This is a genomic window from Aeromicrobium panaciterrae (assembly GCF_039537165.1).
Taxonomy (GTDB): domain Bacteria; phylum Actinomycetota; class Actinomycetes; order Propionibacteriales; family Nocardioidaceae; genus Aeromicrobium; species Aeromicrobium panaciterrae.
Map to the genome: position 1 here is coordinate 1298400 of NZ_BAAAZZ010000002.1, position 53403 is coordinate 1351802.

General features: G+C 67.6%; 61 protein-coding genes and 1 riboswitch (2 of these 62 running past the window's edge). Of the genes, 21 read left to right on the forward strand and 40 right to left on the reverse strand.

Going from position 1 to position 53403, the window contains the following annotated elements; genetic code table 11:
• Nucleotides 1–1331 carry the 5' portion of a 3-hydroxyacyl-CoA dehydrogenase NAD-binding domain-containing protein gene (locus ABD683_RS07140; RefSeq protein WP_344768580.1) on the reverse strand. The gene continues 874 nt to the left of window position 1, outside the view, so only the first 1331 of its 2205 coding nucleotides appear in the window; it begins with the start codon at nt 1329–1331; its stop codon lies beyond the left edge, outside the window.
• A gap of 9 nt (nt 1332–1340) precedes the next feature.
• Entirely contained in the window at nt 1341–2552 is a 1212-nt protein-coding gene (locus tag ABD683_RS07145) for an acetyl-CoA C-acetyltransferase (RefSeq protein ID WP_344768582.1), read from the reverse strand.
• A gap of 120 nt (nt 2553–2672) precedes the next feature.
• Between ABD683_RS07145 and ABD683_RS07150 the strand changes: the two genes are divergently transcribed.
• A complete protein-coding gene (locus tag ABD683_RS07150) occupies nt 2673–3389 on the forward strand; it encodes a MerR family transcriptional regulator (protein ID WP_344768584.1) in 717 nt (238 codons plus the stop codon).
• Here ABD683_RS07150 and ABD683_RS07155 read toward each other — a convergent pair.
• The 3 genes from ABD683_RS07155 to ABD683_RS07165 form a co-directional block, all read right to left on the reverse strand.
• Nucleotides 3386–3697 carry a hypothetical protein gene (locus tag ABD683_RS07155; RefSeq protein ID WP_344768586.1) on the reverse strand — a complete coding sequence of 104 codons (312 nt, stop codon included), beginning with the start codon at nt 3695–3697 and terminating at the stop codon, nt 3386–3388. The genes ABD683_RS07150 and ABD683_RS07155 overlap by 4 nt on opposite strands.
• Before the next feature lie 61 nt (nt 3698–3758).
• Nucleotides 3759–4901, reverse strand: a complete 1143-nt coding sequence (locus ABD683_RS07160) for an acyl-CoA dehydrogenase family protein (RefSeq protein WP_344768588.1) — start codon at nt 4899–4901, stop codon at nt 3759–3761.
• Between the two features lie 14 nt (nt 4902–4915).
• Entirely contained in the window at nt 4916–6079 is a 1164-nt protein-coding gene (locus ABD683_RS07165) for a CaiB/BaiF CoA transferase family protein (protein WP_344768590.1), read from the reverse strand.
• Nucleotides 6080–6164: 85 nt separating this feature from the next.
• Here ABD683_RS07165 and ABD683_RS07170 point away from each other — a divergent pair, with 85 nt between their 5' ends.
• On the forward strand, nt 6165–6974 hold the full coding sequence (locus ABD683_RS07170) for an alpha/beta fold hydrolase (RefSeq protein ID WP_344768591.1): 810 nt from the start codon (nt 6165–6167) through the stop codon (nt 6972–6974).
• A gap of 28 nt (nt 6975–7002) precedes the next feature.
• Nucleotides 7003–8061 carry an NAD(P)-binding domain-containing protein gene (locus tag ABD683_RS07175; RefSeq protein ID WP_344768593.1) on the forward strand — a complete coding sequence of 353 codons (1059 nt, stop codon included), beginning with the start codon at nt 7003–7005 and terminating at the stop codon, nt 8059–8061.
• 4 nt (nt 8062–8065) lie between these two features.
• Here ABD683_RS07175 and ABD683_RS07180 read toward each other — a convergent pair whose 3' ends face one another.
• From ABD683_RS07180 to ABD683_RS07190, 3 genes are all read right to left on the reverse strand, one after another.
• Nucleotides 8066–8791: an amino acid ABC transporter ATP-binding protein gene (locus ABD683_RS07180; RefSeq protein ID WP_344768595.1), complete on the reverse strand. Its 726-nt coding sequence runs from the start codon at nt 8789–8791 to the stop codon at nt 8066–8068.
• Nucleotides 8791–9555: an amino acid ABC transporter permease gene (locus tag ABD683_RS07185; RefSeq protein ID WP_344768597.1), complete on the reverse strand. Its 765-nt coding sequence runs from the start codon at nt 9553–9555 to the stop codon at nt 8791–8793. The genes ABD683_RS07180 and ABD683_RS07185 overlap by 1 nt, the downstream gene beginning before the upstream one ends.
• A gap of 65 nt (nt 9556–9620) precedes the next feature.
• Nucleotides 9621–10499 carry an ABC transporter substrate-binding protein gene (locus ABD683_RS07190; protein ID WP_344768599.1) on the reverse strand — a complete coding sequence of 293 codons (879 nt, stop codon included), beginning with the start codon at nt 10497–10499 and terminating at the stop codon, nt 9621–9623.
• Nucleotides 10500–10606: 107 nt separating this feature from the next.
• Between ABD683_RS07190 and ABD683_RS07195 the strand changes: the two genes are divergently transcribed.
• Complete coding sequence (locus ABD683_RS07195; RefSeq protein ID WP_344768601.1) at nt 10607–11143, forward strand: PadR family transcriptional regulator; 537 nt, start codon at nt 10607–10609, stop codon at nt 11141–11143.
• Here the strand turns inward: ABD683_RS07195 and ABD683_RS07200 are convergent.
• Nucleotides 11122–11316, reverse strand: a complete 195-nt coding sequence (locus ABD683_RS07200) for an SCO4848 family membrane protein (protein ID WP_344768603.1) — start codon at nt 11314–11316, stop codon at nt 11122–11124. The two genes, ABD683_RS07195 and ABD683_RS07200, sit on opposite strands and share 22 nt — an antisense overlap.
• A 164-nt stretch (nt 11317–11480) precedes the next feature.
• On the opposite strand from ABD683_RS07200, the gene ABD683_RS07205 reads away from it, so the two are divergent.
• The 4 genes from ABD683_RS07205 to ABD683_RS07220 all read left to right on the forward strand — a co-directional run bounded on the left by ABD683_RS07205 (nt 11481) and on the right by ABD683_RS07220 (nt 15368).
• A complete protein-coding gene (locus ABD683_RS07205) occupies nt 11481–11879 on the forward strand; it encodes a nuclear transport factor 2 family protein (protein ID WP_344768605.1) in 399 nt (132 codons plus the stop codon).
• Nucleotides 11876–13894, forward strand: a complete 2019-nt coding sequence (locus ABD683_RS07210; RefSeq protein ID WP_344768606.1) for an oxidoreductase — start codon at nt 11876–11878, stop codon at nt 13892–13894. The genes ABD683_RS07205 and ABD683_RS07210 overlap by 4 nt, the downstream gene beginning before the upstream one ends.
• 135 nt (nt 13895–14029) lie before the next feature.
• On the forward strand, nt 14030–14557 hold the full coding sequence (locus ABD683_RS07215) for a DUF1697 domain-containing protein (RefSeq protein ID WP_344768608.1): 528 nt from the start codon (nt 14030–14032) through the stop codon (nt 14555–14557).
• A complete protein-coding gene (locus tag ABD683_RS07220) occupies nt 14544–15368 on the forward strand; it encodes an NAD-dependent protein deacetylase (protein WP_344768610.1) in 825 nt (274 codons plus the stop codon). The genes ABD683_RS07215 and ABD683_RS07220 overlap by 14 nt, the downstream gene beginning before the upstream one ends.
• 6 nt (nt 15369–15374) lie before the next feature.
• Here the strand turns inward: ABD683_RS07220 and ABD683_RS07225 are convergent, their stop codons facing one another.
• The 3 genes from ABD683_RS07225 to ABD683_RS07235 all read right to left on the reverse strand — a co-directional run bounded on the left by ABD683_RS07225 (nt 15375) and on the right by ABD683_RS07235 (nt 17658).
• The gene (locus ABD683_RS07225) at nt 15375–15530 is read right to left on the reverse strand and encodes a hypothetical protein (RefSeq protein ID WP_344768612.1); all 156 of its coding nucleotides are present in this window, start codon (nt 15528–15530) and stop codon (nt 15375–15377) included.
• An 86-nt stretch (nt 15531–15616) separates the two neighbouring features.
• Nucleotides 15617–16861, reverse strand: coding sequence for a phosphoglycerate dehydrogenase (gene serA / locus ABD683_RS07230; protein ID WP_344768613.1), 1245 nt, complete (start codon nt 16859–16861; stop codon nt 15617–15619).
• A gap of 44 nt (nt 16862–16905) precedes the next feature.
• Nucleotides 16906–16992: riboswitch (ZMP/ZTP riboswitch) on the reverse strand.
• Nucleotides 16993–17010: 18 nt separating this feature from the next.
• Nucleotides 17011–17658: an NADPH-dependent F420 reductase gene (locus ABD683_RS07235; RefSeq protein WP_344768614.1), complete on the reverse strand. Its 648-nt coding sequence runs from the start codon at nt 17656–17658 to the stop codon at nt 17011–17013.
• Nucleotides 17659–17712: 54 nt separating this feature from the next.
• Here ABD683_RS07235 and ABD683_RS07240 point away from each other — a divergent pair, with 54 nt between their 5' ends.
• Nucleotides 17713–18117 (forward strand): DUF1801 domain-containing protein, encoded by a 405-nt coding sequence (locus tag ABD683_RS07240; protein ID WP_344768615.1) that lies wholly within the window; start codon nt 17713–17715, stop codon nt 18115–18117.
• Here the strand turns inward: ABD683_RS07240 and ABD683_RS07245 are convergent.
• The 7 genes from ABD683_RS07245 to ABD683_RS07275 all read right to left on the reverse strand — a co-directional run bounded on the left by ABD683_RS07245 (nt 18092) and on the right by ABD683_RS07275 (nt 23747).
• A complete protein-coding gene (locus ABD683_RS07245; protein WP_344768617.1) occupies nt 18092–18526 on the reverse strand; it encodes a PaaI family thioesterase in 435 nt (144 codons plus the stop codon). The two genes, ABD683_RS07240 and ABD683_RS07245, sit on opposite strands and share 26 nt — an antisense overlap.
• Nucleotides 18527–18535: 9 nt before the next feature.
• Nucleotides 18536–19003, reverse strand: a complete 468-nt coding sequence (locus ABD683_RS07250) for a DUF4396 domain-containing protein (RefSeq protein ID WP_344768619.1) — start codon at nt 19001–19003, stop codon at nt 18536–18538.
• 2 nt (nt 19004–19005) lie between these two features.
• Nucleotides 19006–21246 carry a heavy metal translocating P-type ATPase gene (locus ABD683_RS07255; RefSeq protein ID WP_344768621.1) on the reverse strand — a complete coding sequence of 747 codons (2241 nt, stop codon included), beginning with the start codon at nt 21244–21246 and terminating at the stop codon, nt 19006–19008.
• A complete protein-coding gene (locus tag ABD683_RS07260; RefSeq protein ID WP_344768623.1) occupies nt 21236–22168 on the reverse strand; it encodes a hypothetical protein in 933 nt (310 codons plus the stop codon). Before ABD683_RS07260 ends, ABD683_RS07255 begins: the two co-directional genes overlap by 11 nt.
• Nucleotides 22165–22374, reverse strand: a complete 210-nt coding sequence (locus ABD683_RS07265) for a heavy-metal-associated domain-containing protein (RefSeq protein WP_344768625.1) — start codon at nt 22372–22374, stop codon at nt 22165–22167. Before ABD683_RS07265 ends, ABD683_RS07260 begins: the two co-directional genes overlap by 4 nt.
• A gap of 12 nt (nt 22375–22386) precedes the next feature.
• Nucleotides 22387–22686: a metal-sensitive transcriptional regulator gene (locus ABD683_RS07270; RefSeq protein WP_344768627.1), complete on the reverse strand. Its 300-nt coding sequence runs from the start codon at nt 22684–22686 to the stop codon at nt 22387–22389.
• Nucleotides 22687–22766: 80 nt separating this feature from the next.
• Nucleotides 22767–23747, reverse strand: coding sequence for an NAD-dependent epimerase/dehydratase family protein (locus tag ABD683_RS07275; protein WP_344768629.1), 981 nt, complete (start codon nt 23745–23747; stop codon nt 22767–22769).
• A 68-nt stretch (nt 23748–23815) separates the two neighbouring features.
• Between ABD683_RS07275 and ABD683_RS07280 the strand changes: the two genes are divergently transcribed.
• From ABD683_RS07280 to ABD683_RS07295, 4 genes are read left to right on the forward strand one after another with little or no spacing between them, the layout of a single operon-like run.
• Complete coding sequence (locus ABD683_RS07280; protein ID WP_344768631.1) at nt 23816–24541, forward strand: DUF4184 family protein; 726 nt, start codon at nt 23816–23818, stop codon at nt 24539–24541.
• Entirely contained in the window at nt 24538–24840 is a 303-nt protein-coding gene (locus ABD683_RS07285) for a YbaY family lipoprotein (protein WP_344768633.1), read from the forward strand. The genes ABD683_RS07280 and ABD683_RS07285 overlap by 4 nt, the downstream gene beginning before the upstream one ends.
• On the forward strand, nt 24837–26870 hold the full coding sequence (locus ABD683_RS07290) for an ABC transporter ATP-binding protein (protein ID WP_344768635.1): 2034 nt from the start codon (nt 24837–24839) through the stop codon (nt 26868–26870). Before ABD683_RS07285 ends, ABD683_RS07290 begins: the two co-directional genes overlap by 4 nt.
• Nucleotides 26867–27205, forward strand: coding sequence for a DUF488 domain-containing protein (locus ABD683_RS07295; protein ID WP_344768637.1), 339 nt, complete (start codon nt 26867–26869; stop codon nt 27203–27205). The genes ABD683_RS07290 and ABD683_RS07295 overlap by 4 nt, the downstream gene beginning before the upstream one ends.
• On the opposite strand, the gene ABD683_RS07300 is transcribed toward ABD683_RS07295, so the two are convergent.
• Both ABD683_RS07300 and ABD683_RS07305 read right to left on the reverse strand, forming a co-directional pair.
• On the reverse strand, nt 27202–28665 hold the full coding sequence (locus ABD683_RS07300) for an NAD-dependent succinate-semialdehyde dehydrogenase (protein WP_344768638.1): 1464 nt from the start codon (nt 28663–28665) through the stop codon (nt 27202–27204). The genes ABD683_RS07295 and ABD683_RS07300 overlap by 4 nt on opposite strands.
• A gap of 36 nt (nt 28666–28701) precedes the next feature.
• The gene (locus ABD683_RS07305) at nt 28702–29358 is read right to left on the reverse strand and encodes a DedA family protein (RefSeq protein ID WP_344768640.1); all 657 of its coding nucleotides are present in this window, start codon (nt 29356–29358) and stop codon (nt 28702–28704) included.
• 4 nt (nt 29359–29362) lie between these two features.
• Between ABD683_RS07305 and ABD683_RS07310 the strand changes: the two genes are divergently transcribed.
• Nucleotides 29363–30853, forward strand: coding sequence for a hypothetical protein (locus tag ABD683_RS07310; RefSeq protein WP_344768642.1), 1491 nt, complete (start codon nt 29363–29365; stop codon nt 30851–30853).
• Nucleotides 30854–30865: 12 nt separating this feature from the next.
• On the opposite strand, the gene ABD683_RS07315 is transcribed toward ABD683_RS07310, so the two are convergent.
• Together ABD683_RS07315 and dnaB are read right to left on the reverse strand one after the other, a co-directional pair.
• Nucleotides 30866–31222 (reverse strand): DoxX family protein, encoded by a 357-nt coding sequence (locus ABD683_RS07315; RefSeq protein ID WP_344768644.1) that lies wholly within the window; start codon nt 31220–31222, stop codon nt 30866–30868.
• A 60-nt stretch (nt 31223–31282) separates the two neighbouring features.
• Nucleotides 31283–32701 (reverse strand): replicative DNA helicase, encoded by a 1419-nt coding sequence (gene dnaB / locus ABD683_RS07320; protein ID WP_344768646.1) that lies wholly within the window; start codon nt 32699–32701, stop codon nt 31283–31285.
• A gap of 391 nt (nt 32702–33092) precedes the next feature.
• On the opposite strand from dnaB, the gene ABD683_RS07325 reads away from it, so the two are divergent.
• Nucleotides 33093–33764, forward strand: a complete 672-nt coding sequence (locus ABD683_RS07325) for an alpha/beta hydrolase (protein ID WP_344768649.1) — start codon at nt 33093–33095, stop codon at nt 33762–33764.
• On the opposite strand, the gene ABD683_RS07330 is transcribed toward ABD683_RS07325, so the two are convergent.
• The 6 genes from ABD683_RS07330 to ABD683_RS07355 all read right to left on the reverse strand — a co-directional run bounded on the left by ABD683_RS07330 (nt 33754) and on the right by ABD683_RS07355 (nt 37679).
• On the reverse strand, nt 33754–35430 hold the full coding sequence (locus ABD683_RS07330) for an ABC transporter family substrate-binding protein (RefSeq protein ID WP_344768651.1): 1677 nt from the start codon (nt 35428–35430) through the stop codon (nt 33754–33756). The two genes, ABD683_RS07325 and ABD683_RS07330, sit on opposite strands and share 11 nt — an antisense overlap.
• Nucleotides 35431–35494: 64 nt before the next feature.
• Entirely contained in the window at nt 35495–35941 is a 447-nt protein-coding gene (rplI, locus tag ABD683_RS07335) for a 50S ribosomal protein L9 (RefSeq protein ID WP_344768652.1), read from the reverse strand.
• A gap of 12 nt (nt 35942–35953) precedes the next feature.
• Nucleotides 35954–36190: a 30S ribosomal protein S18 gene (gene rpsR, locus ABD683_RS07340; protein ID WP_344768653.1), complete on the reverse strand. Its 237-nt coding sequence runs from the start codon at nt 36188–36190 to the stop codon at nt 35954–35956.
• Nucleotides 36191–36225: 35 nt separating this feature from the next.
• Entirely contained in the window at nt 36226–36747 is a 522-nt protein-coding gene (locus ABD683_RS07345) for a single-stranded DNA-binding protein (RefSeq protein WP_344768655.1), read from the reverse strand.
• Between the two features lie 88 nt (nt 36748–36835).
• Nucleotides 36836–37126 carry a 30S ribosomal protein S6 gene (gene rpsF, locus ABD683_RS07350; RefSeq protein WP_344771577.1) on the reverse strand — a complete coding sequence of 97 codons (291 nt, stop codon included), beginning with the start codon at nt 37124–37126 and terminating at the stop codon, nt 36836–36838.
• A gap of 127 nt (nt 37127–37253) precedes the next feature.
• The gene (locus tag ABD683_RS07355) at nt 37254–37679 is read right to left on the reverse strand and encodes a nuclear transport factor 2 family protein (protein ID WP_344768657.1); all 426 of its coding nucleotides are present in this window, start codon (nt 37677–37679) and stop codon (nt 37254–37256) included.
• Nucleotides 37680–37724: 45 nt separating this feature from the next.
• On the opposite strand from ABD683_RS07355, the gene ABD683_RS07360 reads away from it, so the two are divergent.
• The 3 genes from ABD683_RS07360 (at nt 37725) to ABD683_RS07370 (ending at nt 40226) form a co-directional block, all read left to right on the forward strand.
• Nucleotides 37725–38597, forward strand: coding sequence for a TIGR03619 family F420-dependent LLM class oxidoreductase (locus ABD683_RS07360; protein ID WP_344768659.1), 873 nt, complete (start codon nt 37725–37727; stop codon nt 38595–38597).
• A gap of 88 nt (nt 38598–38685) precedes the next feature.
• A complete protein-coding gene (locus tag ABD683_RS07365; RefSeq protein ID WP_344768662.1) occupies nt 38686–39018 on the forward strand; it encodes a YciI family protein in 333 nt (110 codons plus the stop codon).
• Nucleotides 39015–40226 carry an RNA polymerase sigma factor gene (locus ABD683_RS07370; RefSeq protein ID WP_344768664.1) on the forward strand — a complete coding sequence of 404 codons (1212 nt, stop codon included), beginning with the start codon at nt 39015–39017 and terminating at the stop codon, nt 40224–40226. The genes ABD683_RS07365 and ABD683_RS07370 overlap by 4 nt, the downstream gene beginning before the upstream one ends.
• Before the next feature lie 30 nt (nt 40227–40256).
• On the opposite strand, the gene ABD683_RS07375 is transcribed toward ABD683_RS07370, so the two are convergent.
• The 4 genes from ABD683_RS07375 to ABD683_RS07390 form a co-directional block, all read right to left on the reverse strand.
• Nucleotides 40257–41060 carry a hypothetical protein gene (locus ABD683_RS07375; RefSeq protein ID WP_344768666.1) on the reverse strand — a complete coding sequence of 268 codons (804 nt, stop codon included), beginning with the start codon at nt 41058–41060 and terminating at the stop codon, nt 40257–40259.
• Complete coding sequence (locus tag ABD683_RS07380; protein ID WP_344768667.1) at nt 41057–41617, reverse strand: RNA polymerase sigma factor; 561 nt, start codon at nt 41615–41617, stop codon at nt 41057–41059. Before ABD683_RS07380 ends, ABD683_RS07375 begins: the two co-directional genes overlap by 4 nt.
• Before the next feature lie 63 nt (nt 41618–41680).
• On the reverse strand, nt 41681–42727 hold the full coding sequence (locus tag ABD683_RS07385) for a TIGR03617 family F420-dependent LLM class oxidoreductase (protein ID WP_344768669.1): 1047 nt from the start codon (nt 42725–42727) through the stop codon (nt 41681–41683).
• Nucleotides 42724–43806, reverse strand: coding sequence for a hypothetical protein (locus ABD683_RS07390; RefSeq protein ID WP_344768671.1), 1083 nt, complete (start codon nt 43804–43806; stop codon nt 42724–42726). Before ABD683_RS07390 ends, ABD683_RS07385 begins: the two co-directional genes overlap by 4 nt.
• Nucleotides 43807–43989: 183 nt before the next feature.
• Here ABD683_RS07390 and ABD683_RS07395 point away from each other — a divergent pair, with 183 nt between their 5' ends.
• Nucleotides 43990–44535 (forward strand): MOSC domain-containing protein, encoded by a 546-nt coding sequence (locus ABD683_RS07395; protein ID WP_344768673.1) that lies wholly within the window; start codon nt 43990–43992, stop codon nt 44533–44535.
• 53 nt (nt 44536–44588) lie between these two features.
• Here the strand turns inward: ABD683_RS07395 and ABD683_RS07400 are convergent, their stop codons facing one another.
• Complete coding sequence (locus ABD683_RS07400) at nt 44589–45659, reverse strand: aldo/keto reductase (protein WP_344768675.1); 1071 nt, start codon at nt 45657–45659, stop codon at nt 44589–44591.
• A 55-nt stretch (nt 45660–45714) separates the two neighbouring features.
• On the opposite strand from ABD683_RS07400, the gene ABD683_RS07405 reads away from it, so the two are divergent.
• Entirely contained in the window at nt 45715–46344 is a 630-nt protein-coding gene (locus ABD683_RS07405) for an NIPSNAP family protein (protein WP_344768678.1), read from the forward strand.
• 12 nt (nt 46345–46356) lie between these two features.
• On the opposite strand, the gene ABD683_RS07410 is transcribed toward ABD683_RS07405, so the two are convergent.
• The 5 genes from ABD683_RS07410 to ABD683_RS07430 form a co-directional block, all read right to left on the reverse strand.
• The gene (locus tag ABD683_RS07410; protein ID WP_344768680.1) at nt 46357–46968 is read right to left on the reverse strand and encodes a maltokinase N-terminal cap-like domain-containing protein; all 612 of its coding nucleotides are present in this window, start codon (nt 46966–46968) and stop codon (nt 46357–46359) included.
• A gap of 90 nt (nt 46969–47058) precedes the next feature.
• Complete coding sequence (locus ABD683_RS07415; RefSeq protein WP_344768681.1) at nt 47059–47892, reverse strand: transglutaminase family protein; 834 nt, start codon at nt 47890–47892, stop codon at nt 47059–47061.
• A gap of 2 nt (nt 47893–47894) precedes the next feature.
• Entirely contained in the window at nt 47895–48821 is a 927-nt protein-coding gene (locus ABD683_RS07420) for an alpha-E domain-containing protein (RefSeq protein ID WP_344768682.1), read from the reverse strand.
• Nucleotides 48815–50398, reverse strand: a complete 1584-nt coding sequence (locus tag ABD683_RS07425) for a circularly permuted type 2 ATP-grasp protein (protein ID WP_344768684.1) — start codon at nt 50396–50398, stop codon at nt 48815–48817. The genes ABD683_RS07420 and ABD683_RS07425 overlap by 7 nt, the downstream gene beginning before the upstream one ends.
• A gap of 82 nt (nt 50399–50480) precedes the next feature.
• Complete coding sequence (locus tag ABD683_RS07430) at nt 50481–51980, reverse strand: MDR family MFS transporter (RefSeq protein WP_344768686.1); 1500 nt, start codon at nt 51978–51980, stop codon at nt 50481–50483.
• 240 nt (nt 51981–52220) lie between these two features.
• Here ABD683_RS07430 and ABD683_RS07435 point away from each other — a divergent pair, with 240 nt between their 5' ends.
• Nucleotides 52221–52658 carry an HNH endonuclease gene (locus ABD683_RS07435; RefSeq protein WP_344768688.1) on the forward strand — a complete coding sequence of 146 codons (438 nt, stop codon included), beginning with the start codon at nt 52221–52223 and terminating at the stop codon, nt 52656–52658.
• Between the two features lie 30 nt (nt 52659–52688).
• Here ABD683_RS07435 and ABD683_RS07440 read toward each other — a convergent pair whose 3' ends face one another.
• Nucleotides 52689–53403: the 3' portion of a siderophore-interacting protein gene (locus ABD683_RS07440; protein ID WP_344768690.1), read on the reverse strand. The gene runs 182 nt beyond the window's last position; only the last 715 of its 897 coding nucleotides appear in the window; its start codon lies off the right edge, out of view — the gene reads right to left on this strand; its stop codon occupies nt 52689–52691.

A 53403-nucleotide genomic window follows, 5' to 3' on the forward strand; every position in this document is an offset into this window, starting at 1 on the left:
GAGGTGTTGGATCCCAGCAGCGCATCATCGTTGACGATCGGCTCGACCTCGGCGAACACCGAGTGCTTGAGCTCGACCGATTCGAAGACGGCCTCCACGACGATGTCGCAGCCCGCCAGATCGGCGTAGTCGGCGGTCGGCGTGATCTTGGCCAGGAACGCGTCCTTGGCCTCCTGCGTGATGCGGCCCTTCTCGAGCTGCTTGTCGAGGAGCTTCTCGCTGTAGGCCTTGCCCTTCTCCGCAGCCTCGAGGTTCACGTCCTTGAGGACGACGTCCATGCCCGCCTTGGCCGAGACGTACGCGATTCCGGCGCCCATCATTCCCGCGCCGAGGACCGCCACCTTGGTGAACGTCTTCTTGTCGATGCCCTCGGGACGTGATCCGCCCGCGTTGATGGCGCCGAGGTCGAAGAAGAACGCCTGGGTCATGTTCTTGAACTGCTGGCCCACCACGAGCTCGACGAGGTAGCGCGACTCGATGCGACTGGCGGTGTCGAAGTCGACCGAGGCGCCTTCGATGGCCGCACTGAGGATGTTCTTGGGGGCACGGTAGTCAGCACCCTTGACCTGCTTGCGCAAGTTGGCAGGGAACGCCGGCAGGTTGGCGGCGAACGCCGGTGTCTTGGGAGTGCCGCCGGGCATCTTGTAGCCCTTGGCGTCCCAGGGCTTGACTGCTGCGTCGGGGTTGCCGGTGTTGGCCTCGATCCATGCCTTGGCAGCAGGCATGAGCTCGTCCGATGTCGCGACGACCTCGTCGATCAGGCCGATCTCCTTGGCCTGCGCCGGCTTCAGGCGCGGACCCTCGAGGAGGACCTTGAGCAACGCGTCGGCGATGCCGAGCATGCGGACAGTACGGGTGACTCCACCGCCACCCGGGAGCAGGCCGAGGGTGACCTCCGGAAGGCCGATCTCGTAGCGACCTTCGGCGGCGATGCGGTGGTGGCAGGCCAGGGCGATCTCGAGGCCGCCGCCGAGGGCAGCGCCGTTGATCGCCGCGACGACCGGCTTGCCGATCGTCTCGAGCTTGCGCAGCGTGGCCTTGATTCCTTCGATGTTGTTGAAGATGTCCTCGGCGTCCTCAGGCTTGGCCTGCGTCATGAGCTTGAGGTCACCGCCGGCGAAGAACGTCTTCTTGGCCGAGGAGATGATCGCGCCCTTGATCTCGTCGGGGTGGTCGGCGATCTCCTTGGCCAGCTTGTCGACGGCGTTGGCCATCGCCGACGTGTAGGCCGGGTTCATCGTGTTGGCGCTCTGGTTGGGGTCGTCGAGGATCAGGTTGACGATGCCGTCGGCGACTTCGTAGCGCACGGCGTCTGCGGTGGTGCTGGTCATGTGGATTCCTTAGATTCGTTCGACGACGGTCGCGATGCCCATGCCGCCGCCGACGCAGAGCGTGGCGAGGCCGTAGCGCTGGTCGCGACGTTCGAGCTCGTCGATGAGGGTGCCGAGGATCATCGCTCCGGTGGCACCCAGCGGGTGACCCATCGCGATCGCGCCACCATTGACGTTGGTCTTCTCGTGCGGGAAGTCGAGATCCTTCATCAGACGCATCGCGACAGCGGCGAACGCCTCGTTGATCTCCAGCAGGTCGATGTCGGCGACCGTGAGGCCGGCCTTGTCGAGTGCCTTGCGGCAGGCCGGTGCCGGGCCGGTCAGCATGATCGTCGGGTCGGCGCCCGACACGGCGGCGGACACGATGCGCGCGCGCGGCGTCAGTCCGTGACGCTTGCCGGCGGCCTCGCTGCCGATTGCGACGAGGGCCGCGCCGTCGACGATGCCGGACGAGTTGCCGGCGTGGTGGACGTGGTTGATGCGCTCGACGTCGTGGTACTGCTCCAGCGCGACCGCGTCGAAGCCACCCATCTCACCGATCGCGGCGAACGACGCCGGCAGTCCGGCGAGGCTCTCGACGGTCGTGCCCTCACGTACGAACTCGTCGTGGTCGAGGATCGTCAGGCCGTTCTCGTCCTTGACCGGGATGACCGACTTGGAGAAGTAGCCGTTGGCGATCGCCTTGGCGGCACGGGCCTGCGACTCGGCGGCGAATGTGTCGACGTCGGTGCGGCTGTAGCCCTCGAGCGTGGCGATGAGATCGGCGCCGATGCCCTGCGGGACGAAGGAGGTGTCGAACGCCGTACGGGGATCCATGGCCCAGGCACCACCGTCAGAGCCCATCGGCACACGGCTCATCGACTCGACGCCACCGGCGAAGATCAGGTCTTCCCAGCCCGAGCGGATGCGGCCAGCGGCCTGGTTGACGGCTTCGAGGCCGGACGCGCAGAAGCGGTTGAGCTGCACGCCTGCGACGGTGTCCGGAAGACCGGCGGCAAGCGCTGCGGTCTTGGCGATGTCGCCGCCCTGGTCGGCGACCGGTGAGACGACACCGAGCACGACGTCGTCGACACCGTTCGGATCGAGGGTGGGATTGCGCTTCTGGATCTCGTCGATCAGGCCGGTGATCAGCGTGATCGGCTTGACCTCATGGAGCGAGCCGGTCTTCTTGCCGCGGCCTCGCGGGGTCCGGATGGCGTCGTAAACGAATGCCTCAGTCATGGAATGTCCTCGCAGTGAAAGTTACGGACTCGTCACGCAGTGACGTATCAACGATTGTGACACCAACACTGTCATTGACCAACCGCCAGTCGTAGTGAGGTTCGCCATATGCTCGAGACCATGAACCCCGCACCGGTCGAGACCCTGAGCGTCGAGCAGCTCGCGTCGCGGGTCGGGATGACGGTGCGTACGGTCCGCTTCTACGCCGGCCGTGGGCTGATCCCGCCGCCCCGCCGTGAAGGGCGCAACGGCTACTACGGTCCCGACCACCTCGCCCGCCTCGAGCTCGTGCGCGAGCTGCAGGCGCACGGGTTCACGCTGTCGGCGATCGAGGGCTATCTCGAGAACATCCCGGGTGATGCGACTCCGGAGCAGGTGGCGCTGCACCGTACGTTGTTGGCGCCATGGATGCCGGACCTGCCGGAGACGGTCACCCGGCCCGAGCTGCTCAAGCGCACCGGGCGCGACCTCACCGACGACGACCTCGAGCTGCTGGTTGCCCTCGGCGTCGTCGAGCCGACGCCGGTCGAGGACGTCTTCCAGGTCGCCCCGGCCCACCTCGCGGTCGGCGTCCAGTTCCTCGACGTCGGTCTGCCGACCGAGGCGGCACTGGCAGCGCGGCGCATCATCACCGAGCACGGCCAGGCCATGGCGACCGAGCTGACGGAGCTGTTCCGTACGACGGTCTGGCCGCACCTGAAGTCGTCGGGCCAGCCGCCCGAGGCGATCACGACCATGATCGAGCGCTTCAAGCCGCTGACGATCTCGGCGCTCGTCACGGCGTACGAGACGGCCGTCGACGAGGCCAAGCGAGAGACGATCCGCCGGCGAAGCTAGGCGGGATCTGGCCCGTCCATCAACCGGCGTGTGATGGCGTGGACGTCTCGATCCAACGCGTCGACGCGCGCCTCGAGCCGGTCGAACCGCTTGTCCACCTGCTCGAACCGCTTGTCCACCTGCTCGAAGCGCTTGTCCACCTGCTCGAAGCCATTGGTCATCACGAGCTCCAGAGCGGCGAACCTCGTGTCCATGCCACCGAACTTGGCATCCAACGTCGAGCTGAACAGACGCACGACCACAGCCATGAACGCCAGCATGAAGGTGAACATGCCGCCGATCGTGGTCCAGGTCTGTGCGTCGCTCATGACGTCAGGATAGGTCGGCCGACCGACGGCCGGAAGTGACCGACCTGCCAGCTGTGGAGATCTAGAGGCCCATGCCGCGGCCGATGATCTCCTTCATGATCTCGGTCGTGCCTCCGTAGATCGTCTGGATGCGGGTGTCGAGGTAGGCCTTGGAGATGGGGTACTCCGACATGTAGCCGTAGCCGCCGAACAGCTGCAGGCACTGGTCGACCGTCTTCTTCTGCAGCTCGGTGGTCCACCACTTGCCCATCGCCGCGTCGGCCACCGTGAGGTTGCCGGCGTTGAGCTCCATGATCGAGCGGTCGACGAACACCTGGGCGATCTGCTGCTCGGTCTCGAGCTCGGCGAGCACGAAGCGGCTGTTCTGGAACGAGCCGATCGGCTTGCCGAACGCCTTGCGCTCCTTGACGTAGTCGACCGTCATGTCGATGACCTGACGGCACGCGGCCGCGGCGACGACCGAGATCGTCATGCGCTCCTGCGGCAGGTTGTCCATGAGGTGGATGAAGCCTTGGCCCTCCTCGCCGAGGAGGTTGGTGAGCGGCACTCGTACGTTGTCGAAGAACAGCTCGGCGGTGTCCTGCGCCTTGAGGCCGATCTTGTCGAGGTTGCGTCCGCGCTCGAATCCCTCAGCGCCACGCTCGACCACGATCAACGAGAACCCGAGGGCACCGGCCTCCGGATCGGTCTTGCAGACGACGATCACGAGGTCGGCGTTGATGCCGTTGGTGATGAACGTCTTGGCGCCGTTGATGACCCACTCGTCGCCGTCCTTGACCGCGGACGTCTGGATGCCCTGCAGGTCGGAGCCGGTGCCGGGCTCGGTCATCGCGATCGCGGTGATCATCTCGCCGCTGCAGAACTTCGGGAACCAACGCGCCTTCTGCTCGTCGGTGCAGTACTTCAGCAGGTAGCCCGAGACCAGGTCGGTCTGGATCGCGAATCCCACGCCACTTCCACCGACCTTGGTGATCTCCTCCTGGAGGATCGCGTTGAAGCGGAAGTCGTTCATCCCACCTCCGCCGTACTCCTCCGGCATCATGAAGCCGAGCAGACCCAGCTCGCCGGCCTTGGTCCAGACCTCACGGGGGACGATCGAATCCTTCTCCCACTGCTCGTGGTGAGGCGCGATCTCCTTCTCGCAGAACGCGCGCACGGTGTCGCGGAAGGCGTCGTGGTCAGCCTCGAAGATGGTGCGTTCCATGGGATTCCTTCGTTCTATTCGGCCTGGACGGCGACGCCGTCGGCCAGGAGTGATTCGACGTCGTCGATGCCCCAGGCGGTGAGCGCCTCGGCGGTGTTGGTGCCGGCACGGACCGGCGCGGTGGTGAGGTTGGCAGGAGTACGGGAGAAGCGTGGAGCGGGTGCGGGCTGCAGGAGGCCCTCGTGCTCGACGTATGTCCCGCGCGCCACGTTGTGGGGATGCTGGGCGGCCTCGTCGATCGGTATGACGGGCGCGACGCACGAGTCGGTGCCGTCGAACAGCGCCGTCCATTCCTCCTGCGTCTTGGTGCGGAACGCCTCGACGAGCGCCTTGCGCAGGGCAGGCCACTCGGCGGGCTCGTAGCGGTCGGGCAGGGCACCGATGTCGGGCACCGCCGCGTGCAGCACCTGCTCCATCGCGGCCCAGAACTGCGGCTCGAGTCCACCGACCGACATCCAGCGGCCGTCGGCCGTCTCATACACGTCGTAGATCGGCACCCCGGAGTCGAGCAGGTTGGTGCCGCGCGCGGGCTGCCACGAGCCGACCTGCATCATGCCGATCGGCATCGCGAGGAGGTGAGCGACGCCGTCGGTGATCGCGGCGTCCACGACCTGACCCTCTCCGGCCGCACGGGCGTGGGTGAGCGCTGCGAGGACACCCGTGACGAGGTACATCGAGCCGCCCGCGAAGTCGCCCAGCAGGTTGAGCGGGATCTGCGGAGGCCCGCCGGCACGGCCGATCGTGTCGAGCGCTCCGGCGACCGAGATGTAGTTGATGTCATGGCCGGCCGTATGTGCCAGTGGCCCGTCCTGACCCCATCCCGTCATGCGCCCGTAGACGAGCTGGGGGTTGCGGGCGAGGCACACGTCCGGTCCGAGGCCGAGTCGCTCGGTGACGCCTGGCCGGAATCCTTCGATGAGGATGTCGGCCTTCTCGACCAGGTCGAGGACCACCTCGATGCCACGGGGGTCCTTGAGGTTGACGCACACCGACGGACGACCGCGACCGAGGATGTCCTTCTCGGGGACCGACACCTGGAGCGCGTTGCCGCCAGGTCGGTCGACCCGGATCACGTCGGCGCCGAGGTCGGCGAGGAGCATTCCGGCGAACGGTCCGGGGCCGATGCCGACCAGCTCGACGACGCGTACGCCGGCAAGGGGTCCTGTCGATTGAGTCACTGCGTGATTGTGACAGTTCCACTGTCACGGTTCAAGTGACCCACGTCGCATACTGTCGGTACGGCCATGTGCCATCATGAGTGTCATGTACTCCGAACTGGCCTACACCCGCAAGGGTTCCGGCGAACCGCTCGTCCTGATCCACGGCATCGGCCACCGCCGTCAGGCGTGGAACCCGGTGTTCGAGCAGCTCGCCGAGTCGTACGACGTGATCGCCGTCGACCTGGCCGGCTTCGGTGAGTCAGCCGCCTATCCGCAGGGCGTCGGCTACACCATGCCCAACGCGGTCGACAACCTCACCGACAACTTCGCGGCGTGGGGTATCGACAAGCCGCACGTGGTCGGCAACTCGCTCGGCGGGGCGATCGCCCTCGAGCTCGGTGCCCGCGGCGTCGTCAGCTCGGTCACCGCACTGAGCCCGGCCGGCTTCTTCGGCGTCGTCAACCGGATCCAGACGTTTGTGCTGCTGATCATGCTCCGCATCAGCAGCAGGCTGCCCGACAGCGTGCTGCGCTTCGTGGCACAGAAGGCATGGGGCCGCAAGCTCGCGGGCAGCTCGCTCTACACGCACCCCGAGCGGTTCACCGCGGACGAGGTGTACGGCGACGCCCAGACCCTGAAGCACTGCACCGGATTCGAGCGCACGATCCTTTCCGGCGTCCGCTATGCGTTCAAGCTCAAGGTCCCGGTGCCGACGACGATCGCCTGGGGCACCCGCGACCTGATCCTGCCCTACAGCTCGTCGGCGATCGCCCAGGAACGGCTGCCCGAGGCCCATCACGTCGCCCTGCCGCACTGCGGCCACGTGCCGATGATCGACGACCCCGAGCTGATCGTCCGGGTCATCCACAACACCGTCGACAACGCGGTCGGCAGTATCGACAAGGCGGCATAAGCCACGCCCGCAGCGCGTTGAAGCCTGCGTGGAGACCTACGACTCGATCGTCATCGGTGCCGGCCAGGCCGGGCTGTCGTCGTCCTACCACCTGAAGAAGCGCGGCATCGAGCACATCGTCCTCGACGCCAATCCCGGACCCGGCGGTGCATGGCAGCACCGGTGGGACGCGCTGACGATGCACGACGTGCACCGCGTCGCCGACCTGCCCGGCGAGCCGATCCCGGAAGCCGCCGACGACGAGCGCGCCAACCAGTTCGTGCCGGCGTACTTCTCCGCGTACGAGGAGCAGCTCGAGCTCCCCGTGGTCCGGCCCGTGACCGTACGCGCCGTGCGGGACGTCGACGGCCTCCTGCGCGTCGAGGCCGACGACCGGGCGTGGACCACGCGGACGCTCATCAGCGCCACCGGCACCTGGAGCCGTCCCTTCATTCCTTACTACCCGGGCGCCGAGACATTCGTCGGCGAGCAGCTGCACACCGTCGACTACCCGGGACCCGAGCACTTCCGCGGCAAGCGCGTGCTGGTCGTCGGCGGCGGCGCCTCGGCCGTGCAGTTCCTCGGCGCGATCCGACCGCTGACCGACACCGTCTGGGTCACCCGTCGCGAGCCGGTGTGGCGCACCGGCGAGTTCAACGCCGAGATCGGCCGCGAGGTCGTCGCCAAGGTTGAGGAGCGCGTACGGCAGGGGCTTCCTCCGCGCAGCGTCGTCAGCGTCACCGGACTGATGCTCCGCCCGCAGGAGCGCGAGGCTTCGCTGCTCGGCGCATACGATCGCCGCCCGATGTTTGCCCGCATCGAGCCCGACGGCGTGAGATGGGCCGACGGCAGCTTCGAGCAGGTCGACGTGATCCTCTGGGCGACCGGCTTCCGCCCGGCGGTCGACCACCTGGCGCCGCTGCACCTGCGGAGTCCGCGGGGTGGCATCCAGCTCGACGGCACGACGGCAGTCGCCGATCCCCGCATCCAGCTGGTCGGCTACGGCCCCTCGGCCAGCACGATCGGCGCCAACCGTGCCGGCCGCGTCGCCGCCCGCGGGGTCGCGCAGCAGCTGGCCGGCTCAGAGCTTCTGAGCCGGTACTCCTGATCTGTCAGCCGCGGTGACGGGCGAGGAACTCGGCGGTTCGCGGGCTCTGCGGGGAGCCGAAGACCTGCTCGGGCGGTCCCGACTCCTCGACCTGACCGTCGACCATGAACACGATCCGGTCCGCCACCTCGCGAGCGAACGACATCTCGTGCGTCGCCATGACAATCGTCATCCCGTCGGCGCGAAGGTCTCGGATGACGTCAAGCACCTCGCCCACCAGCAGCGGATCGAGCGCCGAGGTGATCTCGTCCAGCAGGAGCACGTCGGGCTGCATCACCATCGCCCGCACCAGCGCGACCCGCTGCTGTTGCCCTCCCGACAACGCGTCGGGAAAGGCGCCCGCCCGGTCCTCGAGGCCGACGCGGCGCAGCAGCTCCAGCGCACGCTCGCGCACCTCGGCCCGCTTGCGGCCGAGCACCTTGACCGGCCCGAGCGTGATGTTGTCGAGAACGTCGAGGTGGGGAAACAGGTTGTAGGCCTGGAAGACGATGCCGATCGACCGTCGTACCTCATCGACGTCGACGCGGGGATCGGTGATCTCCCGCTCGTCCAGCCAGATGTCCCCGTCGTCAACCTGCTCGAGGAGGTTGAGGCATCGCAGCAGCGTCGACTTGCCTGAGCCCGAGGCGCCGATCAGGCACACCACCTCGCCCTGCTCGATGTGCAGGTCGATGCCCTTGAGCACCTCGTTCTCGCCGAATGACTTGCGAACTCCGTCAGCTCTCAGCATCAGATGCCGTTCTCTCGGCGCAGCGATCGCACCGTCAGGTAGTCGGTGAACCGGGCGAGCGGGATCGTGGCCGCGATGAAGAACGCGGCCGACACGACGTACGGCGTGAAGATGAACTCGCGACCCGCGATGACCTGGGCCGCGCGCAACGACTCGACCAAGCCGATCGTCGACAGCAGCGCGGTGTCCTTCTGCAGCGAGACGAAGTCGTTGAGCAGCGGAGGCGCGACACGACGGATCGCTTGCGGCAGCACGACGTGACGCATGGTCTGTCCGTACGAGAGGCCCAGCGCCCGACCGCTGGCCCACTGCGTCGGGTGGATCGACAGGATGCCGGCCCGGACCACCTCGGCGACGTACGCGCCGTAGCTCAGGGTGAGGGCGATGACGCCGAGCCAGAACAGGCTCGTGGGCGCACCCGCGAGGTTGAGGGCCGGCACGCCGAAGCCGACGAGCAGGACGATGAGGAGGGTCGGCGTACCGCGGAAGATGTCGGCATACAGGACCGCGACGAGCTTGATCGGTGCCAGCGCCGGCGACGGGATGACACGCACGATCGCCACCGCGACGCCGACGATCAGGATGAACAGCTCCGCGACGAGGAACAGCCGGATGTTGAGCCAGAACGCCCGGGCGACATCGGGAAACGCCGCCTTCGCATCAGCCCAGTCGAAGTACGTCGCGCGCACGCGCTCCCAGCCCGAGGACTGGACGACCACGAATGAGAGGACGCCGAGGACCAGCACGGTGGACAGCGCCGCCACCGCACCCCTCCTGAGGGCGCGGCGGCGACGGTAGCTGGCTCGTTCGAGCTGACGCTCGCTCGGTGTCACTTCAGCTCAGGTACGTCTGTCGCCTGGGTGAGCCACTGGTCCTGCAGCTTCTGCAGCGAGCCGTCGTCGGCCAGCGCGTCGACAGCAGCGCTGACGCAGGGGGTCAGCTTGCTGCCCTTCGACAGCAGCAGGCCGAACTGCTCCTGCTCACCCGAGGTCGGCTGGAACTGGCCGACGATCGTGCCGCCGTCGATCTCCGCGGCTGCCAGGTAGTAGGCGGTCGGGAGGTCGGCGACGATGGCATCGACCTGCTTGTTCTGCAGTGCCTGGGCAGCCTTGGAGGTGTCGTCGTACACCAGCGGCTTGGCCGTGGGCTTGATCTGGTCGTTGATCGCGTCGAGCGAGGTGGTCGCGATCTGGGCGCCGAGCTTGGCGTCCTTGAGGTCGGCCAGGGTCGTCGAGCCCTTGAACGGCGATGTCTCGAGCGTGATGATCGCCTGTGCGGCGGAGTAGTAGGGGCTGGAGAAGTCGACGGCCTTGGCGCGTGCCTTGGAGATCGAGAACTGGTTGATGTCGAAGTCGAAGGGCTTCTTGCCCGGCTGGATGGCCTGGTTGAAGCCAGCCTTCACCCAGGTCACGTCGGCCTTCTCGAAGCCCAGCTTGTCGGCCACCGCGTACGCGACGGCGCTCTCGAATCCCTTGCCGTTGGCGGGGTCGCTGTTGCTGAACCACGGGTCGTACGCCGGGTCGTCGGTCGCGATCGTCAGGGTGCCGCTCTTGAGCAGGGCCAGGTCGGCGGGCTTGCAGTCAGACAGCGTGACGTCGCCGGTCGCCGCGTCGCCGTCGGAGTCGTCGGAGGCTGCGCACGCCGAGGCGAGCACCAGGGTTGCAGCAGCAAGCGTGGCGGCGAACGTGCCGCGAGGAGTGAGCTTCATGAGGAGAATCGTAGGGCCCCGCCTGACGCCCGGGTTCACTTCCCACCCCTTGGATCGGCCATACACACATGGTTGCAGTGCAACTCATTGCATAGTACGGTCGTCGCATGGCTCTCGAGCACGCGATCCTCGTGTCCCTCGCGGAGAAGACCGCATCGGGCTACGACCTCGCCCGCCGGTTCGATGCCTCGATAGGCCACTTCTGGAAGGCCAGCCACCAGCAGATCTACAAGGTGCTGGGGCGCATGGAGTCCGACAAGTGGGTCGAGTCGCACCTGGTCGCGCAGGACAACCGGCCGGACAAGAAGGTCTACTCGATCACCGGCGAGGGCCGTGACGAGCTGCGCCGGTGGACGTCCGTACCCACTCCGGTCGAGGCCCTGCGCAGCGAGCTGGCGGTGAAGCTCCGCGCCCTCCCGTTCGGCGATGCCGATGCGATAGTCGCCGATGTACGCACTCGCCGACAGGCGCACGCGGCGCAGCTTGCCTACTACGAGGAGAGCGCCGCCAAGTTCTACCCCGATCCGGACTCCATCGCCGATGATGCCGTCGGCGCCTGGCTCGTCCTGCGTGGCGGCATGCTCGTCGAGCAGGGCGGCATCGCCTGGTGCGACGAGATCCTTCAGCGACTGGCCGAACGATGAGCACGTACGCCGACCACCAGCACACCCAGGCCGATCACGATCGCCGTGGTGATCAGCACGGCGTGCACCCACAGGAACGCCTGCGGGGTGCTGTGCCAGTGCTCACCGGCCCAGGCCCGGTCATCGTCGACGATCGCCTTGGCGAAGCGCGGCCAGATCACCACGTTGAACACACCGGCAACGATCAGGAACCGGGCAGTCCCCTTCCCTCGGTTCCTAGGGAGGCCGTCCGCGGCCGACCGGGAGCGAGCTGGGGGTCCCCCCAGCTCGCGCCAGCGAGCGAGGGCGCGGAACGAGCGAGCGAAGGGCACGTCCACATCCCATCACAGGAGCACACATGAAGGAGTTCCGCGCTGCCGTCGAGGCAGGAGACTTCGAGGGACTCGGTGAGCTGCTCGCCGACGACGTCGTGTTCCGCAGCCCCGTCGCGTTCAAGCCCTACGAGGGCAAGCCGATCGTCGCCGCGATCCTGCGAGGTGTCGGCCGGGTGTTCACCGAGTTCCAGTACGTCCGCGAGCTCGAGGACGCCGACGGTCACGGCTCTGCGTTGGTCTTCGAGACCGTCGTCGACGGTGTCAGCGTCAACGGCATCGACCTCATACGTACCAATGACACCGGGCTCGTCAGCGAGCTGACCGTGATGGTCCGTCCGCTGTCAGGCGCCAACGCCCTCGCCGCCGCGATGGCGGCGCAGTTCGACCGCATCGTCGCCGAAGCATCCGGAGAGACCGCATGAATCCGTACCCCCATCTGCTCGAGCCGCTCGACCTCGGGCACACCACGCTGCGCAACCGCGTGATCATGGGCTCGATGCACACCGGTCTCGAGGACCGCGCCAAGCACCTCCCCGAGCTCGCGGCCTACTTCGCCGAGCGGGCCAAGGGTGGCGTCGCCCTGTCGGTGACGGGTGGCTACGCGCCCAACCGGCACGGCTGGCTGCTCCCGTTCGGCTCGCTGATGGCGTCCACGAAGCTGGCCGACAAGCACCGGCTCGTCACCGACGCGGTGCATGAGCACGACGGCAAGATCGCGATGCAGATCCTGCACGCGGGCCGCTACGGCTACCACCCGTTCAAGCGCGCGGCATCGTCCAAGCCGTCGCCGATCACCCCGTTCGGCAAGCCCAAGGCGATGTCGACCAAGGAGGTCGACGAGACGATCTCCGACTTCGCGAAGTCGGCGCAGCTCGCCCGGCGCGCCGGATATGACGGCGTCGAGATCATGGGCTCGGAGGGCTACCTCATCAATCAGATGATCACGGCCCGCACCAACAACCGCACCGACAAGTGGGGCGGCAGCGCCGAGAACCGCATGCGCTTCCCGGTCGAGATCGTCGAGCGCGTACGCGAGGCCGTCGGCGACGACTTCATCGTGATGTACCGGATGAGTCTGCTCGACCTGGTCGACGACGCGCAGAGCTGGGAAGAGACCGTCGAGCTCGCCAAGAAGATCGAGGCGGCCGGCGTCTCGATCATCAACACCGGCATCGGCTGGCACGAGGCACGCATCCCGACGATCGTCACCTCGGTCCCGCGCGGCGCGTTCGCGTGGATCACCGGCAAGCTCAAGCCCGAGGTGGCGGTCCCGGTCGTGGCGTCCAACCGCATCAACACCCCCGAGGTCGCCGAGGAGATCATCGCCTCGGGTCAGGCCGACCTGGTGTCGATGGCACGGCCGCTGCTGAGTGACCCGCACTTCGTCAACAAGGCCGCCGAGAACCGTGCCGACGAGATCAACACGTGCATCGCGTGCAACCAGGCGTGCCTCGACCACACGTTCCAGAACAAGCGCGCCAGCTGCATGATCAACCCGCGTGCCGGCTACGAGACGACCCTGGTCCTGTCGCCGACGCGTACGGCCAAGCGCATCGCGGTCGTCGGCGCCGGTCCGGCCGGCCTTGCCGCAGCCACCGAGCTCGCCGGCCGCGGCCACGGCGTGGAGCTGTTCGAGTCGCTGCCCGAGGTCGGCGGCCAGTTCAGGCTCGCGATGCAGATCCCCGGCAAGGAGGAGTTCAAGGAGACGATCCGCTACTACTCGCGCCGCATGGAGATCGCCGGCGTCAAGCTGCACCTCGGCGTACGCGCCGGCGTCGAGCAGCTCGCCGACTTCGACGAGGTCGTCATCGCCACCGGTGTCGAGCCGCGCATCCCGTCGCTGCCCGGCGTCGCCCACCCCAGCGTCGTCACCTACCAGGACGTCATCCGGCACGGCGCACCCGTCGGCCAGCGCGTCGCCGTGATGGGCGCCGGCGGCATCGGCTTCGACGTCTCGGAGTTCCTGCTCCACGACGCCGACGAGTCGATCGAGCACTGGATGGAACGCTGGGGCGTCACCGACCCGTCACGCGAGCGCGGCGGCCTCGCCACCAAGCTCAAGGCACCGCCGAAGCGCCAGGTGTTCCTGCTGCAGCGCAAGAGCTCCGAGCTCGGCAAGGGACTCGGCAAGACCAGTGGCTGGGTGCACCGCCAGACCCTCAAGGACTCCGATGTCGAGATGATCAAGGGCGTGACGTACGACCGCATCGACGACGCGGGCCTCCACATCCGCCTGGGCAAGGACGGCGAAGAGTCCCGGGTGCTCGAGGTCGACACGATCATCTTGTGCACGGGACAGGAGTCCGTACGCGACCTGGTCGAACCGCTCGAGGCGCTCGGCAAGCCGGTGCACGTGATCGGCGGCGCCGACGTCGCGGCCGAGCTCGACGCCAAGCGCGCCATCAAGCAGGCCACGGAGCTGGCGGCTCGACTCTGACGTGTCCCACGATTCCCAGCAGGTCCCCTGAACCTGTCACACCACCCCTGTTGCAACGTGGCATGAGTGCCACGAACCGGGGTGCTGCTGGGAATCTTGGGACCTGTGGTTCGCGGTGAGAGACATACTTGGTGCATGGCCAAGCGGATCATCCTGTTGCGTGCCGTCAACGTCGGCCCGGCGCAGCTGCCGATGGCCCGGCTCCGCGAGATCGCGGCGGAGCTCGGAGCCACGGACGTGTCGACCTACATCGCCTCGGGCAACCTGATCGCCGACGTGCCAGGTGCCCCCGACACGTTCGACCGGGCCCTGGAGCAGGCGATCGAGAAGGAGTTCGGCTTCTTCCGCGAGTCGATCTCGCGTACGCCGACGCAGCTCAAGGCGGCCCTCGACGCACACCCGTTCACGGTCGACGAGCCGAAGTACTCGTACGTGTCCTTCCTCCTCGATGCGCCCACCGCCGAGGCGATCGCCAAGGCCGAGACGTACGAGACCGGCAAGGACGAGTGGGCGATCATCGGCACCGAGATGCACATCAAGTACGCCAACGGTGCCGGCCGACCCGAGATGAAGACCGACTCGATCATCCGCGCACTCAAGGTCGCCGGCACCGCCCGCAACCTCAACACCGTCAAGAAGCTGATCGACCTTGCTGACGGCTGAACGGCTCCTCGGCGATCGGCGGCTGCTGGTGCTCACCGGCGCGGGCATGTCGACCGACTCCGGGATACCCGACTACCGCGGACCGGGCGCACCCGTGCGCATGCCAATGACCTATCAGGAGTTCATCAAGACGCCGCAGGCCCAGCAGCGCTACTGGGCGCGAGCCCACATCGGCTGGAGCCGGATGCGTCGCGCCGAGCCCAATGCGGGTCACCGACTGCTCGCCGAGATGGAGCACGACGGCCGGCTCGAGGGTCTGATCACGCAGAACGTCGACGGGCTCCACGGCCGCGCCGGGCACCGCCGCGTGATCGACCTGCACGGGCGCATCGACCGGGTGATCTGTCTCGACTGCCGCACCCTCACCAATCGCCGTGACCTGCACGACCGGCTGCTGGAGCTCAATCCCGGCTATGAGCAGATCGATGCCGTGATGGCACCCGACGGCGACGTGCTGCTCGACGACACCGACACGTTCGTCGTCGCGCCGTGCTCGGCGTGCGGTGGCCGGCTCAAGCCCGATGTCGTGTTCTTCGGCGAGAACGTGCCCAAGGGCCGCGTCGAGGAGTGCTACGAGCTCGTCGACCAGGCCGAGGCGCTCGTCGTGCTCGGCTCGTCGCTGCAGGTCATGTCGGGGCTGCGCTTCGTACGGGCAGCGCGTACGCGAGGCATCCCGATCGTCATCGTCAACCGTGGGCAGACCCGCGGGGACGACCTCGCTACCCTCAAGCTCGATGCCGGGTGCGCCGAGACGCTCGCCGAGTGGTGCAGACAAGAAGGCCGCCACCCGGAGGCAGCGGCCTTCTCCTGACGTCCGTCAGTAGTAGTGCCTGCGTCCTCCGACTCCCCGGTCCATGCTTCCGAGGATCCACAGGATTGCGCCGACCACGGCCAAGACCCCGCCGATCGTGTACAGGATCGGGACGTTCAGCACCGCGCCCAGGATGAGCAAGATGATTCCGAGGATCAACATCGACTTCCTCCACTCCCTCGGCCGCCGAACGGCAGCCGATCACATGGGGAGTACCCACGACCCGGGAGCTGACACCTCCCCAGAGGTCAGGTGAGCTCGCGGAGACGTACGGTCTCCGGCAACGCTGCGAGCGCCGAGAGCACCTCGGGGGCGACGCCCTTGGCGACGTCGGTGAGCACATAGCCGATCTCGCCGCGCGTCGACAGCGACTGCGCCTCGATGTTGACGCCGTGCTCGCCGAGCAACCCGTTGATGGTCGCCAGCACACCCGGGGCGTTGCGGTGCACGTGAGCCAGGCGGTGCTTGGAGGCATCGGCCGGAAGGTTGATCTCCGGCATGTTGACGCTCAGCGAGGTGCCGCCATACGCGGCGTACGACCGCAGCTTCGACGCGACGAAGCGGCCGATGTCCTGCTGCGCCTCCTCGGTGGACCCGCCGACGTGCGGCGTCAGGATGACGTTCTTGAGGCCGCGCAGGTCTGACTCGAACGGGTCGCCCTGGCGCTTGGGCTCGATCGGGAAGACGTCGACCGCGGCGCCGGCGATGTGCCCTGACTCGATGAGCTCGCGCAGCGCCACCGTGTCGACCAGGATCCCGCGCGACAGGTTGAGGAACAGCGATCGCGGCTTCATCATCTCGAACTGCTCACGGCCGAACAGGCCGGCGTTGCCGGGCCGGCCGTCGACGTGCAGCGTCACGACGTCGGACGTCTCGAGCAGCTCCTCGATCGTCGAGCAGCGACGCGCGTTGCCGAGGGCGAGCTTGTCGTCGATGTCGAAGAAGACGACCTTGAAGCCCAATGCCTCGGCGACGACCGACAGCTGGCTGCCGATGTTGCCGTAGCCGATGATGCCGAGCGTACGGCCGCGTACCTCGTGGCTGCCGGCGGCCGACTTGTTCCAGACACCGTTGTGCATGTCGGTCGACTTCTCGTGCAGTCGACGGGCCAGCGAGATGATCTCGGCGATCGCGAGCTCCACGACGCTGCGGGTGTTGGAGTAGGGCGCGTTGAACACCGCGACACCGCGCGACGTCGCGGCGGCGAGGTCGATCTGGTTGGTGCCGATGCAGAACGCACCGATCGCGAGCAGGTCGTTCGCGGCGTCCAGCACCTTCTCGGTGATGTAGGTCGTCGAGCGGATGCCCAGCAGGTGGACGCCCTTGATCGCCTCGATCAGGTCGTCCTCGCCGAGCGCGCCGTCCTGCGTCTCGACCTGGTAGCCCTTGCCACGCAGGAACTCCGCACCGTCGGCGTGGATGTTCTCGAGCAGCAGCACGCGTACGTCGGAGTCCGCCAGTCGCTCGGTGGGGAACAGGTCGTTGCTCGTCATGGTCATCATCATCTCGCGTGCCTCCAGTCAGCGTTCATCGGCTGACGTGGGGCCCAGGCGAACGGTCCCGATGTCGTGGTCTTGATCGCTCCCCGGTGGTGTCCACCTCAACGCCAGTCGCGACCAACTGCCCCCATCGTACCGTCAGCTCACATGTCCTTGTAACGCTTGGCGTCGGCCAGCTTCTCGCGTAGCGCGGGCGCATCGAAACGCGCGACGTACGCCGGGGTGTCGCGCTGGTAGCGCCAGCCCTCGGCCAGCGGGCCGGCGTCGACGACGTCGAATCCGGCAGCGTCGATGAACGCCGCGACAGTCGCCTTGGCGGCCTCGTCGTCGCCCGCGATCGCCAGGGCACGGCGGTTGGCCGACCCTGGCGGCAGAGCGTCGCCGAGGATGTCGAGTGCGGCGATGTTGTTGAACGCCTTGACGACCTTCGAGGTCGGCAGGTGTGCCTGGAGGAGCTCCGACACCGTCGTCGACTCGTCGTCCAGAGCCGTGATCTGCCCGTCGCGCTGCGGGTAGTAGTTGTTGGTGTCGATGACGGTCTTGCCGGCGAGGGGCTCAACCGGCACGCCGTCGATGTTCTTGGTCGGAATCGTCACGACCGCGATGTCGGCGGCCGCTGCGGCCTCGGCGGCGGTGGCCGCGCGAGCACCCCTGCCAAGCTCCTCGACCAGCTCGGCCAGGGTCTCGGGCCCTCGGGAGTTGCTGAGCACCACGTCCCAACCTTGGCTGAGGGCCACCTGCGCAAGAGCCGTGCCGATGTTGCCTGCACCTATCAATCCAAGAGTTGTCATGGCGTCGTCAACGGGAACCTTGTGAGGCCTATTCCCGCTGGGTGATCATGAGCCATGACGTACGCCAAGGACCCGCGCGTCGACGCCTACATCGACGCACTCCCCGACTGGCAGCAGGAGATCTGCCACCGAGTTCGAGACCTGGTGCACGAGGCGGACCCTGACGTCGAGGAGACGATCAAGCGGACGGTGCAGCCCTACTTCGTCCTGCAGGGCAACGTCTGCGCGCTGCTCGCGGCCAAGGACCACGTCAATGTCTTCGTCTATGACGGCGGAATCGTTCCCGATCCCGACGGACTGATCACCGCCGGGCACGACAACCAGACGGCGCGGACCATCGCGTTCGGCAAGGACGAGGAGATCGACGGTCCAGCGCTGGTCGCGTTCTTCCGACGGCTCATCGCCGACAACCGAGCCGGCGGCTGGCGCAAGATCAAGAAGGATCGCGGGGAGCTCTAGTCGTCTGCGCGATGACGTCGGGCGGGACTTCCTGGTCGAGGTTGGCGAGGCGTACCTGGCCTTGCGCGATGAGACGGCCGTCCTGGTCGAGCGAGTCGAGGTGCCACAGCTGTTGCGTGCGGCCGCGGTGGATGGGCGACGCGGTGACCGTGATGGTGTCGCCTACCTTGGCCTGGCGCAGGAAGTCAGTGGAGTTGTTGGTGCCGACCGCGACCCCCTTGCCGTCGAGCCACAGCAGTCCGGCGATGCTGGCCGTCGACTCGTGGACGGCGCAGTAGACGCCGCCGTGCGGGATGCCGAACGGCTGGAGGTGTCGCTCGTCGATCGTGAAGCGCACCACGACCTTGTCAGGCCCTGCTTCGAGGTGCTCGACGCCGAGCAGGCCGTCCAGTCCGGGGATCTCAGTCATGCCCTGAGCCTACGAGTGATACTCGTGCATGACGGCGTGACCCTTGCCACGTCCGATCAGCCAACGGTTGACCGGCACCGTCACGATGAAGGCGACCACGAGCGAGAACGCGAGGCTGCCCCAGAACAGGAGGCTGCCGAGCCCGGCGTCCATGGCTCCGGGCACCGCGACGATGACGGCGTTGTCGATGATCTCCATCGTCATGATCGACAGCGTGTCTGCGGCGAGCGCGACCTTGAACGCACCCGCGAACGGGACACCGGCGGCACGGACCGGTCGGATCGTCAGCGCGTACCCGAAGAAGAACGCGAGCACGACCGACAAGACGATCGTCGTGACGTTGTGGAGCCCGAGCGCCGTGCCGATGACCATGCCAAGCACCTCGCCGATGGCACAGCCGGTCAGGCAGTGGACGGTCGCCGAGATCGCGCTCCTCGTGAGCTCTCGCCCAGCCATGGCGTGGTGATCGTGGCTCATGCTCATGAGACCTCCGGGTTGGTCGAGCGGAACCCGCGGAGCCGCAGGCTGTTGGAGACGACGAACACCGACGAGAACGCCATCGCCGCACCGGCCAACATCGGGTTGAGCAGTCCGGCAGCGGCCAGGGGAATCGCCGCGACGTTGTAGGCGAACGCCCAGAACAGGTTGCCCTTGATCGTGCCGAGCGTACGACGCGACAGCCGGATCGCGTCGACGACGGATCGCAGGTCACCACGTACGAGCGTCAGGTCGGCCGCCTCGATGGCGGCGTCGGTCCCGGTGCCCATGGCGAGGCCGAGGTCCGCCTGTGCGAGCGCAGCGGCGTCGTTGACGCCGTCGCCGACCATCACGACTCGTCGACCCTGCGACTGGAGCGTGCGTACGACGTCGACCTTGTCCTGCGGGAGCACCCCGGCGAAGACCTCGTCGATGTCCACTGCGGCAGCCACCGCTCGCGCCGTCGGCTCGTTGTCGCCGGTGAGCAGGACGGGACGCAGCCCGAGTCCGCGCATCTGGCGTACGGCCTCGGCACTCGTGTCCTTGATCGTGTCTGCGACGACCAGGATCCCGCGTACGGCACCGTCCCAGCCCACCACCACGACGGTCTTGCCTTCACCCTCGGCGGCGGCCTGCGCCTTGGCGAGTCGCTCATCAAGGTGCTGCGACCAGTCCGCGAGGAAGGATGCGCGACCCACGACCACCGCGTGGCCGTCCACGACGCCCTGGACTCCGAGGCCTTGCGTGTTGGCAAACCCTTCGACGGCAGGCAGCCGGCCCGCCTCGGACTTTGCAGCATCGGCGATGGCGCGCGCGATCGGGTGCTCGGATGCGCTCTCGAGGGCGCCCGCCGTACGAAGCACGGTCGCGCGATCCTCTCCATCGGCGACGACCACGTCCTGCAGCGTCATCCTGCCGGTGGTGACGGTTCCGGTCTTGTCGAGCACCACGGTGTCGATGTCCTGGGCGGACTCCAGCACCTCGGGGCCCTTGATCAGGATGCCGAGCTGCGCACCGCGACCCGTCCCGACCATCAACGCCGTCGGAGTCGCCAGTCCCAGCGCGCAGGGGCACGCGATGATCAGCACCGCGACCGCGGCGGTGAACGCGGCCGTCAGGCCGGCGCCGTTGCCGACCCAGAATCCGAGAGTTGCCACGGCGAGCCCGATCACGACCGGGACGAAGATCCCGGAGATCGAGTCGGCGAGGCGCTGTGCCTGCGCCTTGCCGTTCTGGGCGTCCTCGACCATCTGCGCCATCTGTGCGAGCTGCGTCGCGGACCCGACCCGGGTTGCCCTGATGACGAGTCGGCCGCTGGTGTTCACGGTGCCACCCACCACCGCGTCGCCGACGACGACCTCGGCGGGTACGGACTCACCCGTGATCATCGACGCGTCGACGGCCGAGCTGCCCTCGGTGACGATGCCGTCGGTCGCGACCTTCTCGCCGGGTCGTACGACGAACAGGTCGCCCTCGACCAGCTCGTCGATCGACACGCGCTGCTCGGCACCGTCGCGCAGCACGGCGACGTCCTTGGCGCCGAGCTCGAGCAACGCCCGCAGCGCCGATCCGGCACGCCGCTTGGAGCGCACCTCGAAGTAGCGGCCCGCGAGGATGAATGTCGTCACCCCGGCGGCGGCCTCGAGGTAGATGTTGGAGCTGCCGTCCATCCGCTCGATGGTCAGCCGGAACGGGTGCTTCATCCCGGGCTCGCCGGCCGTACCGAAGAACAACGCGTAGACCGACCAGCCGAGGGCGGCGATCGTGCCGACGGAGATCAGCGTGTCCATCGTCGCCGTGCCGTGGCGCAGGTTGACCCAGGCCGCGCGGTGGAACGGGTAGGCCCCCCACACGACGACAGGCACCGCGAGGTTGAGCGACAGCCACTGCCAGTTGGTGAACTGCAGCGCCGGGATCATCGCCATCGCGATGACCGGAACCGTCAGGATGGCCGAGATGACCAGCCGGGTCAGCCAGGGCTTCGCCGGATCCTCCTCGGCCGCCGATTCGTCCGCCGTGTGCGGCAGCGCGGCGGTGTAGCCGGCCTTCTCCACCTCGGCGATCAGCAGCTCGGCGGCGATCGGGCTCGTGGTGACGACCCGCGCCTTCTCGGTCGAGTAGTTGACGGTGGCCGTCACGCCCTCGAGCTTGTTGAGCTTCTTCTCGACCCGCATGGCGCACGAGGCGCAGGTCATCCCGCCGATCGACAGGTCGACCCGGTCGGTGATCAGGTCAGTGGCCATGGGTCGACTCCTCCTCTTCCGGGTGCTGGGCAGCTTCGGACGTACCGGAGGTGTCGACCGTGAACTCGGCGGTACGTACCGTGCCGCCGTGCTTGAAGTCGAGGTAGAGCCGGTAGCTGCCGGTGGACGGCACCTGGGCGAAGAACGTGACCTGGGGTCCGGGCCTGGTCCTGTCGTCGCCGGGCTCGCCGTCGGGGTGGACGTGGAGGTACGCGAGGTCGCCCACCCGCAGTGCGACGAGGTGTCCGTAAGCGGCGAGGTAGGGCTCCAGATCGGTGACCGGCTTGCCGTCCTTGGCGATGGTCAACGTCAGCTCGGACTCCTGCCCTGCCTTGACGTCACCGTCGAGGGTGACGGTGTAGCCGTCGACCTCGTACGTACGCGACGGCTTCGGCAGCGGCGTGGCTTCGACGTTGCCGGCGACCGAGAGGTCGGCGCCGAGCGTGAGCTGCGGGTCCTTGCCGGCCGGGTCGAAGTCGGCGAACGCGCGCCACTGTCCGGGTGTCAGCGCCACGTCGGCGGTCCAGGTGCCGTCCTCGTCGAGGACCGGGTGCACGTGCTGGAAGCCGCTGAGGTCACGCTTCGCCACGATCAGGTGGAGCAACTTGTCGTGCAGCGTCGCGTACTTGGTCAGCGCCTTGCCGTCAGGACCGACGATCGTGAACGACACCTTTGCCTGGGGGTCGGCCTCACGCGCAGTCGAGTCGAGGACGAAGCGGTAGCCGTTCTCGGCAACCTGGAGGCCGCCGGGCGCATGGTCCATCGGTCCGGCCTTCATCGCCCCGTCGCCTTCTGTGTCGTGCTCCATCGTCTCGGGCTTGGCCGTGACGACCTGGTCGACGCCGTTGCCCAAGGCTGCGGCACCACCGAACACGGCCACCAGTGCCGTGACGAAGAGGCCGAGCTTGAGCGGAACGTTCATGAGGTGACGCTGTAGCCGGCTTCGGCGACCGCGTCGCGTACGGCGGCATCGTCGACGGGGGCATCAGCGGTGGTGACGGTGAGCGACCCGGTGGCCAGGTCGACCTGCAGATCGGTGACGCCCTCGATGGCGCCGACTTCTTCGGAGACCGAGCGCACGCAGTGCTCGCAGGTCATCCCGGTGACGGTGTAGGTGCTGGTGGTCATGATGGTTCCCTTCTAGCTGCGGACGAGCCGCGCGATGGCGTCGGATGCTTCACGGATCTTGGCGTCGGACTCGGCGCCACCCGCCCGGGCGGCATCGACCACGCAGTGGCTGAGGTGGTCGTCGAGCAGGCCGAGCGAGACGGACTGCAACGCCTTGGTCATGGCGGAGACCTGGGTCAGGATGTCGATGCAGTACTGGTCCTCCTCGACCATGCGCTGCAGCCCGCGGGCCTGGCCCTCGATACGGCGCAGCCGCTTGAGGTAGTCGTTCTTCTTGTCGTCGTACCCACGTGCCTCGTGGTCAGTTGCCATTGCCGATCCTCCTGCTTGATACCCCTCAGGGGTATGTACGCGCTCGACTGTATACCCCATAGGGGTATGGCGCAAGTGTGCTAGGAGCGCAGCTCGGCGATCAGGTCCAGCTCGTCCTGGCGGGAGAGGCCGGCCTTGCGCTCGCGGTCCAGGCCCAGGTCGCGCTCGTACACGAGGGTGTCGGCCAGCATCTCGGCGTACGACCTGCGTTCGAGTCCGTGCTCCAGCGCACGCGTGTCGTCCATCAATCCCATGCCGAGATGACTCGCCGGGAGCCACAGCGGCAACGATCGCGGACCCATCCACTCCTCGACGTCCCGCGCACGCAGCCAGTCCTCGCTGGCCGCGACCTGATCGCCCTCGAACCCGGCGGCCTCGGCCGACATCGTCAGCAGGTCGCCGACGATCGTACGCTCACCGGCACCGTGCACGATGCCGGTCACCCGCGACTCGGCGAGCTTCACGATCCATTGGGCGAGGTCACGTACGTCGATGACCTGCATCGGTTGGGTCGCGACGTCAGGCACCAGCACCTGCTCGTCCTGGGCGAGGGCGAAGCGCGACGCGTAGTAGCCCAGACGGTCGGACCGGTCACCCGGGCCGCCGATCAGCCCGACCCGGATCACCAGGTGGTGAGGGTGGGTGCGCACCGCCTCCTCGCACGCGACCTTGCCCTCGCCGTACGTCTCGGGCGACGCCGTGTCACCGGCGAGCGGCTCCAACAGCGGCGACCTCTCGGTCAACGGCCCGCTCTGGTCGGCATAGACCGACCCGGTCGACACGAACGTCCAGTGCGAGCTGGTCTTGCCGAGCACGTCGAGCGCCGAGCGCACGTGACCCGGCTGCCGGGAGACGTCGATGACCATGTCCCAGCGCCGGTCGATCACCTTGTCGTACGCGCCCGGGTTGTCGCGATCACCGTGCACGAAGGTGACCGCCGACGGGGTCTTGCCGGACTCACCGCGGGCCAGGCACGTCACGTCGTGCCCCCGCATCACCGCGTGGTGCGCGATCTGCCCGCCGAGCCACGACGTGCCACCCAGGACCAGGACTTTGCTCATGCCCTCAGCCGATCATGTGGCTCGGCGAACTCCAAGGATGTTCACTGCCGGCGCAATAGGCTCGGTGGATGCCGTTGACCCTCGCCCATCCGGTGGCCGTGATCCCGCTGCGCCGGCTCGGCCTGCCGATGTCAGCGCTGGTGCTCGGCTCGATGGTGCTCGACGTCCCGCTGTATCTCGGGTCGCAGCGCGGCTACGAGATCACCCACAGCCCGGTCGGCATCGTCACCGCCGACATCGTGCTCACGCTGGCGGTCCTCGCCGTGTGGTTCTTCGTGCTGCGTGATCCCCTCGTCGACCTCTCGCCCGGGGCCGTACGCGCACGACTCGACCCGCGAGCACGCCTCACCGGCCGGCAGTGGCTGCTCGCCATCCCGGCCGCATCGATCGCCGCGTGCACGCACATCGCGTGGGACTCCTTCACGCACGACGACCGCTGGGGCTCCGACCACGTCGCGTGGCTGCGCACGGACCACTGGGGAATGGCGGGCCTCAAGTGGGCGCAGTACGTCTCCGGCGTCGTCGGGCTCGTCATCGTGATCGCCTGGGCACTGCTCGAGCTGAGGTCGCGCCGTCCCGACCAGCCGCGACCAGCGCGCGCTCTCGGACCGTACGCACTCGTCGCCGCGATCGGCATCGCCGGTGCCACCGGGGTGTCCACCGCGATCGTGAAGGTCCCGCACGGCCTGCACTCGATGGCGTTCCATGGGGTCATCAACAGCATCGTCACGGCAGTCCTCGCGGTCGGCGTCATGAGCCTGATCTGGCGCATCGCCGTAGCATCGGAGTCATGACTCTCATGACCGTCAGCGGCAATGTCTTCTTCCGGGAGCGCATCGCCGTGCCACCCGGAGCGATCGCGACCATCAAGCTGGTCGACACCGAGGGCGAGGTGCTGGCCGCAACGGCGATCGAGGCGCCCGGCATCCCGGCGGAGTTCTCCGTGGCCGTTGATGCCGAGCTCGTGCAAGACCCCGCCAAGCTGCTGATCTGGGCGATGCTCCGGTCCGAGGTCGGCGTCTGGGGCACCACCGAGCTGGTGCCCGTCGACGGTGAATCGACCGCCGTGATGCTGACCAAGATCGACGAATGAGCTTCGGGGGCGGCAGGCCGGGCGGCGGTGGCCGAGGCGGGGCGAACGTCACCCATCTCTCGCCCGAAGAGATCAGGGCAGGCGGCAACCGGCCGATCCTGGCCCGCATCGCCCGCATGCTCAAGCCCTATCGGGGCAAGATCGTGCTCGTCGCCGTGGCAGTCGTCATCTCGGCGGTCCTCACCTCGATCGTCCCGTTCCTGACCAAGGCTGTCTTCGACAAGGCGCTGTTCCCGTCGGCGGGCAAGCCCGACATCAGCCTGCTGTGGTGGCTGTTCGGCTTCATGTGCCTGATCCCGATCGCCACGGCCCTGATCGGCATCGGGCAGAACTGGCTCACGTCCACGATCGGCAACTCGGCGATGGCCGACCTGCGCAGTGACCTGTTCGCGCACCTGCAGAAGATGGAGCTGGCGTTCTTCACCGCGACCAAGACCGGCGCCATCCAGTCGCGCCTCGCCAACGACGTCGCCGGCGTACGTACCGTCCTCACCGACACCGCGACCTCGATCCTGCAGAACACCGTGACGGTGACGGCCGCATTCGTGTCGATGGTGATCCTGTCGTGGCAGCTGACGATCCTCACCCTGATCGTGATGCCGCTGTTCGTCTACATCCAGCTGCAGGTCGGCAAGCGCCGGCAGAAGCTCGCCCGCAAGACCCAGGAGTCGCTGTCGGAGATGACGGCGATCACCGAGGAGGCTCTCAGCGTCTCGGGCATCCTGCTGTCCAAGGTGTTCAACCGCTCAGAGGCCGAGGTCGAGCGCTACCGCGAGGCCAACCGCAACCAGACCAGGCTCCAGGTCGACCAGGCCATGACGGGTCGTACGTTCTTCGCCACCGTGCAGACGTTCTTCGCGCTCACACCGGCCCTGGTCTACCTGCTCGCCGGCTTCATGCTCAACAACGGCACGTCGCTGACCGCCGGAACGCTCGTCGCGTTCACCACGGTGCAGGCCCGGCTCCAGATGCCGCTGCTGCAGCTGATGCGGGTCACCCTCGACGTGCAGACGTCGCTGGCGCTGTTCCGTCGCATCTTCGAGTACCTCGACCTCAAGCCCGCCATCACCGAGCGGCCGAATGCCCTCACCGTTGATCCGTCGACCCTGCGCGGCCAGATCGAGTTCAAGGACGTGTTCTTCCGCTACCCCGAGCCGCGCTCGCTGACGGGAGACACCCGGGGCGACCGGTTCGGTGACAGCGGCGTGCGCATCGACCGCGACGAGGCAGAGGCGCCGCCCGAGAAGACCTGGGCGCTGGCCGACGTCTCGTTCACGGTCATGCCGGGCCAGCTCGCCGCGATCGTCGGCCCGTCCGGCTCGGGCAAGACCACGGCGACCTACCTCGTACCCCGGTTCTATGACGTCACCGACGGCGCGGTGCTGCTCGACGGCACCGACGTTCGCGACCTGACGATGGGGTCGCTCGCCGACTCGGTCGGCATGGTCACGCAGGAGCCCTACCTGTTCCACGGCACGATCCGCGACAACATCGCGTACGCCAAGCCCGACGCGACCGCCGACGAGATCGAGCAGGCCGCGCGCGACGCCAACATCCACGAACGCATCATGTCGTTCGCCGACGGCTACGAGACGATCACGGGCGAGCGCGGCTACCGGCTCAGCGGCGGCGAGAAGCAACGGCTGGCGATCGCCCGCGTGCTGCTGATGGACCCGCGCATCCTGATTCTCGACGAGGCCACCTCGGCCCTCGACACCGAGACCGAGCGACTGGTGCAGGACGCACTCGAACGGGCGACCCACAACCGCACCACGATCGCCATCGCGCACCGGCTCTCGACGATCCACAACGCCGATGTCATCTTCGGGCTCGAGGACGGCAAGCTCGTCGAGCAGGGCACCCACGACGAGCTGCTCAAGCTCGGCGGCCTCTATTCCCGGCTGTACGTCGAGCAGTTCGGCTCGGGCCAGATCGAGGCACGGTTCACCGACGGCGTCCGCTTCACCGATGGCAAGACCTACTGCGACAAACCGAGTCGCGACGATCGACGAGCGGATGTCTCACTATGACGGAGTTCAGGCGCGGACGCGCGTACGACCCCCGCACTCCCGACGACGGAGCGCGCATCCTGGTCGATCGGCTCTGGCCGCGCGGCCTGACCAAAGAAGCCGCCGACCTCGACCTCTGGCCCAAGGATGCGACCCCCTCGACCGAGCTGCGGAAGTGGTTCCACGCCAACCCGGACCGGGTCGAGGAGTTCGCCGAGCGCTATCGAGCCGAGCTCGCCGATGCCGCAGACGCGCTCGACGAGATCCGTACGGCCGGCGAGGTCGTCACGCTGCTCACCGCCAGCAACGACGGCGAGCACGTCAAGGTGCTGCTGGAAGTCCTCGACGAGGACTAGAAGGCCAGGCCGACGTACTTGGTCTCGAGGTACTCCTCGATGCCTTCGGTGCCGCCCTCCCGGCCGAAGCCGCTCGACTTCATGCCGCCGAACGGTGCCGCGGGGTTGGAGACGATGCCCTGGTTGATGCCGACCATGCCGGTGTCGAGCGCCTCGTACACGCGGATCGCCCGGGCGTAGTCCTGCGTGAACGCGTAGGCGACGAGTCCGTACTCGGTGTCGTTGGCCATCCGAAGCGCCTCGTCCTCGTCGGTGAACGTGAAGATCGGGGCGACCGGCCCGAATATCTCCTCGGTACGCAGCCGTGCCGTGTCGGGCACCTGCGTCAGCACGGTCGGCGGGTAGAAGTAGCCGTCACCGGCGAGGGCCTCGCCACCCGTGAGCGCCCGGGCACCCTTGGCGACGGCGTCGTCGACGAGCTCGGCGACCTTGTCACGCTGCTTGGCCTCGACCAACGGGCCGACCTCGACGCCGTCCTCGGTGCCGCGGCCGATCGACAGCGCCGCCATCTTGTCGGCGAACCTGGTGCCGAACTCCTCGGCGACCGACTCGTGCACGATGAACCGGTTGGCGGCGGTGCACGCCTCACCGATGTTGCGCATCTTGGCGAGCATCGCACCCTCAACCGCCTTGTCGATGTCGGCGTCGTCGAACACCAGGAACGGCGCGTTCCCGCCAAGCTCCATCGAGACCCGCAGGATGCCCTCGGCGCTCTGCTCGATCAGCGAGCGGCCGACCTCGGTCGAACCCGTGAACGTCAGCTTGCGCAGCCGCGGATCGCGGATCAGCGGCTCCATGACCTCACCCGTGCTGGTGGTGGTCACGACGTTGAGCACTCCCTTGGGAAGACCTGCCTCGGCGAGGATGTCGGCAAGCGCGAGCATCGACAACGGAGTGAGCGAGGCCGGCTTCACCACCATGGTGCAGCCCGCGGCGATGGCGGGACCGATCTTGCGGGTGCCCATCGCCATCGGGAAGTTCCACGGCGTGATCATCAGGCAGGGTCCGACGGGCTGCTTGAGCGTGAGGAGCCGGGTCGCACCGTTCGGCGCGGTCGAGTAGCGGCCCGCGATGCGTACGGCCTCCTCGGCGAACCAGCGGAAGAACTCCGAGGCGTACGCGATCTCGGACTTGCTCTCCTTGATCGGCTTGCCCATCTCGAGCGTCATCAGGAGCGCCAGGTCGTCGGTCCGCTCGGTGATGATCTCGTAGGCGCGACGCAGGATCTCGCCGCGATCACGCGGTGGCGTCGCCGCCCACTCGTCCTGCGCGGCAACCGCGGCATCCAGGGCGGCCTTGCCGTCCGCGACGCTGGCATCGGCGACGTCGATCAGGTTGGCACCGGTCGACGGGTCCTCGACACCCAGCGTCCGGCCACCCTCGGCGTCACGCCACTCCCCGGCGATGAACAGCTGCGGATGGACGGTGCCCAGCACCTTGTTCTCCTCAGACGCACTCATGTCGCCAGCCTAGAGCCGCCGGCAAGGGGCCGCTGCTCAGGCCGGAGTGCGGCGCGATCGCACCTTGTAGACGACGAACCACACGACGGCGACGATCACGGCGACGATGAACGCGTACTTGAGCCAGTGCGCGTACTTCTCGACCTTCGCCCAGTTGGACCCGAGCTGGTAGCCCGCGACGATCCAGATCGTGTTCCACAGCAGGCTGCCTGCCGTCGTGTAGATCAGGAAACGGCTGACGGCCATCCTCTCGACACCCGCCGGGATGGAGATCAGGCTGCGGATCGCCGGCACCATACGACCGAGGAACACCGCGACGGCGTCGTTGCGGGCGAACCAGGCGACGCCCTTGTCGATGTCACGGGCCGTGACCAACGGGATCCTGGAGAGCACCGAGCGGGTGCGGTCGAGGCCGAACTCCCGCGACAGCCAGTAGAGGATCAGGGCGCCGGCGACCGAGCCGACCGTGGCGGCGACGATCGCGCCCACGACGCTGAAGTTGCCCGGCACGCTCGCGGTGAAGCCGGCCAGCGGCAGCGCGACCTCGCTCGGCAGGAACGGCAGGATCGTCTCGACCGCCAGGATCAGGCCCACACCGAGGAGCCCCAGTGAGTTCATGGTGTCGGCCACGAACCCCGCGAGTCCCGAATCGGGTACGCCCGACGCCGATGCCAGCGCGGTCAGTAGGGTCACGGGCATGAGCCTAGTGCCCACGATCAATCGGAAGACGATGATCGCCGGCGTCGCCGGACTCGTCCTGGTCGGCGGAGGGATCGCCTACGCCGCACGCTCCGGCGACGACTCGCCGAACGGACCGAGCGTGCACCTGCCGACGAAGTCAGTCGAAGTCGTAGCGTCGACCACCCCGGCCGAGGCGGCAGTCGCCGTCTCGAAGCGCTTGTACGCATCGTCGCCCGTCGTCGTGGTCGCCGACTCCACGGATGTGAGCTCACAAGAGCTTGCGATGACCGCCGCCGAGCAGCTCCGCGTACCCGTCCTGCTCGACGGGCCGACGACCGCTGCCGAGGTCAAGCGGCTCGATGCGTCGACCGTCCTGACCGTTGGCACGACCGGTGACTACGACCACGCACGCACGCTCACCACGAAGTCGCTCGCCGCGGAGACATCGCGAGTGCGCAAGACGTACGAGGTCGCGGACGTCGAGAGGTTCCGTGCGTTCGTGCTGACCGCATCCGCCAAGACCGACGCCGTCGCGGCGGCCACGGCAACCAATGCCGGCGCCACGGTGCTGGAGGTTCCGGGCGGTGATCCCCGTACCGTGCCGGCGGCGGCGGAGGCCATGGCCGAGCAGCCGAAGGCCCCCGTGGTCGCCCTCGGCGCACCGTTCGGCGACGGGCTCGCCTACACGGTCGGCGCGGTGCGCTCGGGTGTCGAGCAGCCCGGTGGCGGCTACCTCGCCTTCCCGGGCCGCACGATGGTGGCGCTCTACGGCCATCCGTCGACGAGCGCGCTCGGCGTGCTCGGCGAGCAGGGGGTCACCGCCTCGGTGAAGCGTGCCGAGCTGCTCGCGACGAAGTACCGCAAGGTCGTCAAGACACCGGTGGTGCCGACGTTCGAGATCATCGCGACGGTGGCCTCTGCCGGCGCCGGCAAGGACAAGAACTACTCGGCAGAGACACCCATCAAGGACCTGCTGCCACTGGTCGACGCCGCCGAGAAGGCCGGCGTCTACGTGATCCTCGACCTGCAGCCCGGCCGTACGGACTTCCTGGTGCAGGCCAAGGCGTACGAGTCACTGCTCAAGCGACCCCATGTCGGTCTCGCGCTCGATCCCGAGTGGCGGCTGCGGCCCAAGCAGAAGCACCTCACCCAGATCGGCAAGGTGTCGGTCAACGAGATCAACCGGGTCGGTGACTGGCTGGCGGCGCTCACCCGCGACAACCGGCTGCCGCAGAAGGTGTTCGTCCTGCACCAGTTCAACATCAGGATGATCAAGGGACGCGCCCGGCTCAACACCAACCATCCCGAGCTCGCGACCGTGATCCACGTCGACGGGCAGGGTGCGTACGGCGCCAAGCAGGGCACGTGGAAGTACCTTCGCCAGGACGCACCGAAAGGTGTGTTCTGGGGGTGGAAGAACTTCGTCGACGAGGACCCGCACATGCTCAGCACCTCGGAGACCTGGGCGAAGGTCAAGCCCCACCCCGACCTGATCAGCTACCAGTAGCCGGCAGCCTCGTCACGTCAGGCCGTGATGGATCAGGCCCAGAACCAAAGCGGCGATCGCCGTGGTCAGGAACACGATTCCGCCCACGATGTCGCGAGAGCCGACCCGCAAGTGGGCGATGATCGCACCGACGAAGTACAGCACCAGGCCGGTGGCCGCGAGATTTCCGAGCAGCGGTACGGCAAGCCCAGCCAACAGTCCTACCGCGCCCGCGGCCAGCAACGCACCCAGGACCGGGACGTACGTGCGGGGGAGGCCCTTCATGTCCGCCTGCGTCTTGGGGTACTCGTGACCGATCAGGTAGATGATCGCTGCAGCACCGTTGAAGACCACGCCAAGAACGGTGACCGTGACGAAGGCGATGAACACGTGATCTCCGATCCTGCGGCCACGTGCCACGAGGCCACTCAAGTGGCCAACAATCTACCTTCAGCCAAAGTAGTCGCCGGCGGCTGCACCGGGGGGTTCGGCGTCGCGGGCCATCGGCGTGAAGCGCGAGTAGTGGCCCTGGAAGCTGACCGGTGCCTTGACGCCTGCCGGACCCGAACGGTTCTTGGCCACGATGATGTCGCCCTCACCCGGACGTTCGGACTCGCCGTTGGGGGCGTACATGTCGGGGCGGTTGAGCAGCAGCACGATGTCGGCGTCCTGCTCGATCGAGCCCGACTCACGAAGGTCTGACAGCATCGGCGTCTTGTCGGTGCGCTGCTCGGAGCCACGGTTGAGCTGCGAGATCGCGACGATCGGGATCTCGAGCTCCTTGGCGAGCAGCTTGATCTGACGGGAGAACTCCGAGACCTCGACCTGACGGTTTTCGACCCGCTTGCCGGACGTCATCAGCTGGAGGTAGTCGATGACCATGAAGTCGAGTCCGTGCTGCTTCTTGATGCGGCGGGCCTTGGAGCGGATCTCGGGCATCGTCATGTTGGGTGAGTCGTCGATGACCATCGGCGCACTCTGGACCCGGGGCATCGCCTTGGCGATCGCGTCCCAGTCGCGTTGGCTCATGCCGCCACCACGCATCTGGGAGACGTTGACCTTGGCCTCAGCCGACAACATGCGCATCGCGATCTCGGGGCCCGTCATTTCGAGCGAGAAGATGGCACAGGGCATCTGGTGACGGATCGCGGCTGAACGGCAGAAGTCGAGACCGAGGGTCGACTTGCCGACACCGGGTCGGGCGGCGACCACGATCATCTGGCCCGGACGGAATCCCGTCGTGTAGCGATCGAGATCGGGGAAGCCCGACGGCACCCCGTGGAGCTCGGTGCCGCGGCCCTGGATCTCCTCGATCTCATCGATCGTGTCGGTCATGAGTGCCATGACCGTGCGGTAGTCCTCGGCCTGCTTGCTGCCGTCGACGTCGAGCACGTCGGCCTGCGCGCGGTCGACGATGTCGGCGAGATCGCCCTGGCCGGCCTGACCCAGCTGGGCGATGCGCTGACCGACCTCGACGAGGCGACGGAGCACAGCCTTCTCGTGGACGATGTCGGCGTAGAAGTCGACGTTGGAGGCGATCGGGACACTTGCCACCAGGGTGTGGAGATAAGGAGCCCCGCCGATGCGACCGATCTCGCCGCGACGCTGCAGCTCGGCCGCAACCGTGATGGCGTCGGCCGGCTCGCCGCGGTTGGCGAGGTCGACGATGGTGTCGAAGATCAGCTCGTGCGCGGGGCGGTAGAAGTCTCGGCCGTCGAGGATGTCGGAGGCCGGGTCGACCGCCAGCTTGCTCATCAGCATGGCACCCAGGACGCTCTGCTCGGCCGCCAGATCTTGTGGCGGGACGCGGCCTGAACCCGGGTCCTCGTCGGATCCGGGCGAAGCCTCGTAGAGGTCCGTGACACTCACTGAATCTGACCCTTTCGCACATGTCGACGCTATGCGCCCCGCCCGACAGTTTTCCGCCGACTCGCCACAGTAGGCCGCTGGGTTGGTGGGCGATAGCCACAGCTCCACAGGGGGTGTGCAGAAGTAGCCTCCGTCTGGGGAAAACGCCGTACAGCCATGTGCACAGTCCGTGGACGAAGGTGTGGAAAAGAATCTCCAATGATCACCCATCAGTGCTCTGACCTGCAGTGATGGCTCTCCCGGAGTGTGGAGACAAAATACTTCGGCACTCATTTTCATCCACGGGCGCCTGTTCATATACATGTCGACATTTGCCGCGAAATCGGCCCTCGGGCTAGCAGATCACGGCCGGATGTGCCAGCCATTCGGCCCGCCCCGGCACACTGAATTCATGCCGAGAACAGACGAACACCCGCCGGATCGGCCGATCAGCGTGCACGGCGACGGAACCGCGGGAATCGCCCTGTTGTGGCATGGTCGCGGACCGCGCGAGGCATATGCCATGGCGCCCCTTGCTGACGCTGTTGCCGCGGAAGGGGTACGGGTGCTTGCCGCCGACTGGGACTCGACGTCGCCCGATCTCGGCAGGGCTGATCTCGAGGCCTCATTGGCCTTCGCGCAAGGTGTCGCAGGCGAGCTGGGAATCGATCCCGGGGACGTCGTCCTGGTCGGCTGGTCCCTCGGCGGCACCGCCGCGCTGGGCTTCGCACTCCAGTCACCCGCGCCGCTACGGACGGTGCTCGTGGCGCCCGGTTACGCCGATCGTGCCCTTGACGCCTTCTCGGGGCGGCCGTTGCCTCAGACCTTTCCGCCGGGGCGCGGAACCGTCGACGTGCTGTGGGGGAGTCGCGACGAGCTGGTCGACGAGACCATGGCGACATCCCTGGTCGAGCGGTTACGAACCGCCGGGTGGACCGTGTCGGCAGCGGAGCTCGATGCGGACCACTCCGGGGTCGTCGGCTCGCGCTTCGACGAGGCGACCAACCGCTACGTGAGCGATCCCGGCGCGGCCGGTGCGGTCGCCACGGTGGCGTCGACGATAGTCCGCGCTGCTACTTCTTGACGAAGCCGACGAGCGTCCAATCAGGCTGCTCGAACTGCGCCGCTCCGTAGTTGCGCAGCTTGTCGCTGACCGCCATCACGATCGGGGTCACGCCCAGCGGCACCATGACGGGCCGGCCGAAGATCCGGCGATCCAGCTCAGCGATCCGGGAGAACCGCACGGGCTCCGCCAGCGTGCCTTCGGCCTTGTCGAAGGCGTCGTCGACCACCTTGTCGGCGAGTCCGGTGAAGTTCTGGCTGGAGTCGATCGGGTAGAACCGGTCCTGCGCCGCGGCGATCGGGAACGCCGACCCCCGCCACGCAAACGTGACGAGGTCGAAGTCGAGGGACACGACACGGCCGGTGAAGAACGACGAAGCCGGCACGCTGGCGATGTCGACGACGATGCCGACCTTCCTGAGGTCGTGCTGGATGGCCCGTGCTCGCTCGCTGTTGGCCGGCGTCTCGGACGGCACCGGCATGGTGAGCTTGAGCTGCTTGCCCTGGCGAGCCAGGACGCCGTCGGAGCCTGCGGCGTAGCCGGCCTTGGCGAGCAGGCGCCTGGCCTCTGCCAGATCGAAGGTGAGCGCAGCCGACGAGTCGACGTAGCCGCGCTGTCCGGGCACGTAGACGACGCTGCCGAGCGCCACGCCTTTGAGGCCCACGCCCTCGGCCGCCGTGTCGGCGATCTTGTCACGATCGATCGCATGCGCCACCGCCCGTCGTACGTTCGCGTCCTTCAGCGGGCCCCGTGCGCCGTTGAGCGTGAGCTGGGTCCACTCGGTCCCGGCGACCTGCTGGAGCGAGCCGTGCTTGCGCGCCGTGGCGTAGTTGGTCGCGTCCACCGTGATCGCATCGAGCTCGCCCGCCGAGTAGGCCGCGGCCTGGACGGCCGGCGTCGCGATGCGCCAGACGATCGACCCGAGCTTGGGCTTCTTGCCCCACCAGCGCGGGTTGGCCTTCTCGGTCACGGTGCCCGTCGCGGCGTCGATGGCCGTCACCATGAACGGCCCGTTGGACGACGGCGCTCGTGTCGTGAAGGCCGTGTTGAACAGCTTGGGACTGGAACTGACATTGGCCGACAGACGCGGATAGACGTAGAGCGGCCACTCCGCGGTCGGGGAGTCGAAGACGACCTCGTAGGAGAAGCGGTCGTCGCCGGTCCGGACGTCGGAGATGTCCTCATAGCCCTTGGTCGAGGCGACCTCGAAGTCGTCGTCCTCGCCGTTCTGCGCCTTCCAGAAGGCGACCATGTCCTTGGAGGTGATCGGGGTGCCACCCTGCCAGACGGCCCGCGGGTTGAGCTTGACCTCGATCGTCAGCGGGCTCTTGTCGACCATCCTGACCGAGGTCGCGTAGTCGGGGTCGACCTTCCAGCCGCCATCCTTGGTGATGCGGACGGCACCGCCCGACGTCGGCCCGAGGATCGTGGAAGCCTCCCCGAGCGCACCATCAGCGTGCTGGGGGTTGAAGTTGGCCGGCAGGGTCTGGACCGCGAGGCGCAGCTCGCCGCCCGAGGCGACCCTGGTCGCCGGGGCGGTCTTCCAGTCCGTGCTGGGCAACGCCGTGGTGGCGGTCGGCTTGGGGGTGGCATCACTGCCGCCGGAAAGGACCGAGCAAGCCGACAAGCTGAGCGCACCTGCCAGCAGCAGGAGTGCGCCCTTCAGGGGGAAAGAACGTCTGGCCATGACTGACCACCGAAGCCCGGCGCCCCCACATTGAGTATTGCGGGACAGGCGCCGGGCGGGTGGACTACTTCGAAGCCACCACGTTGAGCTTGACCTGCGCGCTCACTTCGGGGTGGACCCGGACGGAGACCGTGTGGGCTCCGAGCGACTTGATCGGGTTGCCGACCTCGATGCGTCGCTTGTCGACCTTGGCGCCCGCAACCGCGAGGGCCTCGGCGATGTCGGAGACCGTGACGGCGCCGAACAGGCGACCGCCCGTGCCGGCACGAACCGGGACGTTGATCGGGTTGGCCTCGAGGTTGCCCTTGATGCTCTGGGCTTCTTCGAGGTCGTGGATGGCGTGCGCGTCACGCGCTGCCTTGATCGACTCGACCTGCTTGGCGCCGCCCTTGGTCCAACGGATGGCGAAGTTGCGGGGCAGCAGGAAGTTGCGTCCGTAGCCGTCCTTGACGTCGACGATGTCGCCGGGCGCGCCGAGGTTGGTGACCTCGTGGGTGAGGATGAGCTTCATGATCAGATCCCCTTAGCGGCTGTTGGACGTGTAGGGCAGGAGAGCCATCTCGCGGGCGTTCTTGATGGCCTTGGCGATCAGACGCTGCTCCTGCACGGTGACACCCGTCACCCGACGCGCGCGGATCTTGCCGCGGTCGGAGATGAACTTGCGCAGCAGCGCGGTGTCCTTGTAATCGATTTCGGTGACCTTGGCCGCGGTGAGCGGGTTGCTCTTCTTCTTCGGCTTTCGGACTACTGGCTTTGCCATGTTGCTCCTGGTGATGTGTCTAAGTGTTGAAATGTTTAGAAGGGGGGCTCGTCGGTCGTACCGGCGTTGCCGCCCCACGCTGCCCCACCCTGCTGGGCTGCAGGCGCTGCGGGCTGGGTCGACCACGGGTTGCTGTCTCCAGCAGGTGCGCCTCCACCAGCGTTGCCGCCGCCGAAGTCGCCGCCACTGGACCGGTTGGCCTTGGTGACCTTGGCCGTGGCGTAACGGAGCGAGGGACCGATCTCGTCGACGTTGATCTCGACGCTCGTGCCCTTCGAGCCGTCCTGGCGCTCGTAGTTGCGGATCTTGAGGGCGCCCGTCACGATGACGCGCTGACCCTTCTGCAGCGACTCTGCACAGTTCTCGGCGAGCTGGCGCCATGCGGCACAGCGAATGAACAGCGCGTCGCCGTCCTTCCACTCGTTCGTCTGACGATCGAACGTACGAGGTGTCGAAGCGACGGTGAAGTTGGCAACTGCGGCGCCCGACGGAGTGAACTTGAGCTCCGGGTCGTCGGTCAGGTTGCCGATGACGGTGATGACTGTTTCGCCTGCCATGATGCGCAGCCTTTCGAAGTGGGATGTCTGACCTCAGTGAACCTCAGCCCTGTGACAACCGATAAGGGGTAGTCCACAGGGCAGATGGTCACTTGACGTCGGGGCGCGTGACCTTCGTACGGACGACGGACTCGTTCAGCGTGAGCTGACGGTCGAGCTCCTTGACCGTGGCCGGCTCGGCCTGGAGCTGGACGACGGCGTAGATGCCTTCGTTCTTCTTGTTGATCTCGTACGCGAGGCGGCGCTTGCCCCACACGTCGACGCTCTCGACCGTTCCGCCATCCTGGCGGACGACGTTGAGGTAGGTGTCGAGGCTGGGAGCGACGGTTCGCTCTTCGAGATCCGGGTCAAGGATGACCATGACCTCATAGGGACGCAATGACATTCAGTCTCCTTCGGACTAAACGGCCACGGGGATTCCGTAGCAGGAGTGGGTTGCCCAAACAGACAACCGTGAAAGTCTACGGGAACACCGGCGTACGAGGCCAATCGCGCCTGGAGGCTTGCTAGAGGCCCCGCTTCCAGATGACCTCTTCGTGGAGCTTGCGGCTGCGCCAGCCGTCAGCCGTACGCGTCAGCGTGTGGTGGTAGAGACCGCCCACCTCGACGACCTTCTGGCCGCCCGCACCGTCGTCCATGAGCATCGGGTTGTCGAAGTACGCCGTCACGTCGGCCTCGTCACCACGCAACGTCACCTCGAGCTGGCCCAGCGTGTGCATGCGCTTGGCGAAGAACAGGGGCAGCATCTCGGCGAGCCAGGGCTTGACCTCGGCGAAGCCGGCCGCGATGCCGCCGGACTCGGTGTAGTCGATCTCGGCATCGGGTGTGAACACCGTGTCGAGCCTGTCCCAGTCACCGGTGTCGATCGCGCGGGTGTAGCGGGTGAGCACGTCGGCGATCTCGAGGCGGTCGCTGATCTCCTGAAGGTCCATGCAGGCACTCTGGCACAAACCTAGAACACGTTCTAGTCTGTGCGGATGCGCTTTACGTATGCCGAGGCAATGACCCAGGCCCATTACTACGCTCCGCTCGCCCAGGCAGCCGAGGCTGCGGGCTACACGTCGATGACGGTCGCCGACTCGCTGATCTATCCCAAGGACTCGGACTCGAAGTACCCCTACACCGACACCGGTGACCGGGAGTTCCTCGAGGGCAAGGAGTTCATCGAGGCGATGATCCTGTGCGCGCACCTGTTCGCGGTCACCACGACACTGCGCCTGACGCCGTTCGTGCTCAAGCTCCCCGTACGTCCGCCAGTGCTCGTCGCCAAGCAGGCCGCCTCGCTCGCCTACCTGTCAGGCAACCGGCTCGGACTCGGCGTCGGCATCTCGCCGTGGCCCGAGGACTTCGCCAACCTGCAGGTCGACTGGGCTCGCCGCGGCAAGCGGATGGACGAGTGCATGGACATCCTGCGTGGCCTGACGACCGGCGAGTTCTTCGGTTACCAGGGCGAGTTCTACGACATCGACGAGCTCAAGCTGAGCCCCGGCGCGAGCGAGAAGATCCCGCTGCTGGTCGGCGGGCACGTCGACAACGCGTTGCGCCGGGCCGTGCGCAAGGGTGACGGCTGGATGCACGCCGGCGGTGACGGTGAGGAGCTCGACCGCCTGCTCGTGCGCCTGGCCGAAATCCGCAAGGAGGAGGGCGACACCCGCGACGACTTCGAGGTGCACGTGATCTCTTACGACGCCTACGACCTCGATGGCATCAAGCGCCTCGAGGACAAGGGCGTCACGGACTGCATCGTCGGGTTCCGCGTGCCCTACATCAAGGGCCCCGACCCCGAGCCGCTCGAGGACAAGATCCGGCACCTGGAGAAGTACGCCGCGAACATCATCCACAAGGTGTGACCCAGATCACACTCCCGCCTGTCCGATGCGGGGTGCGCTGTTCGTCCTTTCGGTGAGACGTTCAAACCGACCACCGAAAGGCACGACCATGACGCAGTACGCAGCACTCATCTACACCGCCGACACCAGCCCGACCGCCGAGACCGGCACGCTGTACGAGGAGTTCGGCACCAACAACGCCGCATCGATCCGCGGTGGCGCCGGGCTCCACCCGACCTCGACCGCCACGACGGTACGTGTCGAGGGTGGACGCGGTGGCGATGTCGTCACCACCGACGGACCGTTCGCCGAGGCCCGTGAGGTCCTCGCCGGGTTCTACCTGCTCGAGGCCGCCGACCTCGACGAAGCCGTCACGATCGCGGCCCAGATCCCCGGCGCCTGGGGAGGCAGTGTCGAGCTGCGGCCCACACTGGACATGTGACCGAAGCATCCTCGGCACTCGCCGAGACCGTGCGAGATGAGGGTCGTCGCGTCCTGGCGACCCTCATCCGCACGACCGGAAGCGTGACGCTCGCGGAGGACGCCGTGCAGGAAGCCGTCGTCGAGGCGCTCGAGCACTGGCCCGTCGAGGGCACACCGGACAACCCCCGCGCCTGGCTGACGACGGTTGCGCGCCGCAAAGCCGTCGACATGATCCGCCGGGACGCGCACCGTACCGACAAGGAGGCGGCGGCGATGGACCTGACTGGCCCTGCTCCTGACCTCCCCGAGTCGGTGGTGCGCGACGACCTGCTGCGGCTGGTCTTCACCTGCTGCCACCCGAGCCTCTCGCACGCCTCGCAGACGACACTCAGCCTCAACACCCTGTGCGGGTTGAGGGTCGCCGACTGCGCCCGGCTGATGCTGACGACCGAGGCGGCCATGGCGCGGCGGCTCGGCCGCATCAAGCACAAGATCGCCGTCGCCGGCATCCCCTACCGGATCCCGTCCGACGCCGAGCTGCCCGAGCGGCTCGATGCCGTGGGGTCGACGGTGTACCTGATGTTCACCGCCGGCATCGCGGGCGAGGCCGTACGCGCCGAGCTCTGCGACGAGGCGATCCGGCTGGGCCGACTGCTGGTCGACCTGATGCCCGACGAGTCATCGCTGCAGGGGTTGCTGGCACTGATGCTGCTCACGGACGCTCGACGTACGACTCGCACCGACGTATCCGGTGACCTGGTGCTGCTCGCCGACCAGGACCGCACGCAATGGGATGGTGCGCTGGTCGCCGAGGGGTTGGGGCTCGTCGAGACGGCGTTGACGCGATCACGCCACCGCGCGGGCAGGTTCGAGCTGCAGGCCGCGATCGCAGCGGCGCACGCGTCGGCGGCGTCGAGCGCCGACACGGACTGGGCCGACATCGTGCGGCTCTATGACGCGCTGCTGCTCGTCGAGCCGACGGATGTCGTACGGCTCAACCGCGGGGTCGCTCTCGGTGAACGCGATGGGCCCGCAGCGGGACTGGCGGCGATCGACGACCTCGACGGTCTCGGCCGTTTCCACCTGTGGCACGCCTGTCGCGCGGAGCTGCTCGTACGGCTGGGTCGCCACGATGAAGCCCGGACCGCGTTCGACTCGGCGATCGCGTGCAGCCCTCCGGCAGCCGACCTTCGCCACCTCGAACGCCGGATCGCGGCTATTCGCTGACGACGTCGAGCGCGAGGTGGCCGGAGAGCTTCATTCAGAATCTCTGGTCGTGCCGTCGGCGAGTGTGACGGTGTAGCTCCAGGCTCCCATCACGTCGAGGTTCTTGCTGCTCGGCGGGTCTGAAGGCCACCACGCAGCGAATCGCCCATTGCCGACGGATGCCTCGACGTCGAAACCCAAGGGAGTGTGTACGGTGACTCCGATGACGTCGCTGCCTACATAGCCGTCGGCCGAGGTGAGCCATCCCTCGCGAAACCACCCCTCGTCGGTGCTGGCTGCCGTGCTGCTCATCTCGACGATACCGTCGCTGGCCACCGTGGGTGCCTTGCCAGGCTTCGTATCCAGGGTGCCGATGACCTCTTGGCCGTTGGGGTCCTGACCAACGAGGTCGTTGCGCATCAGACAGCTCGCTTCTGCCTTGGGTCCGGACACGAGCACATAGGTCCATTTGCCCCGCTGCTCCGCAAGGAGGGTGGCCTCCCCGCCCGCTCGTATCCCCACCGCCGCGCGGCACGTGGCCGCTGCCGCGGAGGTTTTCGCGGGTGTGAGTGGCTCGGGCGTCGGCGTCCAGGACGCGAAGGCTGAACCTCCGAGCAACAGAGCAGCAATTGCGGCACCGGCGGCGCCCACCAGGCCCATCGGCACCAGCAGTCGCCAACGGCGCCGCCGCGACCGATCGGGCTCCGCCCACCTTGGACCAGCGCTGGGTGCAGCAACGACGCGAGCGAAAATGCTGTCCGCACGTTGACGCTCATCCGCCGTGAGGGCGACCTCCGGAGCGGGGTCGAGATCGCGCAGAGCGGCGATCAGGGTCTCGGAGGTGGGCTGGTTCATCGAGGGCTCCTCTCGGAGACTGGATCGCCGGGAAGGCGGCCAGCTACGGCGTCGACGTGGCGTCGCAGAGTGCGCCGGGCGCGGGACAACCGCAGTCGAAATGCAGTCGACGAGATGCCCAGCACGACGGCCGCCTCGGGCGCAGAGAGTCCGTCGAGGGCTGACAGTGCGATCGCCTCCTGGTGTGACGCGCTGAGGAGCGGCCAGGCCGCAGCAATGTCGAGACGGTGGGCAACCAAGTCAGGATGACGACCGGCGTCTGCGGGCCGGGCTTCGGCGAGACGTACCGCGACGGCACCGTGCCTCTCGTCGCCGCGCCGGGAGTTCTGGACGGTCTTGCGAGCCACGCCGAAAAGCCATGCTCGTGCCGCCGAGAGATCCACGGGAAGGTCATCGAGGCGCCGCCACGCAACAAGCATGACGTCACCGACAACGTCCTCGGCGTGGCTCGGATGGACACGCCTGCGTACGAAGCGAAGCAGGTCCGCGTACACCGCGTCGTAGACATCCCTGAAACGCTGTTCGCGTTCTCGCGGCGACGGCGCAGTGGACTCCATATCCTGTTCCTGTCCGGTGAAGGCCAAGTGTGTCGTGCGGATTCAGCATTTCCTGGCAAGGCGCTATTCGCTGACGAGGTCGAGCGCGAGGTGGTTGTCGGTGTCGTAGTTGATCGACGTGATGACGCGCTGCGCCGATCCGGCGAAGCGTGACCTGAACTCGGCACGCGCCGTGTCGAGGTCGCCGACGACCGCGAACATGTTCAGCACCTCGTCCGGGACGAGGTCCCCGAGCTCGGTCCACCGTCCGCTCTTGGTGTAGGCGTGCGCCTCCGCGTGCAGGTCGCCCCATCCGTGGTGGTCGAGCACCGGTTTGTACGCGGGAGTGGAGGCATAGAACCCGATCTGGCGCTTCGTGCCGGCGATCGCGAGTGCGAGGTCCTCTTCGGTGCGGCCCGTGGCGACCATGCAGAGCACCGACGTCGTGAACGGCTCGCCGGCGTGGGCACCTCCGGCCCGGCCCGCGGTGACAGTCGGCACGATCACCTCGTCGAGATAGCTGCGCGACAGCAGCGGGTGGCAGATCAGCCCGTCGGCGACCGCGCCGGCGGTTGCGAGCATCTTCGGCCCGACGGCGGCGAGCCAGATGGGCGGCGGTCCGCCGTCGATCGGTCCCGGGTTGAACAGCGGCGGGAGCAGGGTGTGCTGGTAGAAGTCGCCCTGGAAGTCGAGCCTGGTGCCGTTCTGGAAGCTGTCGAAGATCGAACGCAACGCGGCGACGTACTCCGCCATCCGTGGCGCCGGACTCGACCACGGCATGTCGAAGCGTCGGGTGATGTGCGGCTTGATCTGCGTCCCGAGCCCGAGGACCAGCCGGCCCCCAACGGCTACGCCCTCATTGTTGGCGGGACCCCCGGCTCCGCTGAGCCGATGCACGTCCCACGCCGAGTAGGCGGTCGACATCGGCGTACGGGCGAACGCGATCGCGACCGAGCTGCCGATCCGGATCCTGCTGGTCGCCTGTCCGGCGAGGGCGAGCGCGATGTACGGGTCGTGCGCCGCCTCGGCGACGAACAGTCCACCCACCCCTCGTGCCTCGGCCTCGGTGGCAACGGCACCGATCTCGGCTGCATCTCCATGGAACGCCACATCAAGGATCGGTTGGGTCACCGCCCGAGTATGTCGGTGCTGCCCCCCGCGAGTGGTGCGAATTCGGGAAAGTGAGACGGCGCGCCTTCCGTACTTGCACCACTCGCGGACCGGTTTGCACCACTCGGCGACGAGGATCGCCCCGCCTGCGTACGTACGAATCGCTTCAACCGCCGACGCAGTGCCGCCTGACCAGCGAACGAGATCGTGGCGAGCCGAGCCTCGTCATGCCACCGCTGCATCCGGGCCGGAAAGTGTGGGAGGCCACGTGCGGCCTCGGCGTCACGGACAATCATCGCCGGAGTGTTGAGCAGCTCCGTCGCGACATATCCGTAGCGCTCCAGACCCTCCCTGGCGAGGGCCTTCTCCCGCCGCAGGTCACGCTGATGTTGCAAGCGGTCCCGGTGATCCGCACCGTCGTATTCGGCGATGCGGTTGCTGTGCAGGAGCTTGAGGTCGGCCCGCGCCACCTCGACACCAGCACGGTTGCGGACGACGTACTGCGGCTCGACCGCGAATCCTGACAACACGTGCAGCAGGCGCAACATCGACTCCCACCACGACTCGCTGCGACCGTCGACGAGGTCGAGCGCACGCCGCAGCACCCTGACACCGCGGCGCCCCTTGCGCATCGTGGCGCGGATCTGATCGACCGTCGTGTGCCTGAGGTGCAGTGCGGAGTCGATCACCGCGACCAGGTCCAGCAATGCGAAGTGTTCGGCAAGCTCGACGATCGTCCACGCCGCGGACGCGACCGGGACACCGTCGACGTACGTGCGGTGGCCCGGCGGGATGTCACACCGGCGCACGTACACGCCGCGTCGATCCAGGTGCACCCCGTCCTTGTCGCTCCCGGCCACGATGGGCCAGTCGTCGAGCAATGGCATCCACCAGCCCCGAAGCAGCGCCGCCGTCGCATGGGTGAAAACGGCGCCAGCGGGCAGTTGGAGGGCGATCGCTTGGCACGTTTCGACGAGATCGTCGGCCGTGGAGGCGGGCTGCGCGACACCATCGACGGGGTGCACGAAGTGGCGCGGATTTCTGACCAGGTCCGCGGTGTAGCCGCGGGCGTACGCATCGCTGTGCCTGAAGGACTCCATCTCCGTACGGTCATTCCCGTGCCATCGGCGCGAAACCGTGCCCGCCGCATCTGTGGACAATTCAGTGCCAGACGTCAGATCGCCGCGAGTGGTGCAAACCGGGTCGCGAGTGGTGCGGATGGGCGTGACACGCCGTCTCGAATCCCCGAATTCGCACCACTCGCGGGGGCCTACGCTGGAGCTGTGGACATCGAGATCGTCACCCTGGTCGTGTCACCGAGGCACGCGTACGAGGGGCGGCCCTCCGCTGGTCTGGCCCCGTACGACGGAGCCGAGACGGCGGAGTCCGTACGCGTACGGGCGCACAAGGGACTCGTCGGCGACCGCTACTTCGGCACGAAGTTCACGTACGCCTCCGTCACCCTCATCGCGACCGAGTCGCTCCACTGGCTCGAGGGCGAGCTGGCGGCCGGACCGTTCGACCCGTCGCTCGCCCGCCGCAACATCGTGACGCGCGGCCTCGACGTCGACGCGTTGGCCCGTACGTCGTTCACCCTCGACGCAGGACACGGCCCCATCCGGTTCAGGTCGCTGACGCCGGCCAACCCGTGCGCCTGGATGAACGAGGCCTTCGCGCCCGGTGCGCATCAGGCGCTGCGTGGCCGCGGCGGCATCCGCTGCGAACCGCTCGACGACGGCGAGCTCACGGTCGGCCCCGCCACGATCAGCAACATCACGCCGCTGTCGCCGGAGGAGCTGACCCGCCGGGTCAAGGCGGCCACCGCCTAGCCTTCCGGAACCGGCGGATGCCTGGGTCGTCGGCGCGGGTCTGGCGCGCAGGCCTACAGGTCGGCGGAGACCTTCCAGAGGTCGACGCCCTGGGCGTCACCGGCGAACTCGTCGATCGCCGCGAGCTCGGTGTCGGTGAACTCGGTGTTGGCGGCGGCCGCGAGGTTCTCGTCGAGCTGCTCCACTGAGGACGCGCCGATCAGCGCCGAGGTGACGCCGCCGGGTCGCAGGATCCACGAGATCGCCATCTGCGCCAGCGACTGGTTGCGCGCCTTGGCGATGTCGGCCAGGCCCTGGAGCCGCTCGAGGTTGTCCTTCGTCAGGATGCTCTCGTCGAGGCTGCCGCGGTTGACGGCATGCTCGACCGGGTCCTTGCCGAGGTAGCGGTCGGTCAGCAGGCCCTGTGCCAGCGGCGAGAAGCCGATCGAGCCCAGGCCGTGCTCGTCGAGGACCGTGAGCAGCCCGCGCTCCACCCAGCGGTTGAGCATCGAGTAGGACGGCTGGTGGATGACCAGCGGCGTACCCAGGTCACGGGCAACCGCGATCGCCTCGGCGGTGCGCTCCGGCGAGTACGACGAGATGCCGACGTACAACGCCTTGCCCTGGCCGACCGCGGTGTCGAGCGCCATGATCGTCTCCTCGACGGGAGTGTCCGGATCGGCGCGGTGTGAATAGAAGATGTCGACGTGGTCGACGCTCATCCGCTCCAATGATGCGTCGAGGCTCGACAGGAGGTACTTGCGCGAGCCGAGCTTGCCGTACGGACCGGGCCACATGTCCCAGCCGGCCTTGCTCGAGAGGATCAGCTCGTCGCGGTAGGGCTTGAAATCGGTGCGCATCATGCGGCCGAAGTTCTCCTCGGCCGAGCCGTAGGGCGGGCCGTAGTTGTTGGCCAGGTCGAAGTGCGTGATGCCCTTGTCGAATGCGTGGCGCAGCACCTCACGCTGGGTCGCGAACGGGCGGTCGTCACCGAAGTTCCACCACAGGCCGAGCGAGATCGGCGGCAGCAGCAGACCCGATGTGCCGACCCGACGGTAGTCAAGATTCTGATAGCGATCCTCGGCAGCAACGTATGGACGGTGGGTCTCGGGCACGGCATCGGCGTAATAGCGCTCTTCGCTCATGCCGACAACGCTAGCGCTCCTTGTCGTGTCGGCATCCCGCCGTAGGGTGACCGCCATGCCCCATCTGTCTGACCGGTGCTGCGAGATCGCAGAGCTCCGGCAATACACCATGGTCCCCGGCCGCCTCGGCGAGCTGATCGAGCTGTTCGAACGCGAGTTCATCGAGCCCCAGGAGGCTGTCGGCAACCATGTCGTCGGTACGTTCACCGACCTCGACGACCCCGACCGGTTCGTATGGATCCGTGGTTTCGGCTCGCTCGGCGAGCGCATCGATGCACTGCGTGGGTTCTACGGATCGCAGCTGTGGGCCGACAACGCCGTCGCGGTCAACGAGACGCTGATCGACTCCGACAACGTCCTCCTGCTGCAGCCCGCCGATGGCCGCGGCCTGCCCGACACGCCTGCGAGCGACGGGACACCGTCATCGCGGGTGTTCGGCGTGACCGTCTACGCGCTCGAGCTGGGGGCCGATGACGCGGCCGCCGTGGCGGCCGTTCCCAGCTCGGCACTGTCCGTGCTTCGCACCCACCCAGGTCCCAACACCTTCAAGGGCCTGCCGGTACGTGAGGGCGAGCAGGTGATCGTCGTGCTCACTGACGGCCAACCCGTCACGGATCAGCTGCCCGGCGCCGAGATCGTCCAGACGTTGCGGCTGGCGCCGACCACCCGGTCAGCGTTGCGCTAGACATCCGGGCAGTCAGCGGAGCCGCGCCACCGCGAGCTGGCCCTGTCCGCCGGCCCACCGTCCGGTGAGCTGGTGATCGCCCATGGTCGTGGCGCCGCCTTCGAGGTCGTGGATCACGACCAGATGGGGACCTGACGTCTCAATCAGCGTTCCCTCGTCGGTGAGGTGGGATCCGCGCAGCTCGATGGCCTCGACCTGTGCGCCGGCAACTCCGCTGCCAGTGACCGTGACGGTGGGCTCGACGGGCTCTCTCGTCCCGGAGTTGTCACGCTCCAGCTCGGCCTGGGTACCACCCGTCAGGATCGTCGTCGCCAGGGCCTCGGCATAGACCGGGTCGCTCGTGGCGTCGTACGCCCACCGGTCGCCCAGCACGCCGTGCACCATCGTCCCGACGAGTCGGCCACCCTCGAGCGGAGCCGCGCGGTAGGTCATCGGCACGTGGTACGTACGGTCGCCCGCGCTGAGGATCAGCCCTTCGATGCCGACCTCGCCGGCCGGGTCGTCGAGTCGGAACGAGCCGAGCTGAACGATCGCGCCACCGCCGAACCACGGCTGCCCGGGCATCCACTCGCCCAGCAGCTCGAGCTTCGACGGGGTCAGCGTGGTCGCGTGCAGGAGTGCCATGCGAAAAACCTAGCGTTCTTCGCTCGCTGAGCTCGCTCCCATTCGGCCGCGGACGGCCTCCTTGGGAACCGAATGCTCAGTCATGGGTCGCTATCGCAACCGCGTGATCTCCACTCCGACAAACAGCTCGGACCCCCCAGACGTCGAGAAGATGCCACGCAACGGCGGGCTGTCGGCGTAGTCGCGACCCTTGGCGACAACGACGTGCCGCGGTCCGGGGGTGATCGCATTGGTCGGGTCCCAGCCGATCCACTCGCCGTCCCACCACTCGATCCACGCGTGTGACTCGCCCGCCACGGTCTCACCGATCTCGGGCTCGCGCGACGGGTGGAGGTATCCCGAGACATATCGCGCGGGGATACGAGCGTCGCGGAGCGCCCCGAGGGTGAGGTGCGCGAAGTCCTGGCACACCCCGGTCTGCGCCCTCCACGCATCGGCCGCGGTGGTCGTGACCTCGGTGCTGCCGGGGACGTACGCGATGCGGTCGTGCAGGAACTGCATGACCGTCGTGGCGTAGTCACCCGGCGTCGCCGCCGACTCACGCAGCGGCGCCAGCTCGGTCAACAGCTCCGGCGCCGGTGCAACCCAGCTGCTCATGGCAAGGAACTCGCACCATTCGTCTTGCACGGTCTCGAGCGCATCCCAGGCGACGCCGTGCGGCTCGGGCGGCGTGCCCTGGGTGTCGACGATCGAGGTGGCGACGACCGTGAGGTCCTGGTGCGGGTCGTGCACCTCGAACGACGTGACCGTCGTGCCCCAGTAGTCGCGGTACTCGTACGACCACGGCGTCGGCGAGATCTCGAGACGCGACCGCAGCACGTACTGCTCCGACGTCGTCATCGGCGTCATCCGCGCTTCGTTGAACGACGCCATGGCGCCCTTCTCGTAGTGATAGCCGGTGGTGTGGCGTATGCGCAGCTGCATGGTCACAAGAGGACACCGCCGCGCCAGGTGTAGGCCTCGGACTCGGCGAAGTAGCGCGCCGACACCGCATCGCTTGCGGCAGCACAGCTGCGCTGGAGGCGCTCCATCTCGACCGGGAGGTCGAACACGATGTCGGCAAGCGGCCGGTACTCCAGCTCGGTACGCGCCCGGCCGAGCAGCCGCTGCGCCTCGTCGCTGAAGCCCGAGCGCTGACCCGACGACTCGAGCTTGGTGAGCGCCTTCTCGGCCTGCGCCAGTGACGACACGATCGAGCGTGGGAACCACCGGTCGAGGAGCAGGAACTCGGCGGCCTGGCGATCGGCTTCGATCCCGCGATAGGCCCGGATGAAGCTTTCGTACGCGCCGCACGCGCGCAGCGTCGTCGGCCAGGCGACCTGCGGGCCGGAGGCCAGGGCAGCCGTCGAGAGCAGACGAGCCGTCATGTCGACCCGCTCGATGCTGCGGCCCAGCATGTAGAACTGCCAGCCCTCGTCGCGGGTCATGGTCGAGTCGGCGATGCCGGAGATCATCGCCGTACGGTTGCGCACCCACGTGAACATGTCGGGCGGCCGCATCGCCTGTGCCGTCGACAGACCGCGCCACGTCGTGTTGATCGCCGCCCAGATGTCGGTCGACAGCGTCTCGCGTGCCCGGCGTGCACTCTCGCGAGCGGCGCCGATCGCGGCGGCGATCGACACCGGCGAGTCGGCGTTGTGCGCCAGCAGGTCGAGGATCAGCCAGCGGTTGGGGATGCCGGTGTAGTCCTCGACGCCCATGACCGAGAGCAGCTGCTCACACGAGATGCGTTCGTCCATCCCGGGGTCCTCGATCAGCACCTGCATCTGCACGTCGAGGATGCGCGCTGTGTCGTCGGCGCGCTCGAGGTAGCGCCCGATCCAGAACAGTGACTGCGCGATGCGGCTCAGCACGGGACATCACGACCTTGCTGCTGCTCCTGCTCCTGGACCTGCATGCCGCGACTTTCGCCGTCGAACGCCGGACCGGCCGACTGGTTGACGCCGGCGACCGCGGTCGCATTGGGCGCGAGATCGCCCAGGTCCTCGGGCTCGCTGGCATCGGCCAGCACCCAGGTGTCCTTGGAGCCGCCGCCCCGGCTGGAGTTGACGATCAGCTCTCCCTCGGGGAGGGCGACGCGGGTCAGCCCGCCGGGCAGCACCCAGACGTCGTCGCCGTCGTGGACCGCGAACGGACGCAGGTCGACGTGGCGCGGGCGGATGCCATCCTCGACGAGGGTGGGCACGGTCGACAACGAGATGACGGGCTGGGCGATCCACGCCCGGGGATCCTCGAGGATCTTGCCGCGCAGCTCGTCGAGCTCGTCGGTCGTCGCGGCCGGACCGATGACGATGCCCTTGCCGCCCGAACCATCGACCGGCTTGAGCACGAGCTCGTCGAGGCGGTCGAGCACCTCTTCGCGCTGGTCGGCCTCGCCCATGCGCCAGGTGTCGACGTTGCGCAGGATCGGCTCCTCCGACAGGTAGTAGCGGATCAGGTCCGGGAGGTACGTGTAGAGCAGCTTGTCGTCGGCGACACCGTTGCCCACCGCGTTGGCGATCGTCACGTGGCCCGCGCGGGCGGCATTGATGATGCCCGGGACCCCGAGGGCCGAGTCGGCGCGGAACTGCACCGGGTCGAGGAACTCGTCGTCGATGCGGCGGTAGATCACGTGCACCGGCTCGAGGCCGTTGGTCGTACGCATCATGACCCGGCCCGAGCGGCACACCAGGTCGCGACCCTCGACGAGCTCGACGCCCATCGTGCGGGCCAGCAGCGTGTGCTCGAAGTAGGCGGAGTTGTAGACGCCCGGCGTGAGCACGACGACGGTCGGGTCGCTGACGCCGGCGGGCGCAGCCTTGCGGAGCGCGGCGAGCAGCGCCTGCGAGTACTGCGACACCGGTCGGATGCGGTGGTCGGCGAACACCTCCGGCAGCGCCGCCGAGAGCGCCCGGCGGTTGGTCATGACGTACGAGACGCCGGACGGCACTCGTACGTTGTCCTCCAGCACCCGGAAGTCGCCGTCGCCGTCACGGATCAGATCGACGCCGGCGACGTGGATACGTACGCCGTTGGGAGGTTCGAGCCCGGCGACGACGCGGTGGTAGTGCGGCGAGGTCATGACGGTTTCACGGGGAACGACGCCATCGGCGAACAGCTCACCGGGGCCGTACGCGTCTGCAAGGAACCGTTCGAGTGCCAGCACCCGCTGGCGCACTCCTCGTTCCACGTGGTGCCAGTCGGCGGACTCGATCAACCGCGGGACGATGTCGAGCGGAAACGGCCGTTCCTCGCCTGCGACACCGAACGTGACGCCCTGCTCGAGATAGGACGAGGCAAGGGAGTCGGCGCGGAGCCGGATCTCGTCGGCGCCCATCTTGTGGAACGACTCGTGGATGGTGCCGTAGTTGTCGCGCACGTCCGTGCCGGCGAACATCTCGTCGAAGCCTGCGACGGGGCCGTAGCCGTCAAAGAGCTCTGAGGTGTCCACGCCACCGACCGTAGCGCGTCTGTGTCACAACTGCGTTTCAGCGCCGACCGGTTGCCCGGCCGGCGCTGAGACGCTGGGTCGATCAGTGAGCTGCGACGGGTGCCGCGGGCTGGTCGGCCTTGGCCGGCAGCAGCAGCGACAGCGCGATCACGATGGCTCCGAAGATCGCCCCGGCGACGAACGCCCACTGCAGTCCGCCGACGAAGCCCTCGTTGACGCTCGCCCCACCGGACACCAGGCTCTCGGACCGGTTCTCGAGGATCACCACGATGACAGCAGTCCCGACGGCACCGGCGACCTGCTGGAGCGTGCCGAGGATCGAGCTTCCGTGCGAGTAGAGCTCCGGCGTCAGCGAGCTGAGGCCCAGCGTGAACATCGGGGTGAAGATCGACGCGAGGCTGACCATCAGCACGACGTGCAGGCCGAGCAGCAGCGCGTACGGGGTGTTGGCGTCGATGACCTGGCTCATGGTGAACAGGACGACCGTCATCAGGATCGCGCCGGGGATCACCAGCGGACGAGCACCGATTCGGTCATAGATCGCTCCGACCCGCGGGCCGAGCAGTCCCATCGCCAGGCCGCCGGGCATGACGAGCAGTCCGGTCTCCATGGCGGAGAGTCCGCGCAGGTTCTGCAGGTAGAGCGGAAGCAGGATCATCGATCCGAGGAACGCCATGAACCCGACCGACATCAGCACGAGCGTCACGGTGAACGTACGGCTCTTGAAGGCGCGCAGGTCGAGCAGCGGGCTGCCGGTGCGCTGCAGACGCAGCTGGTAGAGCGTGAACGCGGCGACCAGCGCGACACCGACACCGATGAACAGGGTCAGCTGGCCGGAGCTGCGGGCGCCGACCTCGCTGAGTCCGTAGACCAGGGCGGCGAAGCCGAACGCTGCCAGCGCGACACTCGACCAGCTCACCGGCGACGTCTGCGTCTCACCGACGTTCTTGAGGTGGCGCAGGCTGAGCACCGACACGACGGCCGCGACAGGCAGCACGAACGCAAAGATGAGCCTCCACGAACCGAGCTGGAGGATCAGCCCGGAGAGCGCCGGACCCATGGCGGGTGCGACCGAGATCGCGAGCATCATGTTGCCCATCACCCGGCCACGAGCCTGCTCGGGGACGACCGTCATCACCGTGGTCATGAGCAGCGGCATCATCACGGCGGTGCCGGCGGCCTGGACCGCACGGCCGACGAGGAGCATCTCGAAGATCGGTGCGGTGCCACAGATGATCGTGCCGAGGCCGAACGTCGTCATGGCGATCGTGTAGGCCGACCGGGTCGTGACTCGCTGGAGGAACCAGCCGGTCACGGGGATCACGGCGGCCATCGTCAGCATGAAGATCGACGAGATCCACTGCGCATCACGGGCCGTGACGTCGAAGTCGGCCATCAGGTGCGGCATCGCGTTGATCATGATGGTCTCGTTGAGGATCACGACGAACGTGGCAGCCACGAGCAGCTTGATGACGAGAGGAGTCTTCTCCGTATCGACGGGAGACTCGGTGAACTCTGCCTCGAACTCCGCGAGCTCGGGATCTGTCGACGCTACGGGAACGCCGTCGTTGTTGGCGGTCATGACTGGTCCTTTTGTTGCGGTCTGCGGGGGGCCGGTTGACCGCCCTTCATCAATACGACGAACGACTGGTCACCATTTCGACATACGGATCAGACATTTTTCCTCGACCGATGCGTCTCCGGTGGCAACCTGCCCGCGCCCGCGGCTATTCCCGGTTGGCGACACCGGTTGAGATTGCATCTCTTTGGAGGCATTTCACCGTGTCGGCGACTACGCTTTCGCTCAGAAAGGGGCCCGATCATGGCGGAGACTCACGTCCTGGTTCTCAACGCGAGCTACGAGCCCCTGCAGCGCGTCTCGATGCGCCACGCGATCAAGATGCTCGTACGCGAGGTCGCCGTGATCGAGGAGGAGGCCGGCGGATCGTTCGGGCCCTTCCCCAAGCCGAAGGTCCTGCGTCTCGTCCGTTATGTCGTGACGCGGTGGATGCATCGCCGATCCAACCTGTGCACCAAGAGCGCCATCAAGGCCCGCGACAAGATGTGCGCCTACTGCGGTGGTCGCGCCGAGACGGTCGACCACATCGTGCCGCGCAGCCGTGGCGGGACCCTGACGTGGGACAACGCCGTCGCGGCCTGCATCCGCTGCAACCACCGCAAGGCCGACCGCACCCCGGCCGAGGCCGGTATGGTGCTCCTGCTCACCCCGGCCCAACCGCGCTACGTCGTCGTCGCCTAGCCATCTCGCTCGCCGCGCCAGCCGAACGAACTACAGACCCACGGACTCGTAGATGTCGTCGAGGGCGTCGAGGTAGGCACCTTCGTCCTCGCCGACCTCCTTCTGCACCTCGGCGGCCTTGGCGATGACCTGGTCGGCGACCTCGTCGTAGCGCGCGTTCCACTTCTCCGCATCGACCTGCCAGTAGCCGCACGTGTAGAAGTCGGACTGCGGCCACCCGAGCTCGCGACGCAGGTGACGGCGTACGGCCCGGCTCGCCCGCGCCTCGCCGGCGAGCCAGACGTAGCGGTCCTCGCTCGGCAGGTCGCGCGAGGTGACGGCGTCGGCCAGCGCGTCGGCGATGTCGGTGTCCTGGGCCACGACCTGCCAGCTGACGTCGACATCGGCAGCACTCGGCAGCGGGATCTCATCATCGGCGTCGGTCAGCACGATGACGACCTCGACGCGCTGACCCGGGTCGAGCCCGCGCAGGATGCGGGCCACCGCGGGTACGCCGGTGATGTCGGCCACGAGCAGCTGCCAGCCGACACCCGCCGGCGCCGCGTACAGTCCGTGCGGCTGGATCAGGCCGACCCGGTCGCCGGGCTGGCACGAGCGTGCCCAGTCCGAGCCGATGCCGTCGTCGTGGATCGCAATGTCCAGGTCGAGCTGCGTCTTGCCCTCGACGATCCGGTGGTCCGAGATCGTGTAAACCCGCGGTGCCAGCTCGGGGGCATCGTCGGGATACGTGAACGACCAGTTCTCG

Excerpts from the sequence above, each read along its gene's own strand:
- ABD683_RS07145 (WP_344768582.1), bottom strand. The coding sequence starts at position 2,552 with ATGACTGAGGCATTCGTTTACGACGCCATCCGGACCCCGCGAGGCCGC.
- ABD683_RS07150 (WP_344768584.1), top strand. The coding sequence starts at position 2,673 with ATGAACCCCGCACCGGTCGAGACCCTGAGCGTCGAGCAGCTCGCGTCG.
- ABD683_RS07155 (WP_344768586.1), bottom strand. The coding sequence starts at position 3,697 with ATGAGCGACGCACAGACCTGGACCACGATCGGCGGCATGTTCACCTTC.
- ABD683_RS07160 (WP_344768588.1), bottom strand. The coding sequence starts at position 4,901 with ATGGAACGCACCATCTTCGAGGCTGACCACGACGCCTTCCGCGACACC.
- ABD683_RS07170 (WP_344768591.1), top strand. The coding sequence starts at position 6,165 with ATGTACTCCGAACTGGCCTACACCCGCAAGGGTTCCGGCGAACCGCTC.
- ABD683_RS07180 (WP_344768595.1), bottom strand. The coding sequence starts at position 8,791 with ATGCTGAGAGCTGACGGAGTTCGCAAGTCATTCGGCGAGAACGAGGTG.
- ABD683_RS07190 (WP_344768599.1), bottom strand. The coding sequence starts at position 10,499 with ATGAAGCTCACTCCTCGCGGCACGTTCGCCGCCACGCTTGCTGCTGCA.
- ABD683_RS07195 (WP_344768601.1), top strand. The coding sequence starts at position 10,607 with ATGGCTCTCGAGCACGCGATCCTCGTGTCCCTCGCGGAGAAGACCGCA.
- ABD683_RS07205 (WP_344768605.1), top strand. The coding sequence starts at position 11,481 with ATGAAGGAGTTCCGCGCTGCCGTCGAGGCAGGAGACTTCGAGGGACTC.
- ABD683_RS07210 (WP_344768606.1), top strand. The coding sequence starts at position 11,876 with ATGAATCCGTACCCCCATCTGCTCGAGCCGCTCGACCTCGGGCACACC.
- ABD683_RS07215 (WP_344768608.1), top strand. The coding sequence starts at position 14,030 with ATGGCCAAGCGGATCATCCTGTTGCGTGCCGTCAACGTCGGCCCGGCG.
- ABD683_RS07225 (WP_344768612.1), bottom strand. The coding sequence starts at position 15,530 with ATGTTGATCCTCGGAATCATCTTGCTCATCCTGGGCGCGGTGCTGAAC.
- serA (WP_344768613.1), bottom strand. The coding sequence starts at position 16,861 with ATGACGAGCAACGACCTGTTCCCCACCGAGCGACTGGCGGACTCCGAC.
- ABD683_RS07235 (WP_344768614.1), bottom strand. The coding sequence starts at position 17,658 with ATGACAACTCTTGGATTGATAGGTGCAGGCAACATCGGCACGGCTCTT.
- ABD683_RS07240 (WP_344768615.1), top strand. The coding sequence starts at position 17,713 with ATGACGTACGCCAAGGACCCGCGCGTCGACGCCTACATCGACGCACTC.
- ABD683_RS07245 (WP_344768617.1), bottom strand. The coding sequence starts at position 18,526 with ATGACTGAGATCCCCGGACTGGACGGCCTGCTCGGCGTCGAGCACCTC.
- ABD683_RS07250 (WP_344768619.1), bottom strand. The coding sequence starts at position 19,003 with ATGAGCCACGATCACCACGCCATGGCTGGGCGAGAGCTCACGAGGAGC.
- ABD683_RS07255 (WP_344768621.1), bottom strand. The coding sequence starts at position 21,246 with ATGGCCACTGACCTGATCACCGACCGGGTCGACCTGTCGATCGGCGGG.
- ABD683_RS07260 (WP_344768623.1), bottom strand. The coding sequence starts at position 22,168 with ATGAACGTTCCGCTCAAGCTCGGCCTCTTCGTCACGGCACTGGTGGCC.
- ABD683_RS07265 (WP_344768625.1), bottom strand. The coding sequence starts at position 22,374 with ATGACCACCAGCACCTACACCGTCACCGGGATGACCTGCGAGCACTGC.
- ABD683_RS07270 (WP_344768627.1), bottom strand. The coding sequence starts at position 22,686 with ATGGCAACTGACCACGAGGCACGTGGGTACGACGACAAGAAGAACGAC.
- ABD683_RS07275 (WP_344768629.1), bottom strand. The coding sequence starts at position 23,747 with ATGAGCAAAGTCCTGGTCCTGGGTGGCACGTCGTGGCTCGGCGGGCAG.
- ABD683_RS07280 (WP_344768631.1), top strand. The coding sequence starts at position 23,816 with ATGCCGTTGACCCTCGCCCATCCGGTGGCCGTGATCCCGCTGCGCCGG.
- ABD683_RS07285 (WP_344768633.1), top strand. The coding sequence starts at position 24,538 with ATGACTCTCATGACCGTCAGCGGCAATGTCTTCTTCCGGGAGCGCATC.
- ABD683_RS07290 (WP_344768635.1), top strand. The coding sequence starts at position 24,837 with ATGAGCTTCGGGGGCGGCAGGCCGGGCGGCGGTGGCCGAGGCGGGGCG.
- ABD683_RS07295 (WP_344768637.1), top strand. The coding sequence starts at position 26,867 with ATGACGGAGTTCAGGCGCGGACGCGCGTACGACCCCCGCACTCCCGAC.
- ABD683_RS07300 (WP_344768638.1), bottom strand. The coding sequence starts at position 28,665 with ATGAGTGCGTCTGAGGAGAACAAGGTGCTGGGCACCGTCCATCCGCAG.
- ABD683_RS07310 (WP_344768642.1), top strand. The coding sequence starts at position 29,363 with ATGAGCCTAGTGCCCACGATCAATCGGAAGACGATGATCGCCGGCGTC.
- ABD683_RS07325 (WP_344768649.1), top strand. The coding sequence starts at position 33,093 with ATGCCGAGAACAGACGAACACCCGCCGGATCGGCCGATCAGCGTGCAC.
- ABD683_RS07330 (WP_344768651.1), bottom strand. The coding sequence starts at position 35,430 with ATGGCCAGACGTTCTTTCCCCCTGAAGGGCGCACTCCTGCTGCTGGCA.
- rplI (WP_344768652.1), bottom strand. The coding sequence starts at position 35,941 with ATGAAGCTCATCCTCACCCACGAGGTCACCAACCTCGGCGCGCCCGGC.
- rpsR (WP_344768653.1), bottom strand. The coding sequence starts at position 36,190 with ATGGCAAAGCCAGTAGTCCGAAAGCCGAAGAAGAAGAGCAACCCGCTC.
- ABD683_RS07345 (WP_344768655.1), bottom strand. The coding sequence starts at position 36,747 with ATGGCAGGCGAAACAGTCATCACCGTCATCGGCAACCTGACCGACGAC.
- ABD683_RS07355 (WP_344768657.1), bottom strand. The coding sequence starts at position 37,679 with ATGGACCTTCAGGAGATCAGCGACCGCCTCGAGATCGCCGACGTGCTC.
- ABD683_RS07360 (WP_344768659.1), top strand. The coding sequence starts at position 37,725 with ATGCGCTTTACGTATGCCGAGGCAATGACCCAGGCCCATTACTACGCT.
- ABD683_RS07365 (WP_344768662.1), top strand. The coding sequence starts at position 38,686 with ATGACGCAGTACGCAGCACTCATCTACACCGCCGACACCAGCCCGACC.
- ABD683_RS07375 (WP_344768666.1), bottom strand. The coding sequence starts at position 41,060 with ATGAACCAGCCCACCTCCGAGACCCTGATCGCCGCTCTGCGCGATCTC.
- ABD683_RS07380 (WP_344768667.1), bottom strand. The coding sequence starts at position 41,617 with ATGGAGTCCACTGCGCCGTCGCCGCGAGAACGCGAACAGCGTTTCAGG.
- ABD683_RS07390 (WP_344768671.1), bottom strand. The coding sequence starts at position 43,806 with ATGGAGTCCTTCAGGCACAGCGATGCGTACGCCCGCGGCTACACCGCG.
- ABD683_RS07400 (WP_344768675.1), bottom strand. The coding sequence starts at position 45,659 with ATGAGCGAAGAGCGCTATTACGCCGATGCCGTGCCCGAGACCCACCGT.
- ABD683_RS07405 (WP_344768678.1), top strand. The coding sequence starts at position 45,715 with ATGCCCCATCTGTCTGACCGGTGCTGCGAGATCGCAGAGCTCCGGCAA.
- ABD683_RS07410 (WP_344768680.1), bottom strand. The coding sequence starts at position 46,968 with ATGGCACTCCTGCACGCGACCACGCTGACCCCGTCGAAGCTCGAGCTG.
- ABD683_RS07415 (WP_344768681.1), bottom strand. The coding sequence starts at position 47,892 with ATGCAGCTGCGCATACGCCACACCACCGGCTATCACTACGAGAAGGGC.
- ABD683_RS07430 (WP_344768686.1), bottom strand. The coding sequence starts at position 51,980 with ATGACCGCCAACAACGACGGCGTTCCCGTAGCGTCGACAGATCCCGAG.
- ABD683_RS07435 (WP_344768688.1), top strand. The coding sequence starts at position 52,221 with ATGGCGGAGACTCACGTCCTGGTTCTCAACGCGAGCTACGAGCCCCTG.